Here is a 55,009-nt window from a genome sequence, read left to right on the forward strand (position 1 = left end):
ACCTTGTTTTTCGCCGGTAACCGACATGTACGCTGGTGTAGCCATGGGTGTGCTCCTTGCTGAAATTGAGAGTGCCCGGAGGCGAAAATCGCCCGGTGGGTGGCTGAACTGTTATCAAGGAACGTGCCAGCTTTGGCGAAGTGCCTGTCAGACGGGGACTTCGTGTCTGTGGTGCAGGATTTTGATCGTTTTTTGATCAGCGGTCATGCGAAAAGTGCGCAAGAAGTTGCGCAGTTGCGCGAAGCACTGCGCAACTTCTTGCGCACTTGGCTACAGGCCTTGCAGCGTAAGGCCTGTAGCGGTTTTTGGGGGTGTTTTATTACGGGCTACTGCGCAACTTCTTGCGCAGTATGGCCCGGCGCTATCATCGAACGATTTCCCAAGGCTGACGGTCAATCACTGACACATTCCTCAACCAAGTGAGAACGACATGAGAATCCTGATGGTGCTGACGTCCCACGATCAATTGGGCGATACCGGCAAGAAAACCGGCTTCTGGCTGGAGGAATTTGCTGCACCGTATTACGTGTTCAAGGACGCCGGTGCGCAGTTGACTCTGGCGTCGCCCAAGGGCGGTCAGCCACCGCTGGATCCGAAGAGTGACGAGCCGGATGCACAGACCGAAGCCACCCAGCGCTTTCGCAAGGACTCGGCTGCGCAGCAGGCGTTGGCTGCCACGGTCAAGCTCGATACGGTGAAGGCTGAGGATTTCGATGCAGTGTTCTATCCGGGCGGCCACGGGCCTCTGTGGGACTTGGCCGAAGACCGCCATTCGATTGCGCTGATCGAGGCGTTTCACACTGGTGGGAAGCCGGTGGCGGCGGTGTGCCACGCGCCGGGCGTGTTGCGCCATGTAAAGGCTGCCGATGGTCAGCCGCTTGTTAAGGGCAAACGTGTGACTGGCTTCACCAACACCGAGGAAGAGGCGGTGCAGTTGACCGACGTCGTACCGTTTTTGGTGGAGGATGAGCTGAAGGCCAAGGGTGGGGTTTATTCCAAGGCTGAGGATTGGGCCAGTTATACGGTTGAGGATGGGTTGCTGCTGACGGGGCAGAATCCGGCTTCTTCTGAGGCGACGGCCAGGGCGCTTTTGGCGAAGTTGGGTTGAGTCGTTAGAGATCAAAAGATCGCAGCCTGCGGCAGCTACAAAGGCTGCGATTCTTTCAGTGGGACAAACATTTCTCTATTGAGCGCCGTTGCGTCTCGGCATACAGCGCCAACTCATCAATCGTCGAACGCCCCAGCGCCGTTTCGAATGCCTGACGATTGGAGTGCTCGCCATAGTGCGTCTGCGCCGCGTCCCCGAGATTGGACTGAAAAATCCCCGCTGCGCTGACTGGCAGGAAATCTTCGTACACCAGCGGCTCAGCTTTCACACGGCCATCGCGAAGCAATTCCTGCAGCGATGCAGTACCCGTCCGAGCCGCCGCCAAGCCCTTTTCGGTGACGAAATAGCGAAAGTACGCCAGTTCCTGTTCGCGCATTCCCTCAAGGCTGTCAGGAAATTCGCTGAAATGCTGACTCATCAGCGCGTTGTAACGTGCGGCGTTGGCTTCATTGGGAAACTCACCGAGTTCATCCCGCGCCGCATTCAGCAGCCGGTCATACAGCGCGCGGCCCTTGGGCGTCAGCGCCGCGCCGCGTTGTTCGATTTCTCCGAAGCGCGCGCTGTGGCTGCCGTGGGTTTGTGTCTGGTCGGTGAAGGCAATCGGTTCATCCAGCGCCTTGAAACTGGTCTGACGCAGCAGAATCGGACACTGCCGACGCGGTGGGCCTTCGATAACCGCTTTGGGCGTGATGCCATGCAGCGGCATCTGCGCTTGCACGCTGTCGATATCCAGCGTGCGCGGGGTCAGGTGATTGATGTGTGGGCCTTTGAATGCCACCACATCGGCGATCAGGCGATGTTGGGCGCTCAGCGTCTGATACTGCGCGGCGCTGACGGTTGCGCTGTGATGCCAGCGAAAAGTCTCCAGCGCCTGTAGGACGAAGTCGGCAGATTCAGCCTCGGTCAGTCCGCCAGCAAGCTCGGCACGCTCGATCAGTTGCAGAGCTTGCGCGGTGAAAATCGAACGCTTTTCCAGCACCGACTCAGCGAACGCCCGCAGCGCAGGATCTTCGATCAACTCCAGACGCAACAACGAGGTAAACACTCGAAACGGACTGACCTGCAACGCATCCTCATGCACCGCACGAAATGCCGTGGAATGCACCGGCACACCCGCCGGAGTCAGATCGTAATAGCCCACCGGCTGCATACCCATCACCGCAAACAGGCGGGCGAGGGTGGCCAACTCTGCGGCGGTGCCAACGCGGATTGCGCCGTGGCGCTCCATGTCCAGGCGCTCGATTTCGCCGGTGCTGTGCAGTTGTCGGGCGATCTGCGGCTGGCGTTCGAGCACTTCACGGTTGGTTTTTTCCACCAATTCCATCAGTGCGCCGTACAGCGGCACTTCTTCGCGGTACATGTCGGACATCGCTCTGGAGAAGCGTTGGCGGATCAGGTCGGGGCTGACGAAAGGCTGCGCGGTCATGAAAAAAATTCCTGGCACGGTCACGTAAAGGATGTGGGAAAAGATCGCAGCCTTCGCCCACGCGGGCAAACGAAGAATCCTACGAACTTCATTCTGCCAACGACTGATCCATCACACGACCTCGCGCGAATTTTCCCCAAGAAACTCGCGGTACAAGCGCGCGGTGCTGGCCGGTTGCTCGACCATCGGCATGTGCCCGACGCCGTCCCAAACATCGACGCGCAAATTGGCGATGCCCTTGCTCCACACCGGCACGCTGCTGACGTCGATCAAGCGATCCTTACGCCCCCAGAGCAACAGCGCCGGGCATTTGATGTCGGGCAGTTTTGGTTCCATCGGCGGGCTGGCGCGAAAATCGCGGAATATTTCTTCCAGTTCGTCGCGCTGCTGCTCATAACGCTGGGCCATAGCATCGAGCACCAGACCGGGCACCCAAGGTGGCGTGGCCATGGTCATCGCGTAGAAATTGCGGAATTCTTCGCGCGAGTTGATCAGGAACGGATTGTGCCCGCGCGCCAGATGACGCTCCATGTCGCTCGGTTCCGGGGCGGTGACGCCAGCCGGGTCGATCAATGCCAGCGAAGCGATGCGCTCGGGATAGGTCGCCGCCAGCCAGGCGGCAATGTAGCCGCCCATCGAGTTGCCGATAACGTGGACTTTTTCCACGCCGCACACGTCGAGCAACTGGATCATGCGTTTGGCCTGCACGGCGATGTCGTAACCGCCGCCAGCCTTGAAGCCGGTTTCACCGTGGCCGGCCAGGTCCGGAATGATCACTCGGTACTGGCCGACAAAATGCCGGGCGCAGCGCAGCCACAGATTCTTGTCGGCGCTGAAGCCGTGCAGCATCAAGATCGTGCTCGACGCCTCGTACGGCCCACCTTGCCAGGTCGATACCGTCATCTCGGCGATCGGTACCTCAATCTTGTGCAGCCGGTACAGCTTGGCCTCGGCAGCCATGCTCCAGTCATAGAACCAGTGGCCGATGGTCGGGTAAGTCAACCAGCTCCAGGCCGCGAAAACCGCGATAGCCACAAACAGCAAAAGCATCTGACGTCTTCCTTCTACGTGTTCAGGACAGAATGTGGTCGGCCGGTTTCAGCGCCCGGGTCAAACGGTGGTAGCTGAAACTGAAGCCCGGAAACATCGCGATCACATGACCGCTCTTGCTTTGATACCAACTGTGACAGCCACCGGTTTTCCAGACTGTGCGCTCCATCTCACGGTGGATCATTGCAGTGTAGGTACGTTCTGCCTCGCGGCGAACTTCAATGCTGCGCAAGCCTTTTGCCTGCACGGTGCGGATGCAGTCGAGGATGTAATTCATCTGCGATTCGATGATGAACAGCGCCGAAGTGTGGCCAATGCCGGTGTTCGGTCCGGTGACGATAAACAGGTTGGGAAAATCCGGCAGGCTGGTGCCGAGGTAGGCGCGTGGGTATTGCGCCCAGACATCGCGCAGTTGCACGGCGTTTTTTCCGCTGACTGGGTAGGAAATCACCCCGTCGGTGGCGTCGTAACCGGTCGACCACACGATCAGATCGACATCGATGTGCTTGCCGTCGCTGGTGATCAGGCCGGTTTCGTCGATCGCGGCGATGCCTTGTTCGCGGTTGTGCAGACTCACGTTGGGGCGGGTCAGCGCCGGGTAGTAAGTGCTGGAAACCAACACCCGTTTGCAGCCGATAGTGAAGTCCGGCGTGAGTTTTTGCTGGAGTTCGGCATCAGAAATCTGGCGTTTGAGGAATTTCAGCGCCTGGCGCTGCACCATGTGAATCGCCGGTTTTGAATATTTGAAGGCGATGACGCGGGTTTCGAACTGCCAATAGATCATCCAGCGCAGCAGCTTGTAGGCCGGTTTCAGCCCCAGCAGCCAGCGCTGAAATCGGCCGAAGGTGCGGTCGGCACGCGGCAGCACCCAGTGCGGCGTGCGCTGGAAGACGTGCAGATGTTCGACATCAGCGGCGATTGCCGGAATCACCTGCGCAGCGCTGGCACCACTGCCGACAATCGCTACGCGTTTACCCCGATAGTCGTAGCTATGATCCCAATTGTTTGTATGAAAGGTCTTGCCTTGAAAGCGATCCTTCCCGGCGACGTGTGGGATCACCGGTTGGCTCAGTGGCCCGCTGGCGTTGATCAGGAACTGCGCATAAAAAATCCCCTTGGTGCTGGTGTGCACCGTCCAGTGTTTCTTGCTCTCGTCCCACTCGACACGCTCGACGTTGGCCTCCAGCTCCACACGCTCACGCAGGCCAAAATGCTCGGCCACATGTTCGGTGTAACGCTGCAGTTCGGCCTGCCCGGCGAACATTTGCGTCCAGCGATAGGGCGCGAACGACAGCGAGTAAAGCGGGGAGGGCACATCCACCGCTGCACCGGGGTAGGTGTTCTGGCACCAGGTGCCGCCAAAGAAGTCGCGACGCTCCAGCAGGCGAAAATCGTCGATTCCGGCCTTGAGCAAATTGACCGCCGCGCATTGGCCGCCGAATCCGCTGCCGATGATCAACACTTTATAGGTCTGCATGCGCCTCCTTCTTAGAGTGTTTTTTCCGATTTGCTCACCTCATGTATAGCCAATGATTCGCCTGGTGGGCGGTCGCAATAACGAGGTATTTCACCCGCTGGCCGGTGATGGCTATTTAACGTTGCCCTGTTAGACTCCCAGCACATCCGTGTTCCGGGATGCGCTGCTGCGTTGAGTGCTCGAGGCCCTTATGGCAAGAACGGGAGGAAAGGGACTTTCATTGGCCAGGAGGCTGTACACGTCGCGAATCCTCGGGTTGGTTCTGGGGCTGTTGTGCGTGAGCGTTGCGATGTACCCGCTCGATCCGCCGAAGTGGGTCTGGGCGTTGATGTTTTTCAATGGCCTGATCTGGCCGCATCTGGCATTTCAATGGGCGCGCCGCGCCGTAGTTCCTTTTCACGCCGAACACCGTAATCTGTTGATCGACGCATTTATGGGCGGCTTCTGGGTGGCGGCCATGCACTTCAATCCATTGCCCAGTGCCATGACCGTTTCGATGATGGCGATGAACAACGTCGCCATTGGCGGTCCGCGTTTTCTGCTGGCCGGTACAGCCGCGCAAGTGCTTGGTGTTGCGGTCGGGCTGGTGGTGTTTGCGCCGGCGTTTGTGCCCCTGACCACGCCGGCGCAGCTGTATGCCTGCCTGCCGCTGTTGATGCTGTATCCGCTGGCGCTGGGCTGGATCTGTTTCCGCCAGGCCTACACGCTCGGCGTGCATAAACGTGAACTGCTGGCGCTGAGCCGCACCGACAGCCTCACCGGTCTGCTCAACCACGGCGCGTGGAAGGATCAACTGGAGATCGAATTCCAGCGCTGCCGACTCCAGCACAAGGGCGCGGCGATTGCGCTGATCGACATCGACCATTTCAAATCTATCAACGACACCTACGGCCATGTGGCGGGCGACATCGTCCTGCGCCAGCTCAGCAAAATGCTCAAGCACAACTTGCGCGCCGCCGATGTCGCCGGGCGTTATGGTGGCGACGAGTTCTGCGTGATCCTGCCGGACCTGCCGCTGTTCAACGCAGCCCAAGCCATGGAGGCGTTGCGCGAGCGTTTCGCTATCCTCGGCTACGATCAGAACCCGGCGCTAAAAGTCAGCTTGAGCATCGGGCTGGCTGCGCTCGATCCGGGCCACACCGATGCCACGCGCTGGCTGAATGACGCGGATCAGGCCCTCTACGAAGCCAAGGCCGGCGGGCGCAATCGGGTGATCTGTTGCAGTGACAGCCCGCCACGCCGTGAAGTGCTCGGTTCGGTCTAGGTCTTGGCGAGGTCGCATCCGGTATAGAGCCTTGGCGCGATGTCGGGTACGGTTGAGTACCCCCGACGCGAAACAAGGATCGATTCATGACGTGCAATTTTCCGCGCTCCCTGCTGGCTGCCGGCCTCGGCCTGACGCTCACCTTTGCCGCCTCTGGCGCCTTCGCCGAGCCGCACAAGCAAGTGTTGGCCGACGCCGAACAGTACAAACCCGAAGCTCTGAAACTGCTGGAGAAACTAGTCAACATCGACTCTGGTTCCGGCGATGAAGCGGGCCTGAAGAAAGTCAGCGACATCGCCATCGACGAGTTGAAAAAACTCGGCGCGACCATCGAACTGGTACCCAACACTCCAGAAAAAACCAACCACGTCCTCGCCACGTTCAAAGGCACCGGCAAGGCGAAAATCCTGCTGATGGCGCACATGGACACGGTGTTCAAGGAAGGCTCTGCCGCCGAGCGCCCGTTCCACATCAAGGATGGCCGCGCCTATGGGCCGGGGGTGATGGACGACAAGGGCGGCATCGTCGCCGGGATCTACGCGCTGAAAGTCCTCAAGAATCTCGACTTCAAGGATTACGCGCAGATCACTTTCCTGCTCGACGCCAGTGAAGAAACCGGCTCGGACGTCGCAACCGACCTGATCAAGAAAACCGCCAAGCTGCACGACGTGACCCTTAATCTTGAGCCGGGGCGTCCGGCTGACGGACTGGTGGTGTGGCGCAAGGGCAGTGCTACGGCGCTGGTCGAAGTCAAAGGCAAAGCTGCGCACGCCGGGGTCGCGCCGGAACTGGGGCGCAACGCGGCGATGGAGGCGGCGCACCAGATTTTGCAACTGGGCAAACTTGGCGATGAGGCGAAGAAAACCACCATCAACTTCACCGTGCTCAAGGCTGGTGACCGGACCAACGTGATTCCGGATCAGGCAATCGCCAAGGCTGACGTGCGCGCGGCGGTGCCCGAGGAGTTCGACCGGATCGAGAAGGATCTGGCGCGAGTGTCGCAGGACAAATTGATTGCAGACACGACCGTGACCACCACTCTGCAACGCGGCCTGCCTCCGATGCCGCAGACGCCGGAGTCGGATCGTTTGATGGCGATGGCGCAGGGGATTTATGGCGAGCTGGGGCGCAAGCTTACTGAAGAAGGCAGTGGCGGGGCGGCAGATGCGAGTTTGTCGGCCGGGGTTGGCACGCCGACGCTGGACGGGTTCGGGATTGTTGGCGGGAATATTCATACGCCAGAGGAATATGCCGAGGTCGAGAGTGTGGCGCCGCGGATTTATCTTTTGTCGCGGATGATTATGGAGTTGGCGAAGGGCCAGTGACGAGATACAGCCTGAAAGCCCCTCACCCCAGCCCTCTCCCCGAGGGAGAGGGGGCCGACTGAGGTGTCTCGCGTTGTACATCGACCTGAAGAACCGAGTCGATTATGGTTTCGGTAAAGCAGATTCAGGTCGATGAATGTCCCGAGCATCCCCGGATCGGTCCCCTCTACCTCTGGGCGGTCCGACGTTTCGGGAGGGCTAGGGTGAGGGCCAGATCTAAAGCCGAACACCGCCAGCGAAATCACCCCACAACTATCGGTTTTTTGTCGTGCGCGATCTGGCGGACACGTTCTCCAGCCTCAGCCTGCTGGGCATTTCCGGTTGTGATCTGACGCGGGTGACCAGCGCGGTGCATCTGTTGATGCGCGAAGGTTGTGCGATTCTGGATGTGATTCAGATGCGCGCGATGCAGCGGGAAAAGGCGTATAGCACGCCAGCTTAGCGGTGACGCAGCGGGCCCCATCGCTGGCAAGCCAGCTCCCACAGGGTTGGTGGTAGCCACCAATCCGTGGTCAGCCACAGAATTTGTGGGAGCCTGGCTTGCCAGCGATGGCGTCGGCCGGGCTGCTGCATCACTCTTTAACGCTCATGAATTCCTTGGCCCAGCGAATGTATTCCTCAGGCTGGGTATACGTATGCGTCAGCTCGGTAGCGCTCAGGTCCGAAGCCTGAGCAAACATCTGCCGCTGTTCGCGCAAGCTGTCGTACGTGGCTTTGATCGCGGCAAAGTAAGCGCCGTGACCATCAATCGTCACACGCACACCCAGTTCGGCCAGGCGCTTGTCGTCGCGCAGGGCAGGGTTGCCGTAGGTCACCAGCATCAGCGGCACGCTCAGGTGTTCGGCGATCTGTTCGAGTTGATCGAAGTCCTGAATCCCGACCATGCAAATCCCGTCAGCACCGGCTGCCTGATATTGGCGGGTGCGGCTGATGATTTCCTGGTTCGGCAAAATGCCCGCATTGGTGCGCGCAATGATGGCCATTTCCGAATCGACCCGCGCTTCGAGTGCCGCGCGGATTTTGCCAACGCCTTCGGCGACCGAAATCAGGTCAGTGGATTTGCGGCCGAATTGTGCCGGCAGCAAGGTGTCTTCGATGGTCAGGGCTGCGACACCGGCGCGCTCGAGTTCGACGATGGTGCGCATCACGTTGAGCGCGTTGCCATAACCGTGGTCGGCGTCGGCGATCACCGGCAATTGCGCGACGCGGCCAATGCGCGTGGCCTGTTCGGCGAATTCGCTGAGGGTGATCAAAGCGAAGTCCGGCGCGCCCAGCACCTGCAACGAGGCCACCGAGCCGCCCAGAATTCCTACTTCAAAACCGAGGTCAGCGGCGATGCGCGCCGACATCGGGTCGAACACCGAAGCCGTGTGGTAGCAGGTGTCGGACGCCAGCAGTTGACGGAAGTTACGGCGCAAATCTTGATGAGAAAGCCTGGACATACGAGTTCCACCATACGAAGGAATGGAAAGGCTTGAACAAAGGTGTCAACGCCGAAGGATGAAAAGGCTATCACGCGAAAGGGGCAAGGATCATGACGAATTTGCGTGGCGGTGCTCAGGCCGCCACGGCGTGCTGCTGTTGATTGGGTAACAACACCGCGCGCACCGAGTTGCCCGGTTGCAGTTGCAGGCGTTTGGCGGTCAGACGGTCGATCACCAGACTGCTGCCGACCCGACGCGCGGGGGCGACGGTGATGCGACAGTTTTCCAGGCGCCGATTATGGATCAGCCACAGCGGCGCCTGGTCGTCCGGGGTGCCGACGCTGAGCGTCAGCTCAAGACTGTCGCGCACGGTGCGGATGTTGCGGATCGGCGCTTCGATCACCGGACCGCCGTCGAAAATGTCGATGTAGCCTTTGTGCGCGAAACCTTCGGCCTGGAGGATTTTCAGCGCCTGTTCGGTGTTGGGGTGCGGCTGGCCGATCACCGCTTGCGCCTGTTCGGTGAGCAGGCAGGTATACAGCGGCTGACGCGGCATCAGTTCGGCGATGAAGGATTTATTGCCCAGCCCGGACAAATGATCGGCGTGGCTGAAATCCATCTGGAAGAAGTGCCGACCGAGGCTGTCCCAGAACGGCGAACAACCCAGCTCGTCAGCGCTGCCACGCAATTCGGCAATCATTTTCTCGCCAAACAGCTGCGGGAATTCGGCGACAAACAGCAGCCGTCCCAGCGATAGCAAGCGCCCATTGCTGCCGTGACGCTGGTCGTGGCGCAGAAACAGCGAGCACAGTTCCGATTGGCCGGTCAGTTCGTTATTGAGAAACAGCGTCGGGATCTGCCGCTGAATGCCCAGATCCGGCGCCGAGCTGACGGTCAGCCCGACGCGATAGTTGTACCAGGGTTCGCGCAGACCGACTGCGCCGGCCATGGCGCTGACGCCGACCACACGTTGTTCGTCGTCTTCGAGCACGAACAGGTAATCGGCGTCAGCACGTTCTACCTGTTCGGCGAACGCGCGTTGTGCCCAGCGCACGCGGTGGGCCAGCCGATCTTCGTTGGCCGGCAGGGTGGTGAACCCCGGGCCGGCCTGTTGCACCAGGGTCATTAACGCTGGCAGGTCGCTGACCAGAACCGGACGGACAATCATGCTGCAACTCCTTTTGCGCGCCTGCTCGGGCACTGTCGTTGGATCGGGGCGCATTTCACAGCGAGGTCAGCCGGATCGTGCTGCCATCGGTCACGTGCAGCGCCGCGCACAGTGCCGGGGTCAGGGCCAGCGGTTGGCCGGGCTGGTAATCGAGTTCGGCGACGATCGCGCGAAAGCCATGCAGCCCGTCATTGCTCAACAAGTAGCGACCGCGAGCATCGATTGTTGCTTGCTGATCGACGGTTGCGGTCTGGCCCTTGGCGATCGAGCGAATGTTCGCAGTGCGCGCATACAAGGTCGGGCCGGCGTCAAACAGGTCGATGTAGCTGTTGGTCTCGAAACCCTCGCGCTCGAGGATGTCGAAGGCCTCTTGGCCATCCGGGTGGACGGCGCCAATGCAGTCCTGTGCAGCCTGAGGCAGCATCGGCACGTAAATCGGATACTGCGGCATCAGTTCGGCGAGAAAGGTCCGGCTCTGCAATCCGCACAGACGCTCGGCCTCGACGTAGGGCAGATCGAAGAAGTGTTTGCCCAGCGCATCCCAGAACGGCGAATGGCCGTTCTCGTCGCTGTAACCGACGATTTCGGTGATCACCGCGTCGGCAAAGCCTCCGCTGTGTGCTGCGATGAACAGCAGGCGTGCGCGCGACAGCAGTTCGGAAAACGGCGTACGCACCAGCCCCGCGTCGATGTGAAAACCACGCAGCAGCGTGTGGCCGCTGAGGTCGTGACACAACGACAGTGCTGGCACGCCGTGTTCAATGTTCAGCTCGCGCGAGGCGCTGGTGAAGTGGCGGTTGCGCAAGCTGTAAAACGGTTCGTTAAAACCGGCGGTGGCGAGAATTTCCGAGCAACCGACGAGTTTCTGGCTATCCAGATCTTCGAGTACGAAGAAGTAGTTCTCCGGGCCTTGCGCCTTCGCCTCGCTATCGAACGACGCGCAGGAACTGGCGATTTTCTCGCGCAGGCGCTCGCTGTCGTCCGGCAGCGACGTGACGCCGACCAGGCTGTCGCGGGCCAGTTGTTGCAGTTGCGGCAGGTCGGTTGGCTCGACTGGGCGTAAGACCAGCATGGATGCACTCCTGTATCAAAGGGTCCGGCGAATTCGCCGAACCTGACTATCACTGTCGGTTGCCACGCATTAAATCGGCGGTCGCCTGATTTGATGTCAGACGCCGCTCTTTTTCTTGTCAGCCATTGCTCGGGTCAGGCAGCGCAGTATTCGCGCCGAGCTTGTTCAGGAAGAACAGATACACCAGGCCCAGTGCAACCCAGATCAGCCCGAGCTTCTGCGCATCGACGCCCATGTTGTACATGATGGCGGCGACGATGATGAAGCCGACCACCGGGCAGATCAGGTGCCGGATCACCTGGCCGGACTTCTGCCGACGCCAGTAGTAATTGATCACGGTCAGATGCAGCAGCATGAAACCGCTGAGGGCACCGAAGTTGACCAGCGAGGTCAGGGTGTCCACCGAGTTGATGAACAGGTAGCAGATCACCAGCGACAGCACAGCCACCAGATAGATGCTCAGGTACGGCGTGTTGTGTTTCGGATGGACCTTGGCCAGCACTTTCGGCAGCTTGCCGTCGCGGGCCATGCCGAACAGCAAACGCGAAACCGCCGCTTGCGAGGTAATCGCCACCGCCACCCCCCAAGCCAACGCCGTGGCGATGCCGGTCAGGGACGCCAGCCAGCTGCCAGCGGCGATTTCGGCGATTTCATAGAACGCAGTGTCAGCCGACTTGAAGCCCATGCCCGCTGCCAGATCGGTAGCGATCCAGGTTTGCGCGACAAAGATCACGCCCATCACCAGCAGTGTGATCAGCGCCGCTTTGCCGACGCTGCGGCCCGGATCGCCCTTGATCTCTTCGGCGAGCGTGGAGATCGCATCGAAGCCGAGGAACGACAGCACTGCAATCGACACCGCTTGCATCAGCAGGGCGAAGTTGAAGGTTTCCGGGTGATACAGCGGCGCCAGCGTCAGTTCCCCGTTGCCGCCACCGTTGTGCAGCGCGTTCCAGGTGTAGAACAGGAAAATCCCCAGTACCACCAATTGCGCCAGCAGAAATACGATGTTGATGCGCGCGGTGAAGGTGATCCCGCGCAGGTTGACGAAAGTCGCGCTGACCAGGAACGCCAGAATGAAGCCGACTTTCGGAATGTCCGGGTACAAATGGTTGAGCGCCATCGCCGCATAGACGTAGAGCAGCGGCGGAATCAGCAGGTAATCGAGCAGCATCAGCCAGCCGGCGATGAAGCCGACGTGTTGATTCAAGCCACGCTGGGCGTAGGAATACACCGAGCCGGCAATCGGAAATGCGCGGGCCATGCTGCCGTAACTGAGCGCGGTAAACAGCATCGCGACCATGCCGATGATATAGGCCAGCGGCACCATCCCCGGCGCCTCGGCGTTGACGTAGCCATACACGCCGAACGGGGCGATGGGGATCATGAAGATCATCCCGTAGACCACCAGGTCGGTCAGCGTCAGGCTGCGTTTCAACTCCTGTTTGTAGCCGAATTGTTCTATTTCCATGCAGCGCCACTCCTTGTCAGGCAATCGGTCGTTTTAGTTGTTCTATCGATCCATCGTTTACCGCGTCAGCATTGTTTCGTTACAGCAGTGGAGCGAGATAACCGGCCCAGCGCGACACCGCCTCGGGAGTGCGCAACAGATCGTTGCGTACCTCGATCAGCACCGATTGCAGACCCCGGGCATCGCCGTGCACCGGCACGGTCATGTCGGCCAGCGGGTCGATCTTGTACGGCTGATTTCCGGCGACTTTCAGCGGCTGCTGGCCGAGGCCGTCGAGAATGCGCCGGGCATATTCTTTGGCCTGACCGAACAACACGCCGGCTTCCAGTTCGCGCGGCTGGCCGTAATAAATCGGGGTGAAACTGTGAATTCCTACCACACGCACCGTCCGGCCCTCGGCCAGGCGCGCATCGATCAGCTGTTGCAGGCGCGTGTGAAACGGCTTGAACAGCGTTTGGCGGCGGTATTCGCGCGTGGCTTCGTCCAGCTCGCGGTTGCCCGGCACCTGATAAATCTCGCTCTGCGCCGGGATGCTGTCCGGGGCATGCCGTGGGCGATTGAGGTCGATCAACAGTCGTGAATAGTTGGCGCTCAACAGGGTGGCGCCGAGTTGTTCCGACAGTTGCTCGGCCAGTTCCCGCGCGCCGATATCCCAGGCAATGTGTTCACGCGCGGCAGCCTCGTCCAGGCCCAGATTGTTCAGGGCTTCGGGGATGTAATGGCTGGCGTGCTCGCACACCAGAATCAGCGGGTGCGTCGAGTCTGCGCGGCTCAGGTTGTAGACCGGTCGGGTGTACAACCCAAGCTCGGCGGATTCAGTACAGGCGTGCATAGTGCTCACACAAGTCAGCGGGCGAGAGCTGTTCCGTCAGCGCCAGCTCCTCGGTTTTAAGGGCGAAAAAGGTGTCGAGCAACGCGGCGGGCAACGCCGCAATCAGCGCCTCGCTGCGACGCAGGCAATCCAGCGCCTGCGCCAGTGAGGCGGGCAGGGCGACGATGCCCCGCGCCTTGCGTTGTTCGCTGTTGAGTGAATCGGGAATGTCATCGGTGATCGCATTCAGCGCCAGACGTTGTTCGATGCCCAGCCGCCCGGCGATCAACAGCGCAGCCATCGCCAGATGCGGCGAGGCAGTCGCGTCCATCGCGCGAAATTCCAGGTTGTACTGCGCCGCCACGGATTTGCTGCCCAGGCTCACGGTCGGACAGATGCGCAGCGCCGCTTCACGGTTTTGCTGCCCGAGGCACGCGTAGGATGCGCTCCAGTGATGCGGCTGCAAGCGCTCGTACGAAACCGGGGTCGGCGCGGTAAATGCACACAGCGCCGGCAAGTAATGCAGCACGCCGGCGGCCCAGTGCTGGCCGAGGGTCGACAGGCCATTGCTGGTGCCCGCGTCGTACAAAATCGGCTGACCGCCCAGATCGAGCAGGCTGACGTGCAGGTGCACGCCGTTGCACACTGCGTCGGCGGAGGTTTTCGGCGCGAAGCTCAGATCCAGTCCCATCTGCCGGGCGATCTCGCGGGTGATCTCGCGCACGTTGACGGCACGATCCGCCGCCGCCACGCCAAAGGTCGGGCGGCAGGTGATTTCGTATTGATGCTTGCCATATTCCGGCAGGAACATTTCCGGCTCGACCCCGCCAGCACGCAGCGCGCTAAGCAGCCAGCCACCGAATTCCGCACCTTGACGCTGCGCTTCAAGCGAGAACGCCAAGTGCTCGGCAAAGCCTGCATGCAGATTGAATTCGTGTTCGAACGCGGCGTTGACCTGCAAGCCGAGTTGATCGCGATAACGCTCGATTTCATCCCGTAACAACGTGCGCGGGCAGGCGCCCCACGGCCGGCCATCGGTCTCGCGGATGTCGCCATGGATGAAATCCAGCGCTGGCGCCGAGGTGTCCGGGCCATTGCCGACGGTCACACGGCTGGCCAGATCGGGAATCAGCCGCAGATCACCATACGCGCCCCACGGATTGGTCGAGGCGATGACATCCTGCGGCGTCAACGCGCTGTTGGCCGGCACCCAGCCGCAACCGGCAGCCTGGTAATGCTCCAGCTCATCGGTGGGAAACGAGCGACCACGGGTAATGCCGATCAGGTCAGTGGTGACGATGGTGGTCATCGGCAACGGCGTCAGGCGCTCGCTCATGGCTGCATCTCCTGCAAACGGCCGAGCACGCTGTCGGTGTCAGTGATCCAGCAGTAACCCTTGATCGCATTCAGGCACGCATCATGTCGCGCCTCGGTGTAGGTCGCGCAGGCGTCGGCCACCAGCGTCACCAGATAGCCACGGTCGGCGGCGTCGCGCACGGCCATGTCCACGCATTGGTCAGTGACGATGCCGGCGATGATCAGATGCCGGGTTTCGAGGTTGCGCAGCACGTAATCAATGTTGGTCGAGTTGAAAACACCGGAGGAAGTCTTCGGCAGGACGATTTCATTTTCTACCGGGGTCAGCTCTGCAATGATCTGCGCCTGCGGACTGCCCTTGGGCAAGTGCATGTCCGACAGTTTGTGATCGAGCGAGCGGTCGCGGCCGTCAGCGGTCAGGCTTTCGATCAGCGTGTGCAATACGTTCTGCCGCGCATTGCGGAAAGCGTTGAGCAGGCGAACTTGATTGGGCACCACTTGCGTGCGGGTTCGATTGAGGAAGTACGCGGCGTCCGGCTCGTCGAGGTGCGGGTCGAACTGCGGCTCGAGCCACGCGCGCTGCATGTCCACCAGCAACAGCGCGGTGTGCTCGGTGACAAACGGCAGGTCCCGAGGCGAACGGTGGGGAAGGCTGAACATCCTTATTTATCCTCCAGCAAGTGAGTGTTGAAGTCGTTGCGCAAGGCGTCGATGCCTTCCAGGCGATCGGCCAGATCCGGGCTGCGCAACGTCAGACAGGCGATCAACGCTTCGACCTGAGCCAGCGCCGGGACCATGGTGTCGAACGGCGACGCCGATTCCACCGGGGCGCTGATGATCAGGTCGGCCATTTCACGCAGCGGCGAGGCATAGATGTCAGTAAACAGCACCACACGCGCGTTGCTGTTCTTCGCGGCGCTGGCCACGCGCAGAGCCTGGGTCTGGTAGCGGCGATAGTCGAACACCAGCACCACGTCCTGACGTTGCAGGTCGAACAGGCGATCCGGCAGTTGCGGGTTGTCTTCCAGCGCAAAGCAACCGGGGCGCAGCAGGCGCAGGTGATTGAGCAGGTAAGTCGCCATCAGGCTGCTGAAACGCCCGCCAAAGCAGTACACCTGATGCCGCGTGTCGAGCAGCCAGTCGGTGAGGATGCGCACATCTTCGGGTTGCGTCAGCGATTGGGTTTCACCTAACTGGCGCTGACTGTCGGCCAGATAATGGCTCCACGCATCGTCCTTGTTCTGATGCGAACGCGGTTGTAACAGAGTGCGCGGCGATCGCAGGCGATGATCCATGTCGCTGAGCAGCGCGTCCTGGAATTCGGCATAGCCGCCGAAACCGAGTTTCTTCACCAGTCGCACGATGGTCGGATCGCTGACGCCAGCATGTTCGGCCAGACGTGCCATTGGCCCGAGGCCATTGCGCGGGTACTGATCGAGCAAGGCGCGAACGACTTTGCGCTCCGACGGCGTCAATTCCAGGCCGGGGTCGGTGATCAGGTCTCTAAGAGGGGGCATCCGGGCTCCTGCTGGATGGGGGGATGTTGAATCTGCTTCATAATCCGTTAAAACAGTATTTATGTAACTGACGCTACATGTCTAGTGAATTTTTAGCCGATACGTTTGAGCTTTTAAATCGTGTAAGACGCCTGTGTAGCAGGGGTTACATGGATGTCGATCGTGGTTGTAGTCCATCGCCCATTGCGCTGTCAGATATCGCCGCCTCTTTGCAGTTGAACGCTTCACCGTGATGCCCTGGGTGCCGCGGATTACGGCACAATGGCTGCCCAAATGCGTCTTACCCACTTCTCCAACCGAGTGCCTTACCGTGCTGGCCACCCGTTTGACTCTGATTTGCCACGCTCGAACCGTCGCACAGAAACTGGCGTGTTTTCCTACAGATGAGCCTGTTGAAAATGTCGGGTTGGCGTCCTACTCGTTGGCGCCCCGGTTCGACAAGCGTTCACGGCTGATCTGCGGCCCGGAATTGCGCACTCGCCAGACCGCCGAATACTTCGGCGCCGATGCGCAGATAGATGACGCACTGCGCGATTGCGCCTGGGGACGCTGGCATGGTCAGTCGATCAAGGATTTACAGCGTCAGGAGCCTGAAGAACTCCAGGCCTGGATCGACGATCCGCACGCCGCTCCGCATGGCGGTGAGTCTGTCGCGCAACTCGGCGCGCGCGTCGCCGTGTGGCTGGCATCCTTGCAAGACACGCCAGGACATATTGTGGCGATCACTCATCCGTTCGTGATTCGCGCTGCGCTGATGCAAGTCATGCAGGGCAGCGCGGCGAATTGCATCGACGTCGAGCCATTGGCCGCGATCGAACTGAGTTTTACCGGGCGCTGGCGGCTACGCTTGCCGGGTATTGACCTTCAAGGAGCGGACTCATGAAGCGATTGCTGGTCATCGGCATTGGCGCGGGCAACCCGGACTACATCACCATGCAGGCGGTCAAGGCGCTGAACCGCGTGGACGTGTTCTTTCTCATGGACAAGGGCCAGAGCAAAGACAAACTGATCGACCTGCGTCGTGACATCTGCGAGCAATACATCACAAATCCCACGTACCGCTTCGCCGAAGCCCACAGCCCGGAGCGCGAGCGCGGCGATGTGGACTACAGCGCCAGCGTCGATGATCTGAACCGCGCCAAGCAACAGACCTTCGAGCGGCTGATCAATGACGAATTGTCTGACGGCGAGTGCGGCGGTTTTCTGGTGTGGGGCGACCCGGCGTTGTACGACAGCACGGTGCGCATTCTTCAGGCGATTCTGGCCTCGGGCCGCTGTGCCTTCGAGTTCGAAGTGATCCCCGGCATCACCTGCGTTCAGGCGTTGGCGGCGCAACACAAAGTGCCGTTGAACACCATTGGCCGCTCGATCGAAATCAGCACCGGGCGGCGTCTGGCGGCGGGGCAGGTGAGTGACACCGACAGCCTGGTGGTGATGCTCGATGCTGAAGATTCCTACCAGCAGGTGGCGGATCGCGACACGCAGATTTACTGGGGCGCCTACCTGGGCACGCCGGATGAAATCCTCATCAGCGGCAAGCTCAAGGATGTCGCGGATGAGATCGAGCGGGTGCGCAAGGCTGCGCGGGCCGAGCATGGCTGGATCATGGACACCTATTTGCTGCGCAAGCCTTGAGGTTTAGCTCGACTGTCCCGGCCCCATCGCTGGCAAGTCGAATCGTCGCACCGCAGCTCCCACAGATTTTGCGTTGGAACACTATTCTGAGTACAGAACAAAACCCTGTGGGAGCTGGCTTCCCAGCGATGGCGTACTGAAATTCAGCTCAGGAAATCGCTTTGACCTTGTGCCCAAAGCGCTCGCGATACACCGACGGCGGCACACCGACCACGCTGCGAAACGCCACGCGGAAACTTTCCACCGAGCGGTAGCCGCAGCGCTCGGCAATCTGCTCGGTGTTCTGATGGGTGCTCTCCAACAACTCACGCGCGCGGGCCAGTCGTTCATGTTGCAGCCAGGCTTTCGGCGATTGGCCGCTAGCCTCGGAGAACCTGCGCAAAAACGTGCGCTCGCTCATCGCCGCTTCACTGGCCAGATCGCGCACTTCCAGCGGTTCATGCAAACGCTCGCGTGCCCATTGCATCACCCGCGACAGATCGCTGCGCGGCGTCGGGCTGACCGGGGTGGGAATGAATTGCGCCTGACCGCCGCTGCGTTGCGGCGACATCACCAGCCGCCGTGCCACGGAATTGGCCACCTGAGTGCCGAAGTCCCGCGCTACCAAATGCAGGCAGGCGTCGATCCCCGCCGCGCTGCCCGCCGAAGTAATCAACTGGCCGGAGTCGACATACAGCACATCCGGATCGACCGCGATCGCCGGAAAACGCTCGGCCAGTTCTGTGGTGTAGCGCCAGTGCGTGGTCGCGCCATGCCCGTCGAGCAAGCCGCTGGCCGCCAGTACAAACACGCCTGAGCAGATCGACAGCAGCCGCGCACCGCGAGCGTGGGCCTGTCGCAGTGCATCGAGCAATTCTTCCGGCACTTGAGCACTGCGATCGCGCCAGCCAGGAATGATGATGGTGCGCGCCTGCGCCAACAGCTCCAGCCCGCCATCCGCGAGTATTTGAATGCCGCCCATGGCGCGCATCGGCCCTTGATCAACCGCAGCGATGCAGTGCTCGTACCAAGGGAAATCGAACTCCGGGCGCGCCAGACCGAAGATCTCCACGGCAATGCCGAACTCGAATGTACAGAGGCCGTCGTAGGCGAGGATGGCGACCAATCCAGGTGATTCAGGCATTTGGCGGAAACTTCCCGGTGAGTGTCTTGTGCGCCACTGTAGCCGCAAGCATCAGCTCGATAAAGTCTGTTCACACCCAAGCAGATGTAGGAGCAACACCGCATGACCAGCCTGGTTCGCCAAATCCCTGCCGCCCCGTCGGCGATTGCCCTGATGCATTTCAGCAACCGTCTGACCTTCGAAACCGATTGTTCCGACGTCTTCAGCAGCCAGCAGGCGGGCGAAGTCGATTTTGTGCTGGTGGACGTGCGCGGGCCGCTGGCCTTCGAGCGCGGGCATGTGCCGGGGGCGATCAATATTCCGGGGCGCGGGTTGACTGCCGACGGGCTGGCGGCTTACTCGAAAAGCACATTGTTTGTGGTTTATTGCGCAGGCCCGCACTGCAACGGCGCGAACAAGGCGGCGGTGAAACTGGCGGCGCTGGGCTATCCGGTCAAGGAAATGATCGGCGGGGTGACCGGGTGGCTGGATGAAGGATTCGAGTTGAGTGTGGCCCAGGCAAAAACGGCGCTTACGCCCATCCCATGTGATTGCTGAGACAAAATCGGGCTTTGTCCTACAACGTGTGCACCGCTCTGGCGCACACTTTTCCTACCACCCGTCAGTCGCCGATTTTATGTAAGTAATTGTCGCTTAAAAACAATTTGCCCCGTGCGCGCCGCCATAGACTGCCGACCACTTCGGTTTTTGCTCCTAAAAAGCCATCACCGAACGCTGAATCCAAAGCTGCCAATAAAAGTCTCCGCACACGGGAGTAATAAATGAAAAAGCTAGTGATGTTCGGTGCCCTGGCACTGTCGATGTTGTCTCTGACGGCTGTGGCTGATGACGCAAAACCGATCCGCATCGGTATCGAAGCCGGTTACCCGCCATTCTCGATGAAAACCCCTGACGGCAAGCTGACCGGCTTCGACGTCGACATCGGCGACGCGCTGTGCGAGCAGATGAAGGTCAAGTGCACGTGGGTCGAGCAGGAATTCGACGGCCTGATCCCGGCGCTGAAAGTGAAGAAGATCGATGCGATCCTGTCCTCGATGACCATCACCGACGACCGCAAGAAAAACGTCGACTTCACCATCAAGTACTACCACACCCCGGCGCGCTTCGTGATGAAGGCAGGCTCCGGCGTGAAAGACCCGCTGACCGAACTCAAAGGCAAGAAAGTCGGCGTGTTGCGCGCCAGTACCCACGACCGCTACGCCACCGAAGTGCTGGTGCCGGCCGGGATCGAACTGGTGCGTTACGGCTCGCAGCAGGAAGCCAACCTGGACATTACTTCCGGTCGTCTCGACGCGATGCTGGCCGACTCGGTCAACTTGAGCGACGGTTTCCTGAAAACCGACGCCGGCAAAGGCTTCGAATTCGTTGGCCCGACCTACGAAGACGCCAAGTACTTCGGCGGTGGCGCCGGTATTGCTGTACGCAAGGGCGATAAAGAGTTGGCGGACAAATTCAACACCGCCATCACTGAAATCCGCGCCAACGGCAAATACAAGCAAGTGCAGGACAAGTATTTTGACTTCGACGTCTACGGTCATTAATACGCCGTAAAAAAAGTGGCCCCGCAAACGCGGAGGCCACTTTTTTTGTGCCTGTGATATATCCAGGCAGCTCCTACATGACGGCGGGCATCAGTGGGAGCTGTTAGGCTCTGAAAATTACACCTTGTGAAGGAACGCTCATGTTGAAGATGTTTGCCCTGTTGACCCTGCTGGCGTCGACCGCCGTCCACGCTCAAACCACGCTGCAAGGCGATCTGCCGCTGAAGTATCTGGCGCAGGTTCACCCGGACGCCGAGCCGCGACCGCTGGTGGTTTTTCTGCACGGTTACGGCAGTAACGAAGCGGATCTGATAGGCATGAAATTCCAGTTGCCCAAGCAGTACAACTACCTGTCAGTGCAGGCGCCGATGTCGCTGGGGGAAGGGCGTTTCCAGTGGTTTCGCAAGAAAGGCGAAGGTGTCTACAACGGCGAAACCGATGATCTGAAGCTCAGCAGCCAGAAATTGCGCGAGTTCATCGCGGCAGCGGCGCAGAAATATCACGCGCAACCGGACAAGGTGTACCTGATCGGCTTCAGTCAGGGCGCGATGATGAGCTACGAAGTGGGGCTGCGCCAGCCAGCCGTGGTCGGTGGGATTGCGGCGCTGAGCGGGCGTCTGCTGCCGGTGCTCAAGGCGGAGCTCAAGGCCGATCAACAGCGTCCGCCGCTGAGCATCTTCATCGGCCACGGCACGGCGGATGACCGCGTGCCATACAGCGGGGGCACCGAAGCCGATGCGCTGTTGCAGAAACTTTCATACAAGCCGCAATTTCATGCCTATCCGGGCATCGGCCACAGCATCACTGCGGCCGAATTGCGCGACTTGAACGCCTGGCTGCAACAGCTCAACCCGTAACGATCACTTGTCCTTGAGGATGGTTCTGATCAGTGCGTCATGGCCGCTCTTGTCGCTGGCGCGGGAAATCACCTGGACCAGCGCCATGCGCGTGCCGGAACCGGCCATCAACGTAGTGTTGAGGGTCTGGCCACCGCCCTGAGTGGCGGTGCTGTCGACTTCACGCAGGCCGAGGCCGCTGCCTTTCTGGGTCAGGCTTTTTTCGCTGAGCTTGTTGAAGTCCGGCAGGGCTTTGCGCTGAGCGTCGACGAAATCCGCCACGGTGCCGTCGAGGAACTCGCTGTCGTTGTCCTTGACGTTATTGCCGCCGGGAATCTGGTTTTCCGCAGCGATCACCACAGTCTTGGTGGTCGGGTTGGTGTACATCGTGCCCGTGGCGCCAGTCGCGCTGGCTGGCAGCGGATCGGCGCTGAAACCCTTGGGCAGCACGAACGTGAACTTGCCGCCAAGCAGCGAGACTTTCTGCGTCGGTGCCTGTTCTTTGGCCTTGGCCGCCTGAGCATTAATGGCGGCGAAACCGACGACCGCTGCCAGCAACAGGACAACGGTTTTCTTGCTAAGCAATGACATTCGAATCTCCGAGGGATGGTCGCGCTTGGGCGGCGATCATCCCACGGAGCGCCCCCGGCACTCCAGAGCGGTTTGTCTGAGCGTGTTCAGGCGCGGGCGGCAACCGGTTTGGCCAGCAACTGGCGGGTGACACCCAGCATCGCCACTGACACCGCTACAGCAATGCCGAACCCGGCAAAACCCATGCTCGGCACCGTCAGCGCCAACACCAGACAAAACGCCGAAAACGAATACATCCCGGTCGCTGTGGCCCTTAACAACGCTGCGGTAAATGCCGGCCCACGAGTCTGCTGCGAGAACACCGCCATCACGCTGCCGAGCACCGGGAACACCGCAAGCAATCCGCTCCAGCGTTCGCCAACCGTGCTGGCAAGCAGGGTGACCGCCAGCGTCAACGCGGCGCCGGCGATCATCCGCCAGATCAATTTGTCCGACTTCGGCGCCTTGCTGTTGGCCACCGGTTGCACCTTTGGAAACAGATATGGTGCAGCGAGTAGCGCAATCGCAGCGGCGGCAATCGAAAACGGCAGCGACGCAGGGATAAGCGATAACACCACTGCCAGCGCGGCCCAAACTACCAGCGAACTGACCAGCGCCAACGGCCACTCCGCCCGCTGCGCGACCTGCGCGTAGGTGATGCAAAACGCAATCATCGCGAACATTGCCGACAGTGCTGCGACCGCCGACTGCGCAGCAAACGCGGTGCCCTGTTCAATGGCGAGGAAAAACAGAATCGGCCCGACCACTACTGGCAACCCCGACAGCCATCCGGCCACGCTCGGCCCCCAACGTTTGCCCGCCAGGGAAATCAGCAGCAGAAATCCGGGAATCAGCAGCAGTTTGAGGATCAGCACGCGGGTGTCTCCGTCGGGGGCAGGTCGTCACGTTAGCATTGGGAATAGCAGATTGCTGCATGGATATGCAGTTTTTGTATACAAAGTTTTGGGCCAGACCCGACTAAACTCTGATTAACGAACGTCCTGGAGTTGATGCCGCAATGAACAAAGTGCCGAAGGTGTTACGCAAATTCTGCGGCATTGGATTGTTAGCGCTGCTGATCTCGCCAGCGTCGGCCAATTGGCAGGAAGCGGTGCCCGGCGCGCAGATCATCGGCACCGGGGAGTTCAGCGTGTTCGGTTTCGACGTGTACAACGCGCGACTGTGGAGCACGACGCGACCGCTGGCGGAGGGCCAACCGTTTGCGCTGGAGCTGATCTATCAGCGCAACATTTCCCGCGATGATCTGGTGCAGGCGAGTGTCGATGAGATCAAGCGGTTGGCCGGTTCCGCTGTCAGCCCCGCGCAACTGGCCGGCTGGCAGACGCAGATGCAGCAGGCGTTTGTCGACGTGCAGGCCGGGACGCGAATCACCGGTGTTTATCTGCCAGGGGAGGGCGCGCAGTTCTTCGTCGGTCAGCGCCTGCAGCATGAAATTGACGATCCGCAGTTCGCCCGGGCGTTTTTCGATATCTGGCTGGATCCTCGCACGCGCAATCCCGAATTGCGCCGGCAGTTGTTGGGTAAGTGAGTTCCGGTGCTGTCGGGCACGGGCTGGAATCAGCCTGCATGCTGAAACAGACTGGAATACCAATTGTGGCGAGGGAGCTTGCTCCCGCTGGGCTGCGAAGCGGCCCCTGAAAATCTTCGTGTGAACAGAGATTTTTGCCAGCGCTGCGCACTGGAGCGGGAGCAAGCTCCCTCGCCACAGAGGCTATGTAAAACTCTGTAGTGCTCGTTTTGGCTTAAGCGCGTTCCAGCGCCAGTGCCACGCCTTGACCGCCGCCAATGCACAGGGTCGCCAGACCTTTCTTCGCATCGCGCTTGATCATTTCATGCAACAGCGTCACCAGCACGCGGCAGCCCGAAGCGCCAATCGGATGGCCGAGGGCGATGGCGCCGCCGTTGACGTTGACCTTGTTCATGTCCCACTGCAGGTCCTTGGCCACTGCCAGCGATTGCGCAGCGAAGGCTTCGTTGGCTTCGATCAGATCAAGTTGCTCGATTGACCAACCGGCCTTGTCCAGGCAGCGGCGAGTCGCCGACACCGGACCGATGCCCATGATTGCTGGATCAACCCCGGCGTTGGCGTAGGCAGCGATTTTCGCCAGCACCGGCAGGCCGAGGGCCTTGGCTTTCTCGGCGCTCATCAGGATGACCGCAGCAGCACCGTCATTCAGCGACGAAGCATTGCCAGCAGTGACGCTGCCGTCCTTTTTGAATGCAGGACGCAGCTTGGCCAGCGATTCGGCCGTGGTCTCGCCACGCGGTTGCTCATCAACCTTGAACGCAACCGGATCGCCCTTGCGCTGAGGGATCAGGATCGGAGTAATTTCATCGACAAAACGCCCGGCCTGGATGGCAGCAGCAGCTTTCTGCTGGGACGCAGCGGCGAACGCGTCTTGCTGTTCGCGGCTGATTTCATACTTGTCGACCAGGTTTTCGGCAGTGATGCCCATGTGGTAATCGTTGAACGCGTCCCACAGACCATCGCTGATCATGGTGTCGACGATTTGCGCGTGCCCCATGCGCAGACCGGTGCGTGCGCCAGGCATCACGTAGTTGGACAGGCTCATGTTTTCCTGGCCGCCGGCGATGATCACGTCAGCGTCGCCGCAACGAATCGCCTGAGCGCCCAAGTGCAAAGCTTTCAAACCCGAACCGCAGACCTTGTTCAGCGTCATGGCCGGCACCGCGTGGGGCAGGCCGGCCTTGATCGCCGATTGACGCGCCGGGTTCTGGCCGGCGCCGGCAGTCAGCACCTGGCCCATGATCACTTCATCGACCTGCGTACCGTCCAGACCGGTTTGTTCGAGCAACTGACGGATTACTGCAGCGCCCAGGTCTACGGCGGATACGCTGGCCAGCGAACCCTGAAAACTGCCGATCGCGGTGCGCGTGGCGGCAACAATTACGACGTCTTGCATGTGCGAATTCCTCACTGGGCAGCGAACTGCATTTCCGGTACGTGATCCGGGACGATCAGTTTACCTGCGGTTTTGGCGACGATTTCCTCGATGCTGACGCCAGGTGCGCGTTCTTTGAGGACAAAAGCGCCATTTTCGATTTCCAGATAGGCGAGATCGGTCAGCACGCGCTTGATGCACCCGGCGCCGGTCAGCGGCAGGCTGCAACGTGGCAGCAGTTTCGACTCACCGTCCTTGGACGCGTGGGTCATGATGACGATGATGTTGTCGGCGCCGGCCACCAGATCCATGGCACCGCCCATGCCCTTGACCAGTTTGCCGGGGATCATCCACGACGCAATGTTGCCTTCGACGTCCACTTCGAATGCGCCGAGCACGGTCAGGTCGACATGACCGCCACGGATCATCGCGAAGGACTCGGCCGAGGAGAAAATCGAAGCGCCGATGCGTGCGGTCACGGTTTGTTTGCCGGCGTTGATCATGTCGGCATCGATGGTTTCTTCAGTCGGAAAAGGACCCATGCCGAGCAGACCGTTTTCCGATTGCAGCATGACTTCCATGCCTTCGGGGATGTAGTTGGCGACCAGGGTCGGAATGCCGATGCCGAGGTTCACGTAGTAGCCGTCCTGCATTTCGCGGGCGACACGCTGAGCCATTTGTTCGCGGGAAAGTGCCATGTTGTTGTTCTCCGTAGGCCTGAATTATTTGCGGATGGTGCGCTGTTCGATGCGTTTTTCGAACGTGCCGCAAATGACCCGGTCGACGTAGATGCCGGGCGTGTGGATGTGCGCCGGATCGAGCTCGCCGGGCTCGACGATTTCTTCGACTTCGACCACGGTGATCTTGCCGGCAGTGGCGGCCAGCGGATTGAAGTTCTGCGCGGTGTGGCGATAGATGACGTTGCCGAAGTGGTCGGCTTTCCAGCCTTTGACGATGGCGAAGTCGCCGGTGATGGATTCTTCCATCAGGTACTTGCGACCGTTGAATTCACGCACTTCCTTGCCATCGGCAACCGGAGTGCCGACGCCGGTGGCGGTGAAGAATGCCGGGATGCCGGCGCCGCCCGCGCGCATTTTTTCGGCGAGAGTGCCTTGCGGGGTCAGGACGACTTCGATTTCGCCGCTGAGCAGCTGTTCTTCGAACAATTTGTTTTCGCCGACGTAAGAGGCGACAACCTTGCTGATCTGGCGGTCGGTGAGCAGTACTCCAAGGCCAAAGCCATCGACGCCGCAGTTGTTGGAAACGACGGTGAGGTCGCGGGTGCCTTTGCGCTTGATCTCGGCGATCAGGTTTTCCGGAATGCCGCACAGACCGAAGCCACCGGCGATTACGGTCATGCCGTCTTCAAGTCCGGCGAGAGCTTCCTCGTAGGAATACACGCGCTTGTCGAAACCTGCCATATGCACCTCTTTTATTGTTTGTAGGCTGGCTAGCCGAGTGACTGGAGTGTCGCGCCGGTGGATATATTTGTTAAGTTGATTTTTACGGTTGATTGATTGATAAAGCTCAATAATTGAAATTGAGCTTTTGTAGGAGCTGCCGCAGGCTGCGATCTGTTGATCTTGAACTTTAAAGTCAAAAGATCGCAGCCTTCGGCAGCTCCTACACAAAATGGGGTGTTTTCGGTATGACCATCAAACAGATTCGCGCCTTTCTTGCTGTGGCTCAGAGCCTCAGCTTTGCGGTCGCTTGCGAGCGTCTACACCTGTCGCAATCGGCGCTCAGTCTGACGATCAAGGCGCTGGAGGAGGGGCTGGGCGGGCGGCTGTTCAGCCGCAACACGCGCAACGTGGCGCTGACTCCGGAAGGCGAAGCGTTACTGCCGCTGGCCCGCCGGTTGATCGCCGATTGGGACAACGCTGAAGACGAAATGCGTCAGCGCTTCAGCCTGCAACGCGGGCGCGTGACGCTGGCGGCGATGCCGTCGTTTGCCGGCAACCTGCTGCCGCCGATTCTCAAGACCTTCCGCGCGCTGTATCCGAACGTCAGCGTGACGGTCAACGACGTGATCAACGAACAGGTGCATGAAATGGTGCGTGATCGGCAGGTCGAGCTGGGCGTGGCGTTCGAGCCGATGCAGAGCACTTCACTGACCTTTACGCCGCTGTATATGGACCGCTTCGTTGCGGTGGTGCCACAGGATTCACCGTGGGCCGAGCGTACTGATATCGACTGGGAAACCCTGCTGCAGCAACCGTTCATTACCTTGCAACGGCCATCGACTGTGCGCGTGATGCTGGAAGAACACTTGCAGGCGCGAGGGATGAAGTTACCGGTGGAATTTGAAAGCCATCAACTGGCGACGATCGGGCGGATGGTTGCCAGTGGCCTGGGCGTGAGCGCGGTACCGGCGTTGTGCGCGGGGCAGATGCGCGAGCTGGGCGCGCGGTGTCTGACGTTGCATGAGCCTGTGGTGGAGCGGGCGATTGGCGTGCTGACGGAGCCGGGGAATGAATTGTCGGCGGCGGCGCAGGCGCTATTCGACATTCTCAAGGCTGAGGAATTTGTTTGTCAGTGAGATCGCTGCCCCCTCACCCCAACCCTCTCCCCCAAGGGGGGCGAGGGGGGAAGGGAGCTGATTGAGTGACGTTCAAGACTTGAGTTCGACTCGATATTTCAGGTCGATGTACCTCGCCCAAACAACACCGTCAGTCCCCTCTACCTCTGGGAGAGGGCTAGGGTGAGGGCATCGATCCAAGGCCTGCCGCCAACAGTGGCAACACCTCCTCACAAACCCCTTCAATCTTCAAATCCAGCAAATCATCCGCCCGCGTCTTGCCCAGATTGATCGCAATCAACGGCTTGCCGCGATCCGCGATCACCCGGCACAAGTGAAACGCCGAATACGCCATCAACGACGATCCAACCACCAACATCCCCGCTGCATTCTCCGCCGCAGCCATCGCCTTGGCCGCTGTGGCCTGGGCCACGTTTTCACCAAAAAACACCACATCCGGCTTCATCCGCTCGCCCGCGCAATACGGACAGTGCGGCACCTGAAACCGCGCTTCAAAGGCAGAATCGAGCAAGGTATCGCCGTCCGGCGCCTGCACCGCGTCGACTCCGGCCAGATAAGGATTCTGCGCTTCCATCAGTTGCTGAATCGCATCACGCTCGCTGCGCTCTCCGCAATCCAGACACAGCACCCGATGCAGACTGCCATGCAACTCGACCACGTCATGACTGCCGGCCTGATCGTGCAAGGTGTCGACGTTCTGCGTGATCAGACCGCTGATCCGCCCATGGCTTTGCAGATTCGCCAGAGCCTCGTGCGCTGCATTCGGCCGCGCCACGCGCACCCGCGGCCAGCCGAGCATTGCCCGCGCCCAATAGCGGCGGCGCGATTCAGGGGCGGATAGGAATTCCTGATACATCATCGGCTGCCGGCCACGGCGTACACCGTCGCTGTCGCGGTAGTCAGGAATACCCGACGCGGTGCTGATGCCCGCGCCGGTCAGCACCACAAAGTCGCCGCCGGCCATGGCTTCGAGCACGTAGTCGAGAGAGTCGGGCATGAGGCAGCGCTCCGCAGGCGTTGAGGTGCCAGCAGAGTAGCACTCGAGATTATTTACGCGCCTCCAGAATCAGGTTGAACGGTGTCTGCGTCGCGCGGCGGAACTGTCTGAATCCGGCCTCGCTGAACACCTTGCGCAACCGCGCCTCACCGGCCTGCGCACCCAGCCCGAGGCCAACTTCTTGCGACAGTGAGTTCGGCGTGCAGATGAACGTCGAGGCCGCGTAAAACAACCGTCCGACCGGGGTGATGTTTTCATCCAGCGTATCGTTGGCGAACGGCTCGACCAGCAGCACCGTGCCGTCATCTTTCAACGATGCATAAGCATGCTTCGCCGCGCCGACCGGGTCGCCCATGTCGTGCAGGCAATCAAAAAAGCACACGAGGTCGTAATCCTCGCCGGGAAAATTTTTCGCCGAGCCCTGAAAGAACTGGGCCCGGCTGCTCACACCACCTTCTTCTGCACGCTGAGTGGCGACAGTGATTGACGGCGCGTGATAGTCGAAACCGTCGAACCGCGAGTTGGGATAAGCCTGCGCCATGATCACCGTGGATGCACCATGTCCACAGCCGACATCGGCGACTTTCGCGCCTGCTTCGAGTTTCGCCACGACACCGTCCAGCGCCGGCAACCATTCGGCAATCAAATGCCCTTTATAGCCGGGGCGGAAAAACCGTTCGGTGCCGCTGAACATGCACGGATGGTGGTCGCCCCACGCCAGCGCGCCGCTGCCGCGCATGGCTTTGACCATTTTGTCTTTGTCATGAAACAGCGCCGCCACCACGCCGAGACCCGCGGCGACGTACACCGAGGAGTCTTCTTTGGCCAGGGCCAGCGCTTGTTCTTCCGGCAGGCGGAATTTGCCGTCAAGGTGTTCCATGTAGCCGGAAGCAGCGTGGGCGCTGAGCCATTCGCGCAGCAGCCGCGCATTGCAGGCGGTTTTTTCGGCAAGGGATTCGGCGCTGATCGGTTGGCTGTCGGCCATCGCTCGATACAGCCCAAGTTCTTCGCCGAGGATGACATTGGCGAGCATCGCTGCGCCGCCCATGTCGTTGACCAGCTTGCCCATGAATTCGTTGAGTCTGGCCTCGTCCATGTCATGTGCTCCTGATACAGGATCACAGTCCGGTGGCGTTGGGAGTCGAGGCATGCACCACCGGGCGGTGGTCGTGGAAACGGGCAGGGCTCACGACGCCTGCGGCCCCCTCGACTGGGTAATTACAGAGTCTAGCCGTTCTTTAATCCTGTGGGAGCGGGCTTGCCCGCGATGGCGTCAAGTAAGTGCTGAAGATGTTGACTGTTCCGGCCTCTTCGCGGAGAGCGGCCGGTGCAGGTCTCGGTTTGGCATTGCTGCGGCAGATGCATGAGGAGGCTGTAGTGGGCGTCGTCTGAATCAAATCCGGGGGATCAACCAGCCTGGAGGATTGGGGTGAAGTTCGTAGAAACGGCGCAGTTGCGTCATGTCGTGCTCAAACCAGGTGCCAAGCCAGTGACGGTATTGCTTCTGCGCTGAATGCTGCACAACGGGGTGCTCAAGGCAATCGTATACCGCTTGACCCGCCTGCATGCCGGTGATCAGGGCCTTGAGTACACCGTGAGAAGACGCCGGATCGAGCAGGCTGGCCGCGTCGCCAACCATGAAGTAACCGCTGGCGGCCGCCGCAGTGCTGATACGCCACGAGACATCGGCGCCCAGGATGGCACCCTTCGAGGGCAAGTGTCGCAACGCTTCGGGAACGCTTGGCGCGTGCGGGTTGTGTACGTCAAATGCCAGATGGGTCCAGTGCGTCAACTGCTCCTGCACCCTGGCGACCCATGTCCATCCACCGTCTTCGGCGAATAAATGCGGAGCCTGTTGATAGGGCGCCGGACAACCCTGAACGTAACCGTAACGTGCCACCAGGCGTGGTGAACAGCGGCGCAAGGCCAAGCCCAACTGGCGATGCAACCATGCTGATGCGCCGCTGGCATCGATCAGGAAATCGGCGTAGACGGGGCCTGAATCAGTGTGTACGCCGGTCACGCGATTGTCGTGGGTGAGCACCTTGAGTGCACGACACGGTTGATGCACCGTAACCCCGAGCGCTACGGTGCGCTGCAATAACGTCGCGTCCAGGCTTGCCCGGGCAATCTGGAAGCCCCGCCACGGACCACTATCGTCGCCACCAAACGCGTGGAAACGCAGCGGCTCGCTCCATTGCACCCAGTGCCCGTCGAAGCGCAGGGCATCTTGCAAGCACAATTGCCCGGCGATACCCAATTGCTGCAGCAGTGGTTCGATGCCCGGATGCAGACTTTCGCCAGGTCGAAACCGTGGGAACGTATGGCGTTCGACCAGCGCCACGCGCAGACCGCGCAGAGCGCAAGTGATTGCCACCGCACACCCCGCCGGGCCGGCGCCGATCACCACTGCGTCAAAGGGCTTCAAGGGCGAGTTGCCATTCGGCATTTTGCGTTTTGATCAGTATCGTATCGGCACTGACGAACAGCAGAACCTGTTGTTTGACCTGCACATCCCTCAATTTGAAATCTTCAGGAGGTGTGCTTTCGGCGCCCCGTTCGTACACATGGAAGCGATAGATCCAGCCTTGCAACACCAGGCCTACCTGCTGTTGTGCAACCGACAGCTCTGCGTCCGGGCACTGAACATCAATGAAGGAACGCAGCGGCCACAAGCTGCGCAGGACCTTGTCGGTGCCGGCCCCGAGCACGTTGTACACGCGGTACATCGAGAGCACCCGGTTTTGGTATTGCTGTTGTGTAACCGCGCCGGTCAGTTGCAAGGAGAACTTGTTAGCAACGGCGACTCTGGTGTAGTCGCTATGGTCGTAAGCACCGTAGCGAACGTACGTCTGACCTTCATCCTCTATCAGTTGCGGGGTGGGCTGATTGTCCCAGGCGATACCGCTCACTCCGGATTCTGCACTGGATACCGGGATGATGGTATGTAGGCTGGCGCGCTGCTCGAAACTGCCGGTACCGTCCGGGACCAGACCGGGCCAGAAAGAACTCAGCGCCGAGCAAATTTTCACATCCTCGGTGAAAGGACTCGCCAACTGATAACCGGCGAGGAAATTGATCCAACTGCCATCCGGTTCCTGTTGACGAATCCAGCCTGCATCCCAACCCGGAGCGAAAAGTCCGGCGGAACCATCCGGCAGGTTAGTTGGACGGTCAATCTCGGCCAAGCGCAGGTTATCGGAGGATGGCGTGCCAGACTGGTGTGGTAATCCGACAATTGCCGTCACTCCCCGATCCTGAGGGGAAAAGGGCAGACCCTCGAACGTCAAATTGGCGCAGTAGCGCACATTTGACAAGGCCTCCAGTCGGGCATTCCAGATGTTCGGGTCGGCAAAGGCCGGCACCTGTTGCGCCCAGCGCATCAGGCGCCGCTGGTTGCAGAACGGGAAAAAATCCATGGGCCCAATGATCGAATAGGCGGCTATCGATAACAACTGTTGCAGTGCCGTACACCGGGCGCGGATGTATCCATCGGCTGTGCTGTCCTGATAATGCAAGGCGCGATATCCACCTTGTTTCACCAACTCGGCCACGCCAACTCGAAGGTTGAGATCCTCTACTGTGCCATCGTCGTGCAGCATCGATCGGCCATGAATCATGCCTCCGGAGTTTTTGGGCATGACGAAGGACAGCAATTGCCCCTGGTAATATGCCGGTTCGGCGAGTCGGGGTTTGGCCTCAGGCAGCAGCAGAGCCGATCCCGATCCAGGTTCGACCTTCAACGTTGCCAGACCGTCGGTGACGAGAAAGGGCGCCCGGGAAATATCCGGCTCCTGCCATCCTGTCCCGGTGTGGCGCAGGTGTATATGACGAATCTTGTCGTTGATATGAAAATGCTCGAACTTCAGCTTCAGATCGTGCCGAGCGAGGCATTCCTTGCCATTGAACAACTTGTGTATCGGCACCCAGAATTTCAGTGCGGGATCGACGTCCGACTGGAAATCCATCGGCCCGAACTGTTCGGCGTTTCCTTGGAGTTGCACGGCAATCCAGGCGCTGTATTGCACCGGCATCACTCGGATGCCATACGCAGAATCTTCCACAAACGGCAAAAAACAGCGCAGTTGGGGGTTATACAACGCGTCGGTGTTGCCGACACGCGCTATGCCTGTACGGGAAAAACACAGATCAGCGTGCTCGCCGTGCACGGTGTCGGCGGCGCAGCGGTATTCGCTGGCGAATACTGCCACCGCCAGCGGCGCGTCTTGAACTTGTCTCTGCAGATCTCTGAGCGTGGGCGGATTGACGCCGAACACATAATTCAGAACCGCTTCGATCTCTGCAGGGGAGGGATACGTTCGCAGCGGTGCTCCGCTGGCATCTACGGTCACGCGAGGTGAAGCAAATGCGTGGTAGAGCAGGCTTTGCTCTGGCCGCAACGGTTCGATCGCCCGATTGCCGGCCATACAAAAATCTGCGAAACCGGGAACCTTGCGGTTGATACGCAGCGGTTTGAGCAATTCGGCCTTGAGTGGAACCGCGAGGATGTCGAGGCCATGCGCGAGCATCAGGGAATGCCAGCCGTAGGGTGCAAGTCGTCGACAGGCTTGGGCAACGGTATCGAGCAGAGACATGGATGACCACGCGACGGTTGAGCGAGGTTGTTATCCCACAGCAATTTCGCGTGGTCGGCTACTGTCAGATCTGACAGTAGCGACCGATGGCGCTCAGCTTGATGGCAACTTCAGCTCGACGCACAGTCCGCCACGTTCCCTATTGCTCAATACCAACGATCCCCCCAGGGCCATCGCCAGTTGCTGGGCAATCGCCAGTCCAAGTCCCGTGCCGCCCGTGCTGCGATTACGCGAGTTTTCCACGCGGTAAAACGGCTCCATCACGTGGACCAACTCGTCTTCGGCAATCCCCGGTCCGCGATCCATGACCTTGATCGAGAGACCGCCACTGTTGCGTTCAACCAGCAGCTCCGCCGCACCGGCGAATTTCAACGCGTTATCCGTCAGATTCACCAGCACCCGACGCAACGCATGTGGGCGAGTGTCGATCACCACCTGACTTTTGCCGCGCAATTGCACGTCCTTACCCATGTCTTGATAGTCGAATACCAGGCTGTCGAGAAACGAGTCCAGATCAGTACGCCGACTTTCCTCGGTCGAACCGTGGATGCTGCGCGCATAGGCCACGCCCTCCCGCACCAGATGCTCCATCTCGCCAAGGTCGTTGCACAGCTTGTCCTTTTCCAGCGAGTCGTCCATGAACTCGGCGCGCAGTTTCATGCGGGTGATCGGCGTCTGCAGGTCATGGGAGATCGCCGCCAGCAGTTGCATGCGTTCCTTGAGATACGCAGCAATCCTCGCCTGCATCGCGTTGAAGGCGCGGGCGGCGTAGGCCACTTCGCTCGGGCCTTGTTCGTCGAGGTTGATCGGGTGGGCGTTGGGGTCAAGCGTTTCCACGGCGTTGGCCAGACGCGTGAGCGGGCGGATGGCGATGCGCACCGCCAGCCAGGTGCAGGCGAGCATCAGCGCCAAGTGCCCGAGCAAAACCACCGGCAACCATGGCGACAGCGGCACCATCGCCGGGCGCACGTCGATGGTCACCGGGCTGCCATCGCTCAGGCGCAGGTGGCCCTGAAAGTGCTTTTGCGGGCCGGGGATGTCGGTGAAGGTCAGCGGATAGGCATCACCAATTGCATCGGTGATCGAGGTGACTGCAATCGGCACATCGCCAGGGCCGATAGGTGTACCCGGTTCACCCTCGCTCAGCAGGTAGCCGTAGTTGTTGCGAGCCAGGCGCTTGAGCCACGCCGGGCGTTCTTCGGCGGGCAAACGGTCGAGTATGGCAATTGAAGTCGACACGTCGGTTTCGAGGTTGCCGAGCATGGTGTTTTTCGCGCTTTGATAGCGCTCGTAATACTGCGCGCCGAACGACAGCGCCTGCGCCAGGATCAGCCCGATCAAAAAGATCAGCGACACTCGCGAAGCCAGGGTGCGCGGCCAGCGCAGGGCGAAACTCATGCCGGCGCACCGAGAATTTCCACCGGCAGCGAGAACACATAACCTTCGCTGCGCACGGTTTTGATGTAGGCCGGCTCACGCGCGTCGTCGAGCAAGCGCTGGCGCAAGCGACTCACCAGCAAATCAATGGAACGGTCGAACAGATCGGCGTCACGACCCTGAGTCAGATTGAGCAATTGATCGCGGCTCAATACCCGTTGCGGATGATCGAGAAATACCCGCAACAGTCGATATTCCGCGCCGCTGAGGGCAACCATGGTGCCGTCGCTGTCGAGCAGATGCCGGGCCGAGGTATCAAGCTGCCAGCGACCGAACGCCAGCAGCCGACCGCTTTCAGTCACGATCAGATTCGGCGGCAGCATCCGCGTGCGGCGCATCACGGCGTTGATCCGGGCCAGCAACTCGCGAGCGGCGAAGGGTTTGGTCAGGTAGTCGTCGGCACCCATTTCCAGACCGACGATGCGGTCGGTTTCATCGTTGCGCGCGGTGAGCATCAATACCGGCGTGGCCTTGTGTTTGCCTGCGCGTAGTTCGCGACACAGAACCAGGCCATCGTCGCCGGGCATCATCAGGTCAAGCACGATCAGATCGACCGTGTTGGTTTCGAGAAAACTGCGCATCTGCCGGCCATCAGCGACCACGGTAGTGCGCAGGCCGTTTTTCTTCAGGTAATTGCCGACCAGTTCGCGAATCTCGCGGTCGTCGTCGACGATGAGAATGTGATCGACATGATCCATGGGCCAAACCTCAATCGAAGGGGAATACCACGCAGTTTATCGAGCCTTTATGAGCGTGCCTGCCGGCCTTTGTATTGCAGTGTATCTGGCACGACGCCGGATACACACGCAGGTAAATATCCTGCTTTTGTATGGCTGTGTATCCCGGGCGTGTGCGGATACATAGCGATTGATTCACCGCATTTGCCGACACATGCCCGATACCTCGCCAGCCTTGAATGAGTGCCATCGAGGCCGATGCCCAGCGCCTCGGCCCAATATAGCCCTCAAGGTGAATCCCATGTTCCTCATAGCGTTCCTCGGCGGCCTGTTGACCGTCCTCAGCCCGTGCATCCTGCCGGTGGTGCCGTTTCTGTTCGCTGGCGCCGACCGCAGTCGTGCCTCAATCCTGCTGACACTGGGCGGCATGGCGCTGACCTTTGCACTGATTTCCAGCCTGGCGGTGGTCAGCAGCGAGTGGGTGATTCAGGCCAGCAACAGCGGTCGCCATATTGCTTTGATCGTCATGACAGTGTTCGCACTGTCGCTGATTTCGGCGCGGATCGGCGACTGGCTGGCGCGGCCGTTTGTGATGCTTGGCAATCGCCTTGATCCGGACACCCGCAAGAAGGCCGGGCCACTGCGCTCGGTCATGATCGGCGTCGCCACCGGGTTGCTGTGGGCGCCGTGTGCCGGGCCGATTCTCGGAGTGATTCTCACAGGCGCGATGCTGCAAGGCGCCAATGCCCAGACCAGCCTGTTACTGCTGGCCTACGGCGCAGGCAGTGCGCTGTCCCTGGGAGCGTTGATATTCGCCGGTCGCGGCCTGGTTAATCGGCTTAAGCCGTCGATTCCGTTCAGCGGCTGGCTGCGCAGGGGGGCAGGGGTCGCAGTGCTGGCGACGGCAGCGGTGATTGCTACCGGAACCGACAATCTGCTGCTCGCGAAAACTTCATCCGAAGGCGTGGCCATCGTAGAGAAAAAAGTACTGGAAAACGTGCCGAAGGTGGTCGACTACCTGGTCAGCAAAGTACGTGCGGACTCGATCGAGGATAACGCGAGCAAAGGCGCGATGCCGTCGCTCGCCGGCGCTGTGCAATGGCTCAATTCTCCTGAACTGAGCGCCGAATCCCTGCGCGGCAAAGTGGTGTTGGTGGATTTCTGGACCTATGACTGCATCAACTGCCAGCACACCCTGCCGTACGTCAAAGACTGGGAGCAGAAATACGCGAAGGACGGCCTGGTGGTGATCGGCGTGCACACCCCGGAATATGGCTATGAGCGGATCATCGACAACGTCAAGGATCAGGTGAAAAAGCTCGGCATCACCTACCCGGTGGCGATCGACAACAACTACGCGATCTGGCGCAACTTCGACAACCAGTATTGGCCCGCGCACTACCTGATCGATGCCAAGGGGCAGGTGCGTTACACCCACTTTGGTGAAGGGCGCTACGAAGCCCAGGAGCAGATGATTCAGCAGTTGCTCCAGGAAGCGAAAGCGCCTGCTGCCTAAACCACGAACAACAATGGCTCAGAGGTCACGCACCATGAGCCATTGGTCGTTGTCCCAGGCGCGAAAGCGCTCCAACACCGTCCAGCCGCGTTTGGCGTAGTAGTCCTGCTTGTTCTGCGTGTGCAGATAAATGCGTGGCAGACCGCGTTTTTTTGCCTCCTCGGCAATGCCTTCGATCAGTCTTTCAGCCAGGCCCTGGCCGCGGGATTCGGGGCTGACCAGAACGCAGGCCAGCCACGGCCCCAGATCTGGACGCCGGGCAAGATCGGCTCGTGCCAACGCTGCACCGCCCAACAGCTTTTCGTCCTCAAGCGCAATCAGGCACCGCCAGTCACCATTGGTTTGCCCGTCGGCAAATTCTCGCTGCCATTCGGCCAACGGTTGCTGGGCGTATTCGTAATGAAATTGCTGATGGATCCATGCGGCGTAGGTGTCGCTGTGCTGCATGTGATCGGCTAGCCATTCGAAGCGTAAAGACATGGTTGCAGTCCGTTGGCGGGGGCGGGAATGCATCAGAGCCGATTAGCAGGTGCATTGGCAATCGCCGCAGTGTTTCGGTGGCTTTACAGAATCCGCCCATTCATCGGCGAAACCCCGGTTTTGCTGGATTGGCAGACGATTGACGGGGACGCCATGCAACCCCCGCGCGATAGTAGATTCCGCCTGATCCAATCTGCCTTGGAGCACCCATTCATGAGTACCCCGATTGATCTGTCTGCCCTGAAGGAACGCCAGAAAGTCGCTTGGGCCAGTGGCGATTACGCCGTCATCGGCACCACCTTGCAGATTGTCGGCGAAAGCCTCGCCGAAGCCTGCGACCTGCGTTGTGATGAAGAGGTGCTGGATGTCGCTGCCGGCAATGGCAATGCCACCCTCGCTGCGGCACGGCGGGGATGCCTGGTGACATCCACCGACTACGTCGCGGCGTTGCTGGAGCGCGGTCAGGATCGGGCGCGGGCCGAGCATCTGGAAGTGACTTTTCAGGTCGCTGACGCGGAAGCGCTGCCGTTTGCCGATGGCAGTTTCGAGGTGGTGCTATCCACGTTCGGGGTGATGTTCGCGCCGGATCAGGTCAAGGCCGCTGCCGAGCTGGCGAGGGTTTGCCGCAAAGGCGGGCGCATCGGTCTGGCCAACTGGACGCCGGAAGGCTTCGTCGGCCAGATGTTCAAGACCCTCGGCCGGCACCTGCCGCCACCTGCCGGTGCGCAACCGCCGTCGAACTGGGGCGCGGAAGCCTGGCTGCACTCGCAGTTCGATGAACGCCATTTCCTGCTGCAGATCAGCCGCCGACACTTCAACTTCCGCTATCGCTCGGCGGCGCACTTCATCGATATTTTTCGCCACTGGTACGGGCCGGTGCACAAGGCGTTCGCGGCATTGCCGCCGGAGAGTGGCTTGGCGCTGGAAGGGGATTTGACGGAGTTGATCGAGCGTATGAACCGCGCGGGGCCGGATTCGATGGTGGTGCCGAGTGAGTATCTGGAAGTGGTGATTACCAAGCGGTGAATCAACGCGGGAGCGAGCAGGCTCGCTCCCGCACAATCGACTATTTCAGAGAGGCGCCATCAAACCACTCCAGCGCCGTACGCCAGATGCAGATCCCCAGAAAGTAAGCCGACGCCAGCAGCCACAACCCCATCACCAGCGGATTGATCACGGGATGGTTAAGCACAAGCGACAAACTGCACAGCAGCCAGATCGCCGTCACTGCAATATTGATCGGCATGAAGCGCCGCACGCGAAACGGGTGCAGGAATTTCATACGCGTCACGGTCAGCAGTGCCAGGCCAATAACGGTCAGGAAAGTGATCCACGGCCCCGGCGCGATGATGTACAGACACAGCGCAACCACGTTCCACGCCGCAGGGAAGCCGACGAAGTAATTGTCTTTGCTCTTCATGTTGACGTTGCAGAAACAGAACAGCGACGACACCAGAATCAGCGACACGCTCAGTAGCAGGGTGTAGTCGGGCAGCGGAATATAGCGGTAGATAAACAGTGCCGGGATGAACACGTACGTCAGGTAATCGATCACCAGGTCGAGGATCGAGCCGTCGAAACTCGGCAGCACAGATTGCACGTTAACTTTGCGCGCGAGTGCGCCGTCGAGGCCATCGACGATCAGCGCCACGCCCAGCCACATCAGGCAATGGGTCGGCTGGTTCTCCAGCAGGGCGAGGGTGGCCAGAAACGCGGTGACCACGCCGGTCGCGGTAAAACCATGGGCGCCCCAGGCCTTGAGCCTGGCGATGTGGACGGTCGATATCACGGGGGCGTTCTCCAGAAATTCATACAAGCCGGTTGCACCTTCAGGCAGCAAGGGCGCCGGCGCACCGGGTCGGGGGATGCAGCTATCGACCGGTCGCGCCGGCATAGGTTCACCCTCCATGAATCTTAGCCTGCCGCGAATGGTTTACGCTGCACAAATTGCGCCCCGCCTGCCGCGTCAGCCAAACGGTGCTGGCGCAACCGCAGCAGGCGTCTATCGTTGCCAGACGCAGTCACGCCTTAGCCTGAGGACGCCGTCATGAACACCAGCGATTTACTCGAACAACTGCTGCGAGGCCAGGCCTCCGGTGGTCAACAAAGTGGTGCTGCTCCGGCCGGTGGCGGCCTTGGCGGTTTGCTCGGCGGATTGTTGGGCGGCGGTAGCGCTGCCGGCGGTGGTTCTTCTGCCGGTAGCGGCTTGGGCGGCTTGGGCGGTCTGGGTGGTTTGCTCGGCGGATTACTGGGCGGCGGCGCTGGTGGCTTGGGTGGCGCTTTGGGTGGCGGCACGCAGCGTCGTTCCGGCGGCACCAATTACGCGGCACTGGCGTCGCTTGGGATGATGGCTTATCAGGCGTATCAAGCCTGGCAGCGCAGCCAGGCCAGCGCCGCACCGCAGCAAGTGCCGCAAACGGCCGATCTGCTCGCCGGCCCGCAAGTTGAAGAACACAGCCACGCCGTGCTGCGCGCGTTGATTGCAGCGGCCAAGGCTGATGGCAGAATCGACGACTCGGAAAAACACCTGATCAGCAGTGAAATCGGGCGCCACACCGACGATCCGCAACTGCAGCAATGGCTCGACGCCGAAGTCGCCAAACCCCTCGACCCCGCCGAAGTCGCCCAAGCCGCGCACAATGACCCGGCGGTAGCCGCTGAAATGTACCTCGCCAGCGTCATGCTGGTGGACGACCAACAAGACGCCGAACGTAATTATCTGGACGAACTGGCGGCAGCGTTGCAGATCGATCCCGAGTTGCAAGTGCATCTGGAACAGCAGGCCAAGGGCACAGCCTGAGATCAAAGATCGCAGCCTGCGGCAGCTCCTACAGAGTTCCGCGTTTCCCCATGGCATTTGGGCGACTGTGCGCTGTGGGACGCCATTTCGTTTGAGGAGATCGCAGGTTCGGGCAGATTTTTATAGTTGGAATGCGTGCTCTCTGTAGGAGCTGCCGCAGGCTGCGATCTTTTGACGTTGATCTTCAAAGCCAAATCGCATCCCACAACGGATAGTCGCCCAAACGCTGGACTAAACCGGCTCGCAAAGGATTCATAACGATATAACGCGCAGCGCTTTTGAGATCTTCATCGCGGCGCAGCGCTCGATCGTAGTAGCCCCGTTGCCACAACCGCACCTGACTACGGCACTTAAGATTGATCGAACGACAACTTCTCGATTTGATTCGACACATCAACTCTGCCAAGGAGCCTTGTTGGAGTTCTACCAACCAATGCAGATGGTCCGGCATCACGACCCAAGCCAGCGACGTAACTAACCCCGCTTCCTCAGCCTGTCTTAATTGTTCGACCAATAAGCGCCCGATACGCCAATCCGAAAATGCAGGCTGACGTTGATCTGTAACCGCTGTCAGCAAGTAAACGCGTCCAACCTCGGAATATCGGCCTTTGCGAAGGCGACAGTTGCTTGCGGCTTCGGGCATCCATTGCCTCCAGAAATCCATTGTCTCTGAACCTTAGCGACTAACAGAAACCCCGCGAATCCGACCCATTGCACGATGTAACTGTAGGAGCTGCCGAAGGCTGCGATCTTTTGATCTTGCGCTTAAAAAGATCAAAAGATCGCAGCCTTCGGCAGCTCCTACAGGGGATTGCGTCCGCGGGCAGATTGTTGCTGAAACATCCGTCCGTCCGGGCAATTTTCACCTCGATTGAATTTTTCGCGGGCCAGATCGCTCTGGTGTTGTAGAGGCGTGTTGAATCAACGTCCTGCCAACCGACCGAGAATCTTGCCATGACTGTCCTGACTCGCCTGCAATCGACGCCGGCTCATCCTCAATTCGTCAATGCCGAAGGTAGCGTGCGGCGGGTTTATCAGACGCTGTTGCACGAGGAAAATCCGTCGGCGCTGGCCAGATCGTTTCTGCACGAACACCTGCAAAGCGCGGCAAATCTGCCGGAAGAACTCCCACGCGATCCATCGTCGTGGCACGACTGGGTGGCTGCCCACTCTGCCGATGTCGCCCGGCAATATTCCGATTACCTGCAACAACGCAAGGCCGGCGGGCCACGGCAGTTTTTCAGCACCAAGGCGCACGCGCTATATTTCCTGCAAGCGGTGGCGCCGACCAAACTGGTCGACGGCGCCTGGCTGTATGGTCTGTTGCAGCATTGGCGCGACCCGCGTTTCGACGGCTTGCTGTGCACTTATCTGGAAGAACTTGGCGACGGCAATCCTGCGCAGAACCACGTGGTGATCTACCGCAAACTCCTCGCCGAACACGGTTTGCAGGACAGCAGCGCGATTGCCGACGAGCGCTACCTGCAAGGTGCACTGCAACTCGCGCTAGGTGTGTGTGGTGATGAGTTTTTGCCCGAGGCGATCGGCTACAACCTTGGCTATGAACAACTGCCATTGCATTTGCTCATCAGTAGCTATGAGCTGAGCGAACTGGGCATCGATCCCTACTACTTCACCCTGCACGTGACCATCGACAACGCCAGCACCGGCCACGCGCAGAAAGCCGTGCAGGCAGTGCTGGATCTGCTGCCGCTGGAGGCTGATCGCGAAGATTTCCTGCGCCGGGTTTCCCTCGGTTATCGCCTCAATGATCTGGGGCAAGGCAGCCGCGCGATCATCGAGGCCTTCGATCTGGAGCACGAACTGCTGGCGATGCTTGAGCGTAAACGTCCGTTCGGCCAGCACATGCATTCCGATTACTGCCGCTTCGAAGGCCAGACCGTCAATCAATGGCTGGCCACACCGGAGCAATTGCCGGGTTTTCTGCAAGCCATGCAAGACAAAGGCTGGATCAAGCGCAATGAAGATCCGCAAGCCAGCCGTTTCTGGCAGTTGATTGAAGGCGACGGCGCGGCGATGTTCGGCGTGTTCAGCCCCTATGAGAAACGCCTGCTGCACGATTGGATCGCCGGGAATTGGTCGCCTGCGCAACCGCCCAGTGCCGCCCGCCGCCATAGCCAGGTCGCACCGCCGCTGGAGGTGCCGGAGCAGGATCCCGATGTGCAGCAGCTAAACGAAGCACTGCAAGGCCTGGACGGTCACGCACAGATCGCGGCGCTGATCCCGTGGCTGGCTCCGGCCCGCCATGCGCACCCGGCCGGCCTGCTCGCCACGCGCCGTTTTATCGAACTCAAATCCAGTCTGCGTTAAGGAAATCGCCAATGATCCAGGAAGACCAATTGTCCGCCAACGACCTCGCGCTGCTGCAACTGGGCCGGCGCTTGCAGGCCGATGGCTATCGGTTCATCACCCCGACACCGTTGACCCACGAGCGCGTCAATCAGCGCGACGAAGGTGAACCTGCCGAAACCCTGCGCGACGTGTTTGGCTGGTCGCGCCCATTCGAACCGGGGCTGCTGTCAGCCGACGAACAACGCCAATTGCACGAGGCCCAAATCATCGATACCTTCGATGGCCGCCTCAAGAGCCGCGTCCGTTGGTCGAGCCTGGATGATCTATTGTTCGTGCATTCAGGATTTCCGACCGATGCTGCCGACTCTGTGTTTTTCGGCCCAGACACCTATCGTTTTGCGCAACTGATTCATGCCCATTTGCAGCAGAGTTACGCGCCAGTCACGCGCGCGGTCGACATTGGCTGTGGCGCAGGTGTTGGCGCGATCCTGATCGCCCGCGCCCGACGTGAAGCGCAAGTCTTCGCCGTGGATATCAACCCGGCCGCGCTGCGCCTGACCACTATCAACGCAGCGCTGGCCGAGGTGGCCAATGTCGAAGTGCAAACCAGCGATGTACTGCGCGGCGTCGACGGCGAATTCGATCTGATTGTTGCCAATCCGCCGTACATGGCCGACCCCGCCGGACGCGCCTATCGCCATGGCGGCGGCACACTCGGCGCCGGGCTGTCGCTGCGTATCGTCGAGCAGGCGCTCAATCACTTGGCGCCCGGCGGCTCGTTGCTGCTGTACACCGGGGTGGCGATGGTCGATGGCCGCGATCCGTTTATCGACACGGTGCTGCCGCGACTCGATGAAAAGCGCTTCGGCTGGACCTATCGTGAACTCGATCCCGACGTATTCGGCGAGGAACTGCTCAACCCCGGATATCAACGGGTCGACCGGATTGCTGTGGTCGCGCTGACCGTGACCCGAATTGGCTGAAACAAGGCAGGTGCGCCATGAGCAGGAATCTCGACGACTACAACCGCATGCGCGATTTCTCGGCGACTTCCGAACCGGCGGCAGTCAAGCGCCGGGGCAAGAAAACTGCTGGCGAACATGCCTTGCAGTTCTGCATCCAGAAGCACGACGCTTCGCACCTGCATTACGACTTTCGCCTGGAACTTGATGGCTCGCTGAAAAGTTGGGCTGTACCCAAAGGCCCGTCACTCGATCCGAAAGTGAAGCGCCTCGCGGTACACGTCGAGGACCATCCGCTGGATTACGCGACGTTCGAGGGCAGTATTCCCGAGGGACATTACGGCGCCGGCGATGTAATCGTCTGGGATCGCGGCGTGTGGATCCCGCAAGAGGATCCAGAGGCGGCCTACGCCAAAGGCAAGCTCAAGTTCGAGCTACAAGGCGAGAAACTCGCCGGCCTGTGGAATCTGGTGCGCACGCACATGCCGGGCAAGAAACAGCAGTGGTTTCTGATCAAGCATCAGGACAGCGCCGCGCGCCCGCAAAGTGATTACGACGTGCTGGTAGCCGAGCCGGACAGCGTACTCAGCGAACGTACGCTGGTGGACAAACCCAAACTCAGCGCCAAACAGGTCAAGCCACTGAAAGCCAAGCCGGTCAAGGCGAAGAAGGTTGCTTCGGGCAAACTCACTGGCGCGCACAAGGCGAAAATTCCTGCGCAGTTGAAGCCAGAATTGGCCACGTTAGTGGACAGCGCGCCTGATGGCGACTGGAGCTACGAGATCAAGTTCGACGGCTACCGGATCATGGCGCGCATCGATCATGACCAAGTGCAGCTGTTCACGCGCAACGGCCATGACTGGACGCACAAGTTACCGAAGCAGGCCGAGGCGCTCGCTGCGCTGGGGCTGGAATCGGCGTGGCTCGACGGTGAAATGATTGTTGCTGACGAGCAAGGCGTACCGGACTTTCAGGCACTGCAAAATGCCTTCGAAGCGGGCAGCAGCGCCAACATCATTTATTACCTGTTCGATCTGCCCTATCTGAACGGCGTTGATCTGCGCGAAGTGCCTGTAGAGGAGCGTCGAGCCGCGCTGTCGACCGTTCTGAAAGCCCACGAAGATCCATTGCTGCGCTTCTCCGAAGCCTTCGACGAAACCCCCGAGGCGTTGCTCAATAGCGCTTGCCAGATGCAGATGGAAGGCCTGATCGGCAAGCGCCTTGGCTCACCTTATGTGTCGCGGCGCAGCGGTGACTGGATCAAGCTCAAGTGCAAACATCGCCAGGAATTCGTGATCGTCGGCTACACCGACCCGAAAGGAGCGCGCAGTGCGTTCGGCGCGTTGTTGTTGGGGCTGCACGACCGCGACAGCGGTGAGTTGCGGTATGCCGGCAAGGTCGGCACGGGCTTCAGTGAGTCGACATTGAAAAACATCCTCGCGCAGCTCAAACCGTTGCAGGTGAAGCAAGCCGCAGTGGTCAATCCGCCCAGCGGTTTCGAGGCAAAGGGCGTGCATTGGCTCAAGCCGAGTCTGCTGGCGGAAGTGGCGTTTGCCGAGATGACCAAGGATGGCTCGGTGCGCCATGCGGTGTTTCATGGTTTGCGCGATGACAAACCGGCCAAGGCCATCACTGAGGAGCGTGCGAAGCCTGTGAAAAAATCAGTGACGAAAACTGCCGGGAAACCCGTTGAGAAAAAGCCTGCCGACACCGCGCCGTCGCAGCTGGGTCTGGCCAGCGGCAAAGTGCGCATCACTCATCCGGATCGGGTAATCGACGCCAGCAGCGGCACGACCAAGATGCAATTGGCGGAGTATTACGCCAGCGTTGCCGAGTGGATTCTGCCGCAGCTCAAGGATCGTCCGGTGGCGCTGGTGCGTGCGCCGGATGGTATCGGCGGCGAATTGTTCTTTCAGAAGAATGCGGAAAATCTGGCCATTCCCGGCATCAAGACGCTGGACAAAGACCTCACCGGCCAACCGATCATGCTCGTCAATAGCGCCGAAGCGCTGATCGGCGCGGTGCAGATGAGCACCGTCGAGCTGCACACCTGGAACGCCACCACGGTGGATCTGGACAAGCCCGATCGCTTCGTCCTTGATCTCGACCCGGATCCGGCTCTGCCATGGAAAAGCATGGTCGAAGCAACGGCGCTGACGCTGACCGTGCTCGATGAACTCGGTTTGAAGGCATTCCTCAAGACCAGCGGCGGCAAGGGTATTCATCTGGTGGTGCCGCTGACGCGCAAGCTCGGCTGGGATGAGGTCAAGGATTTCAGTCACGCGATCGTGACGCACATGGCCAAGTTGTTGCCGGAGCGCTTTTCAGCTGTCTCCGGGCCGAAAAATCGCGTCGGACGGATCTTTATCGATTACTTGCGCAACGGACTGGGCGCCACCACGATCTGCACTTACGCCGCGCGTACCCGCGAAGGCCTGCCGGTTTCTGTGCCGATTTTTCGAGAGGAGGTCGGGGAGATCAAGGGTGGCAATCAGTGGAACATCCACAATGTCCATGAGCGGCTGACGGAAGTCGGCGATGAGCCGTGGGCGGACTTGAAGAAGACCCGTCAAAGCATCACCGCCGAGATGCGCAAACGGGTCGGCATGAAAAAGTGATCAGGCGTCGCGCAGCAAGTCGTGGGAGTTGAGGAGGTCGAAGGCGATTTGCGGATTCTTGTCCAGACCACGGCGAATCGCAGCGGGAATTGACTGGCGAGTCTTGCGACACAGGCCGGGCAAATCATCAATTTGAATGGCGATGCCGCGCATGGTGCGTACTTCGTTGAAGCCCGGCGCAATGTCGACGCGAAGTCCCAACTGATCGAAAATCTTGCGTTGCATATGTTTGAGATCGGCGAGATCTTTCAGGTTTTCCAGGCGATCGAGCAGAAGCTTTTCTTCCTGTCGCGTCAGCAACAGGATACGCAAATCCGCCCCGGGTGTTTCGAGCAATGGATCGCGCCCGCAAATGCAGGCGCCGGGCGGGCAGGGTGAGCGCAACTGAACAGTAATCGGCATGGCCTCCATCATAGAGGCCGTCCGACGATTTTGCCCATGGTTGCTCAACTGCCATCCATCGGAGTCGGGTGAGCACCGCACTCGACGTTGCAGGTTATTGCGACATTCCTTCGTAGTTCACCAGAATCGCGTTGGCCAAATCTTCATCGCTAGCGTCGATGCCCGGATTTTCCTGGCGCACCTGTTGCAGCACCGATTCCAGATACACGCCGCGAATAGCGCCGCCGCTGGCAACGAATGCGGACAAATCGTCACGCGCCGGAATCACCATTTTGTGATCCTTGAAGGTCGAATACAGCGATGCGGAAACACCTGCCGAGGTCGCGACATCTTTCGCATCGACGCGGGCCAGCGCCGAACCAAAGGGCAAACACAATACCAAGGATGAAACGAGCACTAAATGACGCATGACGGTGTTCCTCCAGCAACGTGAAGCGAAAAGGAATTACCACATAATGTGAGAGGCGCGCACCGGCCCGGAGTTCCGTTGCTTTGCGCTAGCGATAGACGGGGAAAAGTGCGACGCGGCGCACAGTCCTGAAGTTATTGCCGAGTATGACGACACACGTTGAGACGCTCTGGCGCGGCAGGCACATGGAAATAGGCTTAACTGAAGCTCTGAAGCGCGCTGTGCCGCGTGACCCGGAGAAAAGCCACGTGTCGATCAAATTGCGTTTGATGTTGCTGATTGCAACCAGCCTGCTGACGGCGCTGATTGTCAGCCTGGTCAGCTACGTGGGGAATGTGCGGATGTCGGGCGCGGTCAGCGATAGCGCGGTAAGCATGAGCGCGCTGCGCAATCACCTCGAAGCCGACATGATGCACGACGCCCTGCGCGCCGATGTGTATTCGGCATTGCTGGTGGGCCTTGGTAAAAGCACGAGCAGCGCAGACGAGGTACGCGCCTCGATTGGCGAACATGCTGCGCATTTTCGTGAGGTGCTTGGGGAGAATCTCAAGTTGCCGCTGAACCCGACGATCAAGTCTGCGCTGGATCAAATCAAGCCCAGTCTCGATACCTATATCAGCGCCGGCGAGCGAATCGTCGGCCTCGCTCTGGACAACCCGGATGCCGCGCAACAGCAACTCGGTACATTCAACAGCGCATTCAGCCAGCTCGAAGAACAGATGGCCGCCCTCAGCGAGCTGATTGAAACCAACACCCAGCAAACCAGCCAAGGCACCGAAGCGGCGATCCGCAACGCCAACATTGCCCTCGGCGCGGTACTGATCGCCAGTCTGTTGCTGCTTTTGGCCCAAGGACGCTGGGTGATCCTGAGCATCATGGGTCCGCTGAAAACCGCCAGCCGGATTGCCGAAAGCATAGCCCACGGCAACCTCAGCGAACCGATCATCGAGCCGTCCGGCAAGGACGAGGCCAGTGCGCTGATCCGCACGCTGGCAACCATGCAGCACGATTTGCGCGAGATGATCGACGTGGTACGCCGCAACGCCCATGGCGTCAGCGGCATGAGCGAGCAACTCAGCCATGGCTGCCATCAAGTCGCCGACAGCAGCCAGCAACAAAGCGTCGCCGCCGGCACCATGGCCGCTGCCGCAACGCAGATGACCGTCAGCATCGAGGAAATCACCCGCCACGCCGAACGCGCGCTGGGCATGGCCAATCAGGCCGAATCACTGGCGAAGAATGGCGGCCAGGTGATCCATCAAGTGGTCAGCGACATGGACGACATCGCGCGCTCGGCGCAGCAGTCGGCGCAGGTGATTCGCACGCTGGATCAGGAGTCCGAAAACATCTTCAACATCATTCAAGTGATCAAAATTATCGCCGATCAAACCAATCTGCTGGCACTCAACGCCGCCATCGAAGCGGCCCGTGCAGGCGAGCAGGGGCGCGGTTTCGCTGTGGTCGCCGATGAAGTGCGCAGCCTTGCCGCGCGCACCAGTGCGTCAACCCAAGAAATCGCGGCGATGGTCGCGCGCATTCAGAACAGCACCCGTGAAGCGGTGAGCAGCATGGAGGCGGGCGTGGCCCAGGTCGATAAAGGCATGGCCGTCACTGCGGACGTCGAACGCGCGATCCGTGAAATCCTCGACGCGACCCTCAGCACTACGCAACTAGTCAACGACATCACCCGCACCATTGGCGAACAGAGCCAGGCGAGCAATGAGATTGCGCATCAGGTGGAAATGATTGCCGGGATGTCGGAGGGAAACAGCAAGGTGATTGGTCAGACGGCCAACACCACGGATGAGTTGTCGAGCCTGGCGGGGCGACTGGCGCAGTCGGTGGATCGGTTTCGGTTGTGAGTTAATTACAGACGATGCTCACTGAAAAAATTTTAGCAAATAGATCATCTTTCAGCCTTGCGGCGGATGTTTATGGTCGTCTCAATCTTTAATCTGAAATTATATTTCGTGTCGAAATGAAGTTTTGCATTGAACTCTGGCTTGACGTTAGGAGATTTCTTGTTGGAAACGTATGCCATTTTTGGATGGTAATTATCCAACCATTGCTCGCCATGGGCAGCAATCAAGAATTGAATAGTAGATTCTAATTGTTTGACTCCTTGGCTTTGCCATCCCCCTCCAACTCTGTCTTTCAACTCGATCAGGTACAGCGCATCATCGGTAGTCAACATGCAGTCGCATCGCTCTCTACCATACTCTTCGCCGTCTTTAATCACGCACTTGTCGATCGCGGTAAATACAGTAGGTCTTTGGTGAGGGTTCAGTATTACGGCTATCCACTTTTCTCGGCTCTCTAGGTCGACGTAAGCGACGGGAGATTCTAAATCATCACGAAGTCCAAATTCGACGTCAGTAAACGGACCTTTTTGGCAACGGATATCAAAAAAATTCACCCTCTCAACTCTCCCGCTATATCGAGAAGAGAGTCGAATAAGTCATTACCCTCCTGCAAAGATCTGTTCAAATAGTTGTCGTCGGAAGGAATGCCGTCAATCATTGGTAATCGCGTAATTCTTCCCGATGTTTCATCGGCCTGATAGATCGCCAGTTCATCTGCATCCACCAAGGCGTGCAGTGGTATAACAGCGGTTAGTTTTGGGAGTAGCTCTTTATCCCGACCTTTCTTGATGATGCTGTTCTGAAGATGTTTTCCTTGGACGGCGATGGTCAAGTAATTCACTATGTATGGACTGTGGGTCGTCATCACCAATCTATTATCTTGACCTAGACTGTTGAACTCCAGAAGACTTTGCAATACGCGCCATTGAGACCTAGGGTAAAGATTTTGCTCGGGCTCTTCAACTATGTTTATAAACGATGTTTTATTAAAGCGCGAAGATAGATTTGAGACGAGCGCGCGTCGTTGTTCTACTGTTAAATTCGTTGAGAAAATCTTGGTTATTTCCAGTTTGAATCGTTCGAGCTCCTTGGTGCTCATCGACTGTTGTCGCTCGTCTATCGGCTCCCTTACTCTGTGGGCAAGGTAGTGGCTGACAAGATGAAGAGGGACTGCAGACTGAAATCCGCTGGATGCATCAGCCAAATCTAAACTGTAGTTCGACTCTCTAATATTTAGTGTTTTGTTGGTCTCATCGAACTCGAGATTGGCGTTATTGATAGGGAGTGCAAGGTGACCCTTGATATTTTCTTTTGCATAGTTGAACTCAGTCAGAAACTCCTTAAGCGACTCGGAGGAGAGTCGAAGTTCTTCTGGATGTCTTACGTATGAGATGAAGTTTCTCTCGGCAGGCACGTACATAATCTGAGGGAGATGATAGTCCTTCATCCTAGATTTAGTTATGTGCATTCGACCGTGCGCATATTTGATGTTGAAGGCATCGCCTTCATAATCAATTTCAGTCTTATTTCTGTGGTCTGCGGAAAGGTAGTTCTCTAGCCGGTGATACGTTAGAAACGGTTTTGTGAGCCGGTCCTTTTCCTCAAACCATTGTTGATCGTAATCCCCACGAACCAACGCTTTTTCAATCCATGAGAAGGTCGAGTAGAGCTTGGCCAGTGTGCTTTTTCCGGAACCCTGATTACCCACGAATACCGTCACGCGTTTGAACTCTATCCAGCCATCGTTTTCCACGCCATCACGGATAGGGCCAAAGTTCTTGACGCGTAATCGAGCCATTGAATATTCCAAAAAGGTTAAGCCTGCAAGGCGCTGGGGTGCAGCATATCAGGCAGAGGAGCAAAGGGGAGGGGCAAATGAAACAGGGTGCGTAGCAAATGGGCGGCTGCGGTGAGTTAGATAGATCTGCCAAAAAAATCTTGGCAGATCTTCTCCCATGCATCAGAACTTGAACGCCTGACGCCCCACCAACAACCATTTCCCATCCTGCTTCTGCCAGATCTGAAAGTTCTCGATCTCGGTCGGCACAACCTCGGTGCCTTTCAACGCCTGCGCCGAGAAGTGATGGCGTACCAGTGCGGTATCTCCAGAGAGGGTGATGGTCTGTTTCTGCATCTCCAGGGTCTTGAACGCGCTCTTGCCGGTTTCGATGTCGGCAATGAACTCCTTCTTGTGCTGAATCTTGCCGCTGGAATGGCCGTAGGTAAGGTTTTCAGCGGTCAGTGCATTCAGTTCGGCGATGTCCTTGTGCAGCATCGCCTGGGTCAGGTGATCGACCGCTTGGGCGACATCCTTTTCTGCCGGGGCAGGGGCGGCGACGACATAGCCGCTGAAGACGCAGAAGAAGCCGAGCAGCAGTTTGCTTTTGTTCATGGGTATTCCTTGTTGTTGTAATGGTATCGAACTGACTGAATTCGTCAGTCGTCGTACAACGTAGCAGATATTTCTTAGCCGAAGAAAGCCCCTCAGGAACCAATCTGAAACTCTCCGGTCGCGAACAGACGCGCGGGTTTGCCATGTCGTGATATTCTTCGCGCCACTTGGTTTGACCTTATTCGGTTTGGCGCGTCTTTGGACGGGCCTGCGGAACCCCTGTCGCTCCAGTAGCTGAAGCCAATAATGATAAGAAGTCAGTTCAGAAGGGACATATAACTGAGGTCGATGCGGCATGTCGGCCTTGTGTGCCCACCCGTCAAAATTGAAGTGTGCCGGAATCTGCGACGCCAGCCTGAGCGTCATCAAAGCGGATCGCATGCTGATAACAGAGGCGGGCGGAAGGCGTTTTATCATAGGTGCTACAGATGTTTAAGAAAGTGAACACAGCCTTGCTAGGGCTGGCTCTGTCGATGGGGCTGTCGTCCGTGCATGCGGAAGAGGCAAAGAAAGTTGATGTACTGCTGATCGGCGGCGGCATCATGAGCACCACCCTGGGTGTGTGGATCAATGAGCTGGAGCCAAGCTGGTCGATGGAAATGGTCGAGCGCCTTGACGGCGTCGCCCTGGAAAGCTCCAACGGCTGGAACAACGCCGGTACCGGCCACTCCGCACTGGCCGAGTTGAACTACACCCCGGAAGACGAGAACGGCAAAGTGTCGATCCCGAAAGCCGTCGAGATCAACGAAGCGTTCCAGATTTCCCGTCAGTTCTGGTCGTGGCAGGTTCAGCAGGGCGTTCTGAAGAACCCTCGCTCGTTCATCAACACCACTCCGCACATGAGCTTCGTGTGGGGCGATGACAACATCAAGTTCCTGAAAAAACGCTACGAAGCGCTGCAAGCGAGCCCGTTGTTCGCCGGCATGCAGTACTCCGAAGACCCGGCTGTCATCAAGAAGTGGGTCCCGCTGATGATGGAAGGGCGTGACCCGAACCAGAAAATCGCGGCCACCTGGAGTCCGCTGGGCACCGACATGAACTTCGGCGAAATCACCCGCCAGTTCGCCGGTTACCTGCAAACCAAGCCTAACTTCAGCTTGAAGCTGTCTAGCGAAGTGCAAGACATCACCAAGAATGCAGATGGCACCTGGCGCGTCAGCTACAAAAACCTGAAAGACGGCACTAAAACCGAAACCGACGCCAAGTTCGTGTTCATTGGCGCGGGCGGCGGTGCACTGCACCTGCTGCAGAAGTCCGGCATTGAAGAAGCCAAGGAATACGCTGGCTTCCCGGTCGGTGGTTCGTTCCTCGTGACCGAAAACCCTACCATCGCTGAGCAGCACCTGGCCAAGGCCTACGGTAAAGCTTCGGTGGGCGCACCGCCGATGTCCGTTCCGCACCTGGACACCCGTGTCCTGGACGGCAAGCGCGTAATTCTGTTTGGCCCATTTGCGACCTTCAGCACCAAGTTCCTCAAGGAAGGCTCGTACCTGGACCTGCTGACCAGCACCACCACCCACAACATCTGGCCTATGACCAAGGTCGGCATCAAGGAATACCCGCTGGTCGAGTACCTTGCTGGCCAACTGATGCTGTCGGATGACGACCGTCTGAACGCGCTGAAGGAATACTTCCCGAACGCCAAAGCTGAAGACTGGCGCCTGTGGCAAGCCGGCCAACGCGTGCAAATCATCAAGCGTGATGAAGCCGCTGGTGGCGTGCTGAAACTGGGCACCGAGATCGTAGCCTCGAAAGACGGCTCGATTGCCGGCCTGCTGGGCGCATCGCCAGGCGCGTCGACCGCTGCACCGATCATGCTGACCGTGCTGCAGAAAGTCTTCAAAGACAAAGTCGCTTCGCCTGAGTGGCAAACCAAGCTGCACCAGATCGTTCCAAGCTACGGTACTCAGCTGAACAACGATCCAGCCAAAGTGGCTGAAGAGTGGGCTTACACCGCCAAGGTCCTGCAACTGCCAACCCCTCCGGTGATTGGTCAGGCTGCTGCCCCAGCGCCGGCTGCTGAAGCTGACAAGGCTAAAGCACCAAAAGAAAACGCTGCACGTGACATGGCTCTGTAATTTAGACGCCTGACACACAAAGCCCACTGCACCGGTAACGGTCAGTGGGCTTTTTTGTGGGCGGGATTCAGGCTTTGGCGCTGGCCAGATACGCGCCCAGCCGCTGGCCCATCTCCGCGCCCAAGGCTTGCAGGCCGCTCAGCGGGCGGACCATGACTTCGAACTCAACAATTTTCCCCTGATCGTTGAAGCGGATCATATCGATGCCTTTCAACTCTTTCCCCGCGACCCTGGCGCTGAATTCCAGCACCACATTCAAGCCATCCGCCGTCGCCAGTTCGCGGTGGTAGGCGAAATCTTCAAACACGTTGAAAACCGTGTTGAGAATCATCGAGACCACCGGCGCGCCGGGGTAAGGCGTATGCGCCATCGGCGAGCGGAATACGGCGTCTGGGTCAAGCAGGTCGGGCAGGGCGCTTAGATCGCCAGTGCGGATCATCGAGTGCCAGCGGTTCAGCGATTCGGCAGCGTTGGGGTGCAGATCAAGTTGCGACATATTCCACTCCGGGATTGTTGTTCTTGGCGCGACGGCACTGACTTTAGATCAAAGTGCTGAGATGTGAATCGCCCTGACTGATTCTGAATGTCTGTTCATGCGTGAAACGATCAGACGATCCGCTAGAAATCCATCTGATCTGCTTTTTCATCTTCAATCTGCACCTGTAACCATCTCAGCCACAGGTTCAAAATGCGCCTGCCTTTCGGCGACCCGCAGCGAACTTCATCCCGAAGCGCCCGGTGCGCCGGACATTCAGCATTCAGGAGGCCTTCATGGCTAAGATGGCGATTTTTCTCGGTGGGTTTCTGGTGTTGACCATTATGATCGGCGTTCTGGCGACCATCTCTCCGGTCTGACGTCCAGTCGGTGTGCTGCGCGGGTGCCTTATGCTCTAATCCGCGCCCCTGCCACCGTAAACGGACTTTTTCTTCATGGCCGAACAGCATATTCGCGCGCTCGCCCTGTGTGTCTTTCACCACCAGGGCAAGATTCTGGTTAATCAGTTTCGCGACCCGGTCAAACAGCAAACCTGCTATCGCCCGGTCGGTGGTGGTATTGAATTTGGTGAAACCAGTTCAGAGGCGGTCATCCGAGAAGTGCAGGAGGAGTTGGGTTTAGCGATAACCGATCTGCGCTTGTTGGGCACGCTTGAAAGCATCTTTGTCTATAACGGCAAACCGGGGCACGAGATTGTGCAGGTGTACGACGCAGCATTTGCCGATGCAGGCGTTTATGAGCTAGCGCAGATCGACGGCCATGAAAGCGACGGTTCACCCTTCACCGCCAGTTGGCATGACAGCTCAAGTTTCAGCGAGCAGTCGCCGTTGGTGCCTGTTGGGCTGTATGCGCTGCTGAAGAAATCTGCGCTACTCGATTAACTGATTCAAGAAATCCCCGATCCACTGCAAATACTGCGTCCGCTCCGAAATCGAGTTATGCCCCGACTCCGCCACTCCTTTCAGTCTGGCAACTCCCTTGGGGAAACTGCGCAGTAGCCGCTCGCTGCTGGCCCGTGGAATCACCTCATCCTCGCTCGCCACCAGCAATAACGTCGGCACGCTGATGTGCGCCGCGTACTTGCCCGACTGGTAGCGATCCTTCAACAGCCACTTCACCGGCAACCATGGGTAATATCCGGCGGCGATTTCCTCAAGGCTGTTGTACGGCGTGACCAGAATCAACTGCGTCGCCGGTCGCTGACTGGCTAGCCGCACCGCAACGCCGGAACCGAGGCTGCGTCCGATCAGCGCGACTTGCGGATGGCTGGCGTAGACCTGATCGAACAGCGCCAGCGCATCCTCGGCAATCGCTTCTTCCGATGGCGCCCCCTCGCTGCCGCCAAAACCCCGGTAATGCAGAAAATACAGCGCGTAACCG

At 59.3% G+C, this 55,009-nt stretch carries 53 protein-coding genes and 2 pseudogenes (1 of these 55 cut by a window edge); 21 read left to right on the top strand and 34 right to left on the bottom strand.

What is annotated here, in order from left to right; translation table 11 throughout:
• The first annotated feature begins 430 nt into the window (after nucleotides 1–430).
• Nucleotides 431–1,108 (top strand): type 1 glutamine amidotransferase domain-containing protein, encoded by a 678-nt coding sequence (locus tag ACP7EE_RS24155; protein WP_426237238.1) that lies wholly within the window; start codon nucleotides 431–433, stop codon nucleotides 1,106–1,108.
• Between the two features lie 55 nt (nucleotides 1,109–1,163).
• Here the strand turns inward: ACP7EE_RS24155 and hglS are convergent, their stop codons facing one another.
• The 3 genes from hglS to ACP7EE_RS24170 form a co-directional block, all read right to left on the bottom strand.
• Complete coding sequence (gene hglS, locus ACP7EE_RS24160) at nucleotides 1,164–2,534, bottom strand: 2-oxoadipate dioxygenase/decarboxylase HglS (RefSeq protein WP_426237240.1); 1,371 nt, start codon at nucleotides 2,532–2,534, stop codon at nucleotides 1,164–1,166.
• A gap of 111 nt (nucleotides 2,535–2,645) precedes the next feature.
• Complete coding sequence (locus tag ACP7EE_RS24165; RefSeq protein ID WP_426206535.1) at nucleotides 2,646–3,584, bottom strand: alpha/beta fold hydrolase; 939 nt, start codon at nucleotides 3,582–3,584, stop codon at nucleotides 2,646–2,648.
• A 22-nt stretch (nucleotides 3,585–3,606) separates the two neighbouring features.
• Nucleotides 3,607–5,061 carry a flavin-containing monooxygenase gene (locus ACP7EE_RS24170; protein WP_426237242.1) on the bottom strand — a complete coding sequence of 485 codons (1,455 nt, stop codon included), beginning with the start codon at nucleotides 5,059–5,061 and terminating at the stop codon, nucleotides 3,607–3,609.
• Nucleotides 5,062–5,251: 190 nt separating this feature from the next.
• On the opposite strand from ACP7EE_RS24170, the gene ACP7EE_RS24175 reads away from it, so the two are divergent.
• The 3 genes and pseudogenes from ACP7EE_RS24175 to ACP7EE_RS24185 form a co-directional block, all read left to right on the top strand.
• Nucleotides 5,252–6,325: a diguanylate cyclase gene (locus tag ACP7EE_RS24175; protein ID WP_426237244.1), complete on the top strand. Its 1,074-nt coding sequence runs from the start codon at nucleotides 5,252–5,254 to the stop codon at nucleotides 6,323–6,325.
• An 86-nt stretch (nucleotides 6,326–6,411) separates the two neighbouring features.
• Nucleotides 6,412–7,650: a M20/M25/M40 family metallo-hydrolase gene (locus tag ACP7EE_RS24180; RefSeq protein ID WP_426237246.1), complete on the top strand. Its 1,239-nt coding sequence runs from the start codon at nucleotides 6,412–6,414 to the stop codon at nucleotides 7,648–7,650.
• 253 nt (nucleotides 7,651–7,903) lie between these two features.
• Nucleotides 7,904–8,092, top strand: a pseudogene (locus ACP7EE_RS24185) (hypothetical protein); the annotation flags it as partial.
• Between the two features lie 130 nt (nucleotides 8,093–8,222).
• Here the strand turns inward: ACP7EE_RS24185 and ACP7EE_RS24190 are convergent.
• The 8 genes from ACP7EE_RS24190 to ACP7EE_RS24225 form a co-directional block, all read right to left on the bottom strand.
• Complete coding sequence (locus ACP7EE_RS24190; protein ID WP_420649508.1) at nucleotides 8,223–9,092, bottom strand: isocitrate lyase/PEP mutase family protein; 870 nt, start codon at nucleotides 9,090–9,092, stop codon at nucleotides 8,223–8,225.
• 115 nt (nucleotides 9,093–9,207) lie between these two features.
• Nucleotides 9,208–10,242 carry an arginine N-succinyltransferase gene (gene astA, locus ACP7EE_RS24195; protein ID WP_426206540.1) on the bottom strand — a complete coding sequence of 345 codons (1,035 nt, stop codon included), beginning with the start codon at nucleotides 10,240–10,242 and terminating at the stop codon, nucleotides 9,208–9,210.
• Between the two features lie 55 nt (nucleotides 10,243–10,297).
• Complete coding sequence (locus tag ACP7EE_RS24200) at nucleotides 10,298–11,314, bottom strand: arginine N-succinyltransferase (protein WP_426237248.1); 1,017 nt, start codon at nucleotides 11,312–11,314, stop codon at nucleotides 10,298–10,300.
• A 118-nt stretch (nucleotides 11,315–11,432) separates the two neighbouring features.
• The gene (locus ACP7EE_RS24205; RefSeq protein ID WP_426237250.1) at nucleotides 11,433–12,782 is read right to left on the bottom strand and encodes an APC family permease; all 1,350 of its coding nucleotides are present in this window, start codon (nucleotides 12,780–12,782) and stop codon (nucleotides 11,433–11,435) included.
• 79 nt (nucleotides 12,783–12,861) lie between these two features.
• Entirely contained in the window at nucleotides 12,862–13,614 is a 753-nt protein-coding gene (locus ACP7EE_RS24210) for an N-formylglutamate amidohydrolase (protein ID WP_426237252.1), read from the bottom strand.
• A complete protein-coding gene (locus ACP7EE_RS24215) occupies nucleotides 13,598–14,929 on the bottom strand; it encodes a glutamine synthetase (RefSeq protein ID WP_426237254.1) in 1,332 nt (443 codons plus the stop codon). Before ACP7EE_RS24215 ends, ACP7EE_RS24210 begins: the two co-directional genes overlap by 17 nt.
• Complete coding sequence (locus ACP7EE_RS24220; protein ID WP_426237256.1) at nucleotides 14,926–15,570, bottom strand: isochorismatase family cysteine hydrolase; 645 nt, start codon at nucleotides 15,568–15,570, stop codon at nucleotides 14,926–14,928. Before ACP7EE_RS24220 ends, ACP7EE_RS24215 begins: the two co-directional genes overlap by 4 nt.
• 2 nt (nucleotides 15,571–15,572) lie before the next feature.
• Nucleotides 15,573–16,427, bottom strand: a complete 855-nt coding sequence (locus tag ACP7EE_RS24225; RefSeq protein ID WP_426237258.1) for a MurR/RpiR family transcriptional regulator — start codon at nucleotides 16,425–16,427, stop codon at nucleotides 15,573–15,575.
• A 310-nt stretch (nucleotides 16,428–16,737) separates the two neighbouring features.
• Here ACP7EE_RS24225 and ACP7EE_RS24230 point away from each other — a divergent pair, with 310 nt between their 5' ends.
• Both ACP7EE_RS24230 and cobF read left to right on the top strand, forming a co-directional pair.
• Nucleotides 16,738–17,310: a histidine phosphatase family protein gene (locus ACP7EE_RS24230; protein ID WP_426237260.1), complete on the top strand. Its 573-nt coding sequence runs from the start codon at nucleotides 16,738–16,740 to the stop codon at nucleotides 17,308–17,310.
• On the top strand, nucleotides 17,307–18,062 hold the full coding sequence (cobF, locus tag ACP7EE_RS24235; RefSeq protein WP_426237262.1) for a precorrin-6A synthase (deacetylating): 756 nt from the start codon (nucleotides 17,307–17,309) through the stop codon (nucleotides 18,060–18,062). The genes ACP7EE_RS24230 and cobF overlap by 4 nt, the downstream gene beginning before the upstream one ends.
• A 148-nt stretch (nucleotides 18,063–18,210) precedes the next feature.
• On the opposite strand, the gene ftrA is transcribed toward cobF, so the two are convergent.
• On the bottom strand, nucleotides 18,211–19,185 hold the full coding sequence (gene ftrA, locus ACP7EE_RS24240) for a transcriptional regulator FtrA (RefSeq protein ID WP_426206549.1): 975 nt from the start codon (nucleotides 19,183–19,185) through the stop codon (nucleotides 18,211–18,213).
• 102 nt (nucleotides 19,186–19,287) lie between these two features.
• Between ftrA and ACP7EE_RS24245 the strand changes: the two genes are divergently transcribed.
• The 3 genes from ACP7EE_RS24245 (at nucleotide 19,288) to ACP7EE_RS24255 (ending at nucleotide 21,583) form a co-directional block, all read left to right on the top strand.
• Entirely contained in the window at nucleotides 19,288–19,722 is a 435-nt protein-coding gene (locus ACP7EE_RS24245; protein WP_426237264.1) for a rhodanese-like domain-containing protein, read from the top strand.
• A 224-nt stretch (nucleotides 19,723–19,946) separates the two neighbouring features.
• Nucleotides 19,947–20,726 (top strand): ABC transporter substrate-binding protein, encoded by a 780-nt coding sequence (locus ACP7EE_RS24250; RefSeq protein ID WP_426237266.1) that lies wholly within the window; start codon nucleotides 19,947–19,949, stop codon nucleotides 20,724–20,726.
• Nucleotides 20,727–20,866: 140 nt separating this feature from the next.
• Nucleotides 20,867–21,583, top strand: a complete 717-nt coding sequence (locus ACP7EE_RS24255) for an alpha/beta hydrolase (RefSeq protein ID WP_426237268.1) — start codon at nucleotides 20,867–20,869, stop codon at nucleotides 21,581–21,583.
• Between the two features lie 3 nt (nucleotides 21,584–21,586).
• Here ACP7EE_RS24255 and ACP7EE_RS24260 read toward each other — a convergent pair whose 3' ends face one another.
• Both ACP7EE_RS24260 and ACP7EE_RS24265 read right to left on the bottom strand, forming a co-directional pair.
• On the bottom strand, nucleotides 21,587–22,153 hold the full coding sequence (locus ACP7EE_RS24260; protein ID WP_426206552.1) for a hypothetical protein: 567 nt from the start codon (nucleotides 22,151–22,153) through the stop codon (nucleotides 21,587–21,589).
• 86 nt (nucleotides 22,154–22,239) lie between these two features.
• Nucleotides 22,240–23,007, bottom strand: coding sequence for a hypothetical protein (locus tag ACP7EE_RS24265; protein WP_426237270.1), 768 nt, complete (start codon nucleotides 23,005–23,007; stop codon nucleotides 22,240–22,242).
• A gap of 143 nt (nucleotides 23,008–23,150) precedes the next feature.
• Between ACP7EE_RS24265 and ACP7EE_RS24270 the strand changes: the two genes are divergently transcribed.
• Nucleotides 23,151–23,681 (top strand): chalcone isomerase family protein, encoded by a 531-nt coding sequence (locus ACP7EE_RS24270; RefSeq protein WP_426206554.1) that lies wholly within the window; start codon nucleotides 23,151–23,153, stop codon nucleotides 23,679–23,681.
• 214 nt (nucleotides 23,682–23,895) lie between these two features.
• Here ACP7EE_RS24270 and ACP7EE_RS24275 read toward each other — a convergent pair whose 3' ends face one another.
• From ACP7EE_RS24275 to ACP7EE_RS24285, 3 genes are read right to left on the bottom strand one after another with little or no spacing between them, the layout of a single operon-like run.
• The gene (locus ACP7EE_RS24275; RefSeq protein ID WP_426237272.1) at nucleotides 23,896–25,077 is read right to left on the bottom strand and encodes an acetyl-CoA C-acetyltransferase; all 1,182 of its coding nucleotides are present in this window, start codon (nucleotides 25,075–25,077) and stop codon (nucleotides 23,896–23,898) included.
• 11 nt (nucleotides 25,078–25,088) lie between these two features.
• On the bottom strand, nucleotides 25,089–25,754 hold the full coding sequence (locus ACP7EE_RS24280) for a CoA transferase subunit B (RefSeq protein WP_420649490.1): 666 nt from the start codon (nucleotides 25,752–25,754) through the stop codon (nucleotides 25,089–25,091).
• A gap of 24 nt (nucleotides 25,755–25,778) precedes the next feature.
• A complete protein-coding gene (locus ACP7EE_RS24285; RefSeq protein WP_426206556.1) occupies nucleotides 25,779–26,477 on the bottom strand; it encodes a CoA transferase subunit A in 699 nt (232 codons plus the stop codon).
• Nucleotides 26,478–26,704: 227 nt separating this feature from the next.
• Here ACP7EE_RS24285 and ACP7EE_RS24290 point away from each other — a divergent pair, with 227 nt between their 5' ends.
• Nucleotides 26,705–27,595 (top strand): LysR substrate-binding domain-containing protein, encoded by an 891-nt coding sequence (locus ACP7EE_RS24290; protein ID WP_426237274.1) that lies wholly within the window; start codon nucleotides 26,705–26,707, stop codon nucleotides 27,593–27,595.
• 157 nt (nucleotides 27,596–27,752) lie between these two features.
• Here the strand turns inward: ACP7EE_RS24290 and ACP7EE_RS24295 are convergent, their stop codons facing one another.
• From ACP7EE_RS24295 to ACP7EE_RS24320, 6 genes are all read right to left on the bottom strand, one after another.
• Nucleotides 27,753–28,592 carry an NAD-dependent protein deacetylase gene (locus tag ACP7EE_RS24295; RefSeq protein WP_426237275.1) on the bottom strand — a complete coding sequence of 280 codons (840 nt, stop codon included), beginning with the start codon at nucleotides 28,590–28,592 and terminating at the stop codon, nucleotides 27,753–27,755.
• A 49-nt stretch (nucleotides 28,593–28,641) separates the two neighbouring features.
• A complete protein-coding gene (locus tag ACP7EE_RS24300; protein WP_426237277.1) occupies nucleotides 28,642–29,688 on the bottom strand; it encodes a class I SAM-dependent methyltransferase in 1,047 nt (348 codons plus the stop codon).
• Between the two features lie 297 nt (nucleotides 29,689–29,985).
• Entirely contained in the window at nucleotides 29,986–31,020 is a 1,035-nt protein-coding gene (locus tag ACP7EE_RS24305; RefSeq protein WP_426237279.1) for an NAD(P)/FAD-dependent oxidoreductase, read from the bottom strand.
• Entirely contained in the window at nucleotides 31,007–33,187 is a 2,181-nt protein-coding gene (locus tag ACP7EE_RS24310) for a hypothetical protein (RefSeq protein ID WP_426237281.1), read from the bottom strand. The genes ACP7EE_RS24305 and ACP7EE_RS24310 overlap by 14 nt, the downstream gene beginning before the upstream one ends.
• A gap of 93 nt (nucleotides 33,188–33,280) precedes the next feature.
• A complete protein-coding gene (locus ACP7EE_RS24315) occupies nucleotides 33,281–34,585 on the bottom strand; it encodes an ATP-binding protein (RefSeq protein WP_426237283.1) in 1,305 nt (434 codons plus the stop codon).
• Nucleotides 34,582–35,322 (bottom strand): response regulator, encoded by a 741-nt coding sequence (locus ACP7EE_RS24320; RefSeq protein ID WP_426206563.1) that lies wholly within the window; start codon nucleotides 35,320–35,322, stop codon nucleotides 34,582–34,584. Before ACP7EE_RS24320 ends, ACP7EE_RS24315 begins: the two co-directional genes overlap by 4 nt.
• 280 nt (nucleotides 35,323–35,602) lie before the next feature.
• Here ACP7EE_RS24320 and ACP7EE_RS24325 point away from each other — a divergent pair, with 280 nt between their 5' ends.
• The gene (locus ACP7EE_RS24325) at nucleotides 35,603–36,817 is read left to right on the top strand and encodes a cytochrome c biogenesis protein DipZ (RefSeq protein WP_426237285.1); all 1,215 of its coding nucleotides are present in this window, start codon (nucleotides 35,603–35,605) and stop codon (nucleotides 36,815–36,817) included.
• A gap of 18 nt (nucleotides 36,818–36,835) precedes the next feature.
• Here the strand turns inward: ACP7EE_RS24325 and ACP7EE_RS24330 are convergent, their stop codons facing one another.
• On the bottom strand, nucleotides 36,836–37,297 hold the full coding sequence (locus ACP7EE_RS24330; RefSeq protein WP_426237287.1) for a GNAT family N-acetyltransferase: 462 nt from the start codon (nucleotides 37,295–37,297) through the stop codon (nucleotides 36,836–36,838).
• A gap of 213 nt (nucleotides 37,298–37,510) precedes the next feature.
• Between ACP7EE_RS24330 and ACP7EE_RS24335 the strand changes: the two genes are divergently transcribed.
• Nucleotides 37,511–38,323 carry a class I SAM-dependent methyltransferase gene (locus ACP7EE_RS24335; protein ID WP_426237289.1) on the top strand — a complete coding sequence of 271 codons (813 nt, stop codon included), beginning with the start codon at nucleotides 37,511–37,513 and terminating at the stop codon, nucleotides 38,321–38,323.
• Nucleotides 38,324–38,363: 40 nt separating this feature from the next.
• Here the strand turns inward: ACP7EE_RS24335 and pcsA are convergent, their stop codons facing one another.
• Entirely contained in the window at nucleotides 38,364–39,086 is a 723-nt protein-coding gene (gene pcsA / locus ACP7EE_RS24340) for a phosphatidylcholine synthase (protein ID WP_420649590.1), read from the bottom strand.
• A 258-nt stretch (nucleotides 39,087–39,344) separates the two neighbouring features.
• Between pcsA and ACP7EE_RS24345 the strand changes: the two genes are divergently transcribed.
• Entirely contained in the window at nucleotides 39,345–40,097 is a 753-nt protein-coding gene (locus tag ACP7EE_RS24345; RefSeq protein WP_426206567.1) for a tellurite resistance TerB family protein, read from the top strand.
• Nucleotides 40,098–40,281: 184 nt separating this feature from the next.
• On the opposite strand, the gene ACP7EE_RS24350 is transcribed toward ACP7EE_RS24345, so the two are convergent.
• Nucleotides 40,282–40,740, bottom strand: coding sequence for an REP-associated tyrosine transposase (locus tag ACP7EE_RS24350; protein WP_426206568.1), 459 nt, complete (start codon nucleotides 40,738–40,740; stop codon nucleotides 40,282–40,284).
• A 311-nt stretch (nucleotides 40,741–41,051) separates the two neighbouring features.
• Between ACP7EE_RS24350 and ACP7EE_RS24355 the strand changes: the two genes are divergently transcribed.
• The 3 genes from ACP7EE_RS24355 to ligD are packed head-to-tail and all read left to right on the top strand — an operon-like array spanning nucleotide 41,052 to nucleotide 45,990.
• Entirely contained in the window at nucleotides 41,052–42,428 is a 1,377-nt protein-coding gene (locus ACP7EE_RS24355; RefSeq protein ID WP_426237291.1) for an iron-containing redox enzyme family protein, read from the top strand.
• Nucleotides 42,429–42,439: 11 nt separating this feature from the next.
• Nucleotides 42,440–43,393 (top strand): methyltransferase, encoded by a 954-nt coding sequence (locus ACP7EE_RS24360; protein WP_426237293.1) that lies wholly within the window; start codon nucleotides 42,440–42,442, stop codon nucleotides 43,391–43,393.
• A 17-nt stretch (nucleotides 43,394–43,410) separates the two neighbouring features.
• Complete coding sequence (gene ligD, locus ACP7EE_RS24365; RefSeq protein WP_426237295.1) at nucleotides 43,411–45,990, top strand: DNA ligase D; 2,580 nt, start codon at nucleotides 43,411–43,413, stop codon at nucleotides 45,988–45,990.
• On the opposite strand, the gene ACP7EE_RS24370 is transcribed toward ligD, so the two are convergent.
• Both ACP7EE_RS24370 and ACP7EE_RS24375 read right to left on the bottom strand, forming a co-directional pair.
• On the bottom strand, nucleotides 45,991–46,404 hold the full coding sequence (locus ACP7EE_RS24370; RefSeq protein WP_426237357.1) for a hypothetical protein: 414 nt from the start codon (nucleotides 46,402–46,404) through the stop codon (nucleotides 45,991–45,993).
• An 82-nt stretch (nucleotides 46,405–46,486) separates the two neighbouring features.
• Nucleotides 46,487–46,801 carry a DUF2388 domain-containing protein gene (locus tag ACP7EE_RS24375; RefSeq protein WP_420649476.1) on the bottom strand — a complete coding sequence of 105 codons (315 nt, stop codon included), beginning with the start codon at nucleotides 46,799–46,801 and terminating at the stop codon, nucleotides 46,487–46,489.
• A 185-nt stretch (nucleotides 46,802–46,986) separates the two neighbouring features.
• Here ACP7EE_RS24375 and ACP7EE_RS24380 point away from each other — a divergent pair.
• Together ACP7EE_RS24380 and ACP7EE_RS24385 are read left to right on the top strand one after the other, a co-directional pair.
• Nucleotides 46,987–47,808: pseudogene (locus tag ACP7EE_RS24380) on the top strand (MCP four helix bundle domain-containing protein); the annotation flags it as partial.
• 129 nt (nucleotides 47,809–47,937) lie between these two features.
• Nucleotides 47,938–48,663 (top strand): methyl-accepting chemotaxis protein, encoded by a 726-nt coding sequence (locus ACP7EE_RS24385; protein ID WP_426237359.1) that lies wholly within the window; start codon nucleotides 47,938–47,940, stop codon nucleotides 48,661–48,663.
• Between the two features lie 44 nt (nucleotides 48,664–48,707).
• Here ACP7EE_RS24385 and ACP7EE_RS24390 read toward each other — a convergent pair whose 3' ends face one another.
• From ACP7EE_RS24390 to ACP7EE_RS24400, 3 genes are all read right to left on the bottom strand, one after another.
• A complete protein-coding gene (locus ACP7EE_RS24390; RefSeq protein WP_426237297.1) occupies nucleotides 48,708–49,217 on the bottom strand; it encodes a hypothetical protein in 510 nt (169 codons plus the stop codon).
• Nucleotides 49,214–50,461 (bottom strand): hypothetical protein, encoded by a 1,248-nt coding sequence (locus ACP7EE_RS24395; RefSeq protein WP_426237299.1) that lies wholly within the window; start codon nucleotides 50,459–50,461, stop codon nucleotides 49,214–49,216. Before ACP7EE_RS24395 ends, ACP7EE_RS24390 begins: the two co-directional genes overlap by 4 nt.
• A gap of 162 nt (nucleotides 50,462–50,623) precedes the next feature.
• A complete protein-coding gene (locus ACP7EE_RS24400; protein ID WP_426237301.1) occupies nucleotides 50,624–51,055 on the bottom strand; it encodes a nuclear transport factor 2 family protein in 432 nt (143 codons plus the stop codon).
• A 428-nt stretch (nucleotides 51,056–51,483) separates the two neighbouring features.
• Here ACP7EE_RS24400 and mqo point away from each other — a divergent pair, with 428 nt between their 5' ends.
• Entirely contained in the window at nucleotides 51,484–53,133 is a 1,650-nt protein-coding gene (mqo, locus tag ACP7EE_RS24405) for a malate dehydrogenase (quinone) (protein ID WP_426237303.1), read from the top strand.
• A 67-nt stretch (nucleotides 53,134–53,200) separates the two neighbouring features.
• Here mqo and ACP7EE_RS24410 read toward each other — a convergent pair whose 3' ends face one another.
• A complete protein-coding gene (locus ACP7EE_RS24410; RefSeq protein WP_426237305.1) occupies nucleotides 53,201–53,629 on the bottom strand; it encodes a nuclear transport factor 2 family protein in 429 nt (142 codons plus the stop codon).
• A 122-nt stretch (nucleotides 53,630–53,751) separates the two neighbouring features.
• Nucleotides 53,752–54,078, bottom strand: coding sequence for a hypothetical protein (locus ACP7EE_RS24415; protein WP_426237306.1), 327 nt, complete (start codon nucleotides 54,076–54,078; stop codon nucleotides 53,752–53,754).
• On the opposite strand from ACP7EE_RS24415, the gene ACP7EE_RS24420 reads away from it, so the two are divergent.
• Nucleotides 54,064–54,510: an NUDIX hydrolase gene (locus tag ACP7EE_RS24420; protein WP_426237308.1), complete on the top strand. Its 447-nt coding sequence runs from the start codon at nucleotides 54,064–54,066 to the stop codon at nucleotides 54,508–54,510. The genes ACP7EE_RS24415 and ACP7EE_RS24420 overlap by 15 nt on opposite strands.
• On the opposite strand, the gene ACP7EE_RS24425 is transcribed toward ACP7EE_RS24420, so the two are convergent.
• Nucleotides 54,499–55,009 carry the 3' portion of an alpha/beta hydrolase gene (locus ACP7EE_RS24425; protein ID WP_426237310.1) on the bottom strand. The gene runs 269 nt beyond the window's last position, so only the last 511 of its 780 coding nucleotides appear in the window; its start codon lies off the right edge, out of view; its stop codon occupies nucleotides 54,499–54,501. The genes ACP7EE_RS24420 and ACP7EE_RS24425 overlap by 12 nt on opposite strands.

The organism is Pseudomonas sp. TWP3-2 (assembly GCF_049897765.1).
Taxonomy (GTDB): Bacteria; Pseudomonadota; Gammaproteobacteria; order Pseudomonadales; family Pseudomonadaceae; genus Aquipseudomonas.

Excerpts from the sequence above, each read along its gene's own strand:
- ACP7EE_RS24155 (WP_426237238.1), top strand. The coding sequence starts at position 431 with ATGAGAATCCTGATGGTGCTGACGTCCCACGATCAATTGGGCGATACC.
- hglS (WP_426237240.1), bottom strand. The coding sequence starts at position 2,534 with ATGACCGCGCAGCCTTTCGTCAGCCCCGACCTGATCCGCCAACGCTTC.
- ACP7EE_RS24165 (WP_426206535.1), bottom strand. The coding sequence starts at position 3,584 with ATGCTTTTGCTGTTTGTGGCTATCGCGGTTTTCGCGGCCTGGAGCTGG.
- ACP7EE_RS24170 (WP_426237242.1), bottom strand. The coding sequence starts at position 5,061 with ATGCAGACCTATAAAGTGTTGATCATCGGCAGCGGATTCGGCGGCCAA.
- ACP7EE_RS24175 (WP_426237244.1), top strand. The coding sequence starts at position 5,252 with ATGGCAAGAACGGGAGGAAAGGGACTTTCATTGGCCAGGAGGCTGTAC.
- ACP7EE_RS24180 (WP_426237246.1), top strand. The coding sequence starts at position 6,412 with ATGACGTGCAATTTTCCGCGCTCCCTGCTGGCTGCCGGCCTCGGCCTG.
- ACP7EE_RS24190 (WP_420649508.1), bottom strand. The coding sequence starts at position 9,092 with ATGTCCAGGCTTTCTCATCAAGATTTGCGCCGTAACTTCCGTCAACTG.
- astA (WP_426206540.1), bottom strand. The coding sequence starts at position 10,242 with ATGATTGTCCGTCCGGTTCTGGTCAGCGACCTGCCAGCGTTAATGACC.
- ACP7EE_RS24200 (WP_426237248.1), bottom strand. The coding sequence starts at position 11,314 with ATGCTGGTCTTACGCCCAGTCGAGCCAACCGACCTGCCGCAACTGCAA.
- ACP7EE_RS24205 (WP_426237250.1), bottom strand. The coding sequence starts at position 12,782 with ATGGAAATAGAACAATTCGGCTACAAACAGGAGTTGAAACGCAGCCTG.
- ACP7EE_RS24210 (WP_426237252.1), bottom strand. The coding sequence starts at position 13,614 with ATGCACGCCTGTACTGAATCCGCCGAGCTTGGGTTGTACACCCGACCG.
- ACP7EE_RS24215 (WP_426237254.1), bottom strand. The coding sequence starts at position 14,929 with ATGAGCGAGCGCCTGACGCCGTTGCCGATGACCACCATCGTCACCACT.
- ACP7EE_RS24220 (WP_426237256.1), bottom strand. The coding sequence starts at position 15,570 with ATGTTCAGCCTTCCCCACCGTTCGCCTCGGGACCTGCCGTTTGTCACC.
- ACP7EE_RS24225 (WP_426237258.1), bottom strand. The coding sequence starts at position 16,427 with ATGCCCCCTCTTAGAGACCTGATCACCGACCCCGGCCTGGAATTGACG.
- cobF (WP_426237262.1), top strand. The coding sequence starts at position 17,307 with ATGAAGCGATTGCTGGTCATCGGCATTGGCGCGGGCAACCCGGACTAC.
- ftrA (WP_426206549.1), bottom strand. The coding sequence starts at position 19,185 with ATGCCTGAATCACCTGGATTGGTCGCCATCCTCGCCTACGACGGCCTC.
- ACP7EE_RS24245 (WP_426237264.1), top strand. The coding sequence starts at position 19,288 with ATGACCAGCCTGGTTCGCCAAATCCCTGCCGCCCCGTCGGCGATTGCC.
- ACP7EE_RS24250 (WP_426237266.1), top strand. The coding sequence starts at position 19,947 with ATGAAAAAGCTAGTGATGTTCGGTGCCCTGGCACTGTCGATGTTGTCT.
- ACP7EE_RS24255 (WP_426237268.1), top strand. The coding sequence starts at position 20,867 with ATGTTGAAGATGTTTGCCCTGTTGACCCTGCTGGCGTCGACCGCCGTC.
- ACP7EE_RS24260 (WP_426206552.1), bottom strand. The coding sequence starts at position 22,153 with ATGTCATTGCTTAGCAAGAAAACCGTTGTCCTGTTGCTGGCAGCGGTC.
- ACP7EE_RS24270 (WP_426206554.1), top strand. The coding sequence starts at position 23,151 with ATGAACAAAGTGCCGAAGGTGTTACGCAAATTCTGCGGCATTGGATTG.
- ACP7EE_RS24275 (WP_426237272.1), bottom strand. The coding sequence starts at position 25,077 with ATGCAAGACGTCGTAATTGTTGCCGCCACGCGCACCGCGATCGGCAGT.
- ACP7EE_RS24280 (WP_420649490.1), bottom strand. The coding sequence starts at position 25,754 with ATGGCACTTTCCCGCGAACAAATGGCTCAGCGTGTCGCCCGCGAAATG.
- ACP7EE_RS24285 (WP_426206556.1), bottom strand. The coding sequence starts at position 26,477 with ATGGCAGGTTTCGACAAGCGCGTGTATTCCTACGAGGAAGCTCTCGCC.
- ACP7EE_RS24290 (WP_426237274.1), top strand. The coding sequence starts at position 26,705 with ATGACCATCAAACAGATTCGCGCCTTTCTTGCTGTGGCTCAGAGCCTC.
- ACP7EE_RS24295 (WP_426237275.1), bottom strand. The coding sequence starts at position 28,592 with ATGCCCGACTCTCTCGACTACGTGCTCGAAGCCATGGCCGGCGGCGAC.
- ACP7EE_RS24300 (WP_426237277.1), bottom strand. The coding sequence starts at position 29,688 with ATGGACGAGGCCAGACTCAACGAATTCATGGGCAAGCTGGTCAACGAC.
- ACP7EE_RS24310 (WP_426237281.1), bottom strand. The coding sequence starts at position 33,187 with ATGTCTCTGCTCGATACCGTTGCCCAAGCCTGTCGACGACTTGCACCC.
- ACP7EE_RS24315 (WP_426237283.1), bottom strand. The coding sequence starts at position 34,585 with ATGAGTTTCGCCCTGCGCTGGCCGCGCACCCTGGCTTCGCGAGTGTCG.
- ACP7EE_RS24320 (WP_426206563.1), bottom strand. The coding sequence starts at position 35,322 with ATGGATCATGTCGATCACATTCTCATCGTCGACGACGACCGCGAGATT.
- ACP7EE_RS24325 (WP_426237285.1), top strand. The coding sequence starts at position 35,603 with ATGTTCCTCATAGCGTTCCTCGGCGGCCTGTTGACCGTCCTCAGCCCG.
- ACP7EE_RS24330 (WP_426237287.1), bottom strand. The coding sequence starts at position 37,297 with ATGTCTTTACGCTTCGAATGGCTAGCCGATCACATGCAGCACAGCGAC.
- ACP7EE_RS24335 (WP_426237289.1), top strand. The coding sequence starts at position 37,511 with ATGAGTACCCCGATTGATCTGTCTGCCCTGAAGGAACGCCAGAAAGTC.
- ACP7EE_RS24345 (WP_426206567.1), top strand. The coding sequence starts at position 39,345 with ATGAACACCAGCGATTTACTCGAACAACTGCTGCGAGGCCAGGCCTCC.
- ACP7EE_RS24350 (WP_426206568.1), bottom strand. The coding sequence starts at position 40,740 with ATGCCCGAAGCCGCAAGCAACTGTCGCCTTCGCAAAGGCCGATATTCC.
- ACP7EE_RS24355 (WP_426237291.1), top strand. The coding sequence starts at position 41,052 with ATGACTGTCCTGACTCGCCTGCAATCGACGCCGGCTCATCCTCAATTC.
- ACP7EE_RS24360 (WP_426237293.1), top strand. The coding sequence starts at position 42,440 with ATGATCCAGGAAGACCAATTGTCCGCCAACGACCTCGCGCTGCTGCAA.
- ligD (WP_426237295.1), top strand. The coding sequence starts at position 43,411 with ATGAGCAGGAATCTCGACGACTACAACCGCATGCGCGATTTCTCGGCG.
- ACP7EE_RS24370 (WP_426237357.1), bottom strand. The coding sequence starts at position 46,404 with ATGATGGAGGCCATGCCGATTACTGTTCAGTTGCGCTCACCCTGCCCG.
- ACP7EE_RS24375 (WP_420649476.1), bottom strand. The coding sequence starts at position 46,801 with ATGCGTCATTTAGTGCTCGTTTCATCCTTGGTATTGTGTTTGCCCTTT.
- ACP7EE_RS24385 (WP_426237359.1), top strand. The coding sequence starts at position 47,938 with ATGGCCGCTGCCGCAACGCAGATGACCGTCAGCATCGAGGAAATCACC.
- ACP7EE_RS24395 (WP_426237299.1), bottom strand. The coding sequence starts at position 50,461 with ATGGCTCGATTACGCGTCAAGAACTTTGGCCCTATCCGTGATGGCGTG.
- ACP7EE_RS24400 (WP_426237301.1), bottom strand. The coding sequence starts at position 51,055 with ATGAACAAAAGCAAACTGCTGCTCGGCTTCTTCTGCGTCTTCAGCGGC.
- mqo (WP_426237303.1), top strand. The coding sequence starts at position 51,484 with ATGTTTAAGAAAGTGAACACAGCCTTGCTAGGGCTGGCTCTGTCGATG.
- ACP7EE_RS24410 (WP_426237305.1), bottom strand. The coding sequence starts at position 53,629 with ATGTCGCAACTTGATCTGCACCCCAACGCTGCCGAATCGCTGAACCGC.
- ACP7EE_RS24420 (WP_426237308.1), top strand. The coding sequence starts at position 54,064 with ATGGCCGAACAGCATATTCGCGCGCTCGCCCTGTGTGTCTTTCACCAC.
- ACP7EE_RS24415 (WP_426237306.1), bottom strand. The coding sequence starts at position 54,078 with ATGCTGTTCGGCCATGAAGAAAAAGTCCGTTTACGGTGGCAGGGGCGC.